Here is a 54,340-nt window from a genome sequence, read left to right as displayed (position 1 = left end):
CCGGCATTATTTTCAGCCCATTGATACGCAGGATATTGCGCGTTCCCCAGTAGCCCGGATCCTCGATCCACACCCGATCGCCACTGTCACACAGCATGCGCGAAACCAAATCGACCGCCTGATGCACGCCTTCGGTGATCAGGATCTGATCGGCATCGCAGTTTACCGATCGCGCCACCCGCAGATAATCCGCCAGTGCCCCGCGCAGTTCACTGCAACCGCCTGCACTGCTGTAAATCAACCGTTCAATAGCCGGTTCGCGGCTGAGCCGCGCCTGAATCCGGCTGAACTGCGCATGAGGAAACGCGGTGACGTCCGGTGCGCCTGGCACAAAAGCCCCCCACTGATGCGGCGATGCCCCGGCATAACCCAGCAGACTGGCACCGCGCCGCGACATTTTTACCGCCGGGACGCGAGGTTGTGTGGTGCGACTTGCTGCGCCGCTGGATGAGAGACAGCTGTCCGGCAATGTCTCAGCTACCCAGGTGCCGCTGCCGGTGCGCGCTTTCACGTAGCCTTCTGCCAGTAAATGTTCATAGGCATTCAGTACCGTATTACGCGATACGCCCAGTTCGCGGGCCAGATCGCGCGACGCGGGCAACCGGCTCTGCGGCAGCATAATGCCGTCGATAATTGCGCCGCGCAGGCTGCGAAACAGGCGGGCATGCAGTGCGCCCTCGGTTTCCCGTTGCAGTCGCTGCAAAAGGTGATCTCCGTGCAGAGTACGCAATTGGCTCCCTCCCTCAGTGTAAAAATGGCTCTCGTCACAACGCTTCGCTAACGGGTAAATAAACGTCATTGCTTAACGTTTGTAAATAACCAATAACAGCGGAGTAACAGGATGGACAACAAAAACGCCCCTCTCAACCAGCGTCGTCAGAATGCCACCCCACGTGGCGTCGGCGTGATGTGTAACTGGTTTGCCGAACGTGCTGAGAACGCCACCCTGTGGGATGTTGAGGGCAATCGCTATATCGACTTTGCCGCCGGTATTGCGGTGCTGAACACCGGCCATCGCCACCCCAAAGTCGTGGCTGCCATTGCCGAACAGCTAACGCAGTTTACTCATACCGCATTCCAGATTGTGCCGTATGAGAGCTACGTTTCATTAGCCGAACGTATCAATCAGCGCGTGCCGGTAAGTGGCCCGGCCAAAACCGCCTTCTTCACGACCGGTGCCGAAGCGGTGGAAAACGCGGTAAAAATTGCCCGTGCCAGCACGGGTCGCCACGGCATTATCACCTTTGGCGGTGCCTTCCATGGCCGCACCTTAATGACCATGGCAATGACCGGTAAAGTGGCTCCTTATAAACGTGATTTTGGCCCGATGCCGGCTGGCGTATTCCATGCCCGCTATCCCAACACCTTACGCGGCGTCAGCGTCGGGGATGCCATCAACAGCATTAACGCCCTGTTTGCACATGACATTGCGCCGGAAGATGTGGCCGCTATCGTGCTGGAGCCGATTCAGGGCGAAGGGGGATTTCATATCGCACCAGCGTCATTCCTCGCGCAACTGCGCCAGCTTTGTGACCAGCACGGCATTCTGCTGATTGCCGATGAAGTTCAGAGTGGCTTTGCGCGCACCGGAAAGCTATTTGCTATGGAGCATTATGGCGAGGTGAAAGCCGATTTGATCACCATGGCGAAAAGCCTGGCGGGCGGTATGCCGCTCTCGGCGGTCGCCGGACGCGCTGAAGTGATGGATGCACCGGCACCCGGCGGCCTGGGTGGAACCTATGCCGGTAACCCGCTGGCAGTGGCTGCCGCACATGCGGTAATGGATGTGATTGATGAAGAGCAGCTGTGTCAGCGTGCTAACCAACTCGGTATCGCACTGGTTGAAGTGTTGCAGCAGGCAAAACGCAGCATGCCGCAGATTGCTGATATCCGCGCGCGCGGTTCAATGATTGCGGTGGAGTTCTGCCATCCTGACAGCGGCGAACCGGACGCCGACATCACCCGCGCGGTGCAACAACATGCCATGACGAATGGCCTGCTGCTGCTGACCTGCGGCCAGCACGGCAATGTGATCCGTTTCCTCTATCCACTGACCATTCCCGATGTGCAGTTTGCCGAAGCACTTACCCTTCTGAAACAGGCTCTGGCTGCGCAAGTCTGAACGCGCTGACCTCGCTATCACTGACAGATCTGAAAAGAAAACTCTGCGTTGAGGTGTGCTTACTCAACGCCTGATTGGGCCAGCGAAAGGAGCCACCATGTCATTCGAAACGTCGTATCTGCCAGCGAGTAACACTGCGCAACGTGAACGCACCCGCAACAAATCGCTGAGCTTTGTGGAAGGGGTCGCGATGATCGTCGGCACCAATATTGGTGCGGGCGTGCTGTCGATTGCTTACGCCTCACGCCGGGCGGGCTTTATGCCGCTGCTGTTCTGGTTAGTGGTCGTAGGGGTGTTTACCACCATCACTATGTTGTATGTCGCCGAATCCACCTTGCGTACCCGTTCGCACCTACAGCTTAGCGGCCTGGCGAAACGCTATGTCGGCAACTTCGGCTCGTGGCTGATGTTTTCCTCGGTCTGCGTCAACAGCATTGGCGCACTGACTGCCTATATGAGCGGCAGCGGCAAACTGTTGCAGTCACTACTCGGCCTGTCACCCTCGGTTGGTAGCCTGCTGTTTTTTCTTCCGGCGGCGGGCGTGTTATGGCTGGGACTGAAGGCGATTGGCCGCAGTGAAAAAGTCATCTGCGCCGGGATGATTCTGATGCTGATGTTGTTATTTGCCGCCACCTTTATTCAGGAGAAAACCCAGCTGGCGAACCTGCTGAATGGCGACTGGCTGTTTATGATACCGGTATTTAATGTGGTGGTGTTCTGCTTTTCTGCTCAATATATCGTACCGGAAATGGCGCGTGGCTTTAGCGATAAACCTCAGCAATTGCCGAAGGCGATTATTGTCGGAATGGTGATCACTTTTGTGCTGCTGGCGGCAGTACCGCTGTCAGTGATTGCGCTGAATGGCCTCGCCAATATTTCCGAGGTGGCGACCATCACCTGGGGCGAAGCGCTGGGCCAATGGGCGTTCTTTTCCGCCAATATCTTCGCGCTGCTGGCGATGATGTCATCCTATTGGGGGCTGGGCGGCAGCTTCCTCAGCAATATTGGCGACCGTTTTAACTGGGATATTGAGAATTTGCCGTGGCGTCGGCTGCTGGCGATGATGATTGTGGTGCTGCCCCCTTTCGCACTGGCCTACAGCGGGCTGGTGTCGTTCGTTAATGCGCTGTATATCGCTGGCGTATTTAGCGGCGTGGTGCTGTCGATTATGCCGATGCTGATCCTGAAAGGCGCACGCGTCAGCGGTGATACTCAGCCAAGCTGGCAGTGCAACCGGGCAATCACCCATTCGTCGGTGAAGGTGATCATTATCACCATCTACCTTGCCAGCGCGATCTACGCCATCGCTTCCCTGTTTAACCTGCTGCCTTCCGGCTGGTAAACCGATGCTGTCTTGCCCGCCGGTCTGGCAAGACAGCCTTCATCACGGAAGGGCTTAAGGCGCCCGATGCTGCTGCGCGAGGGGGTGCCAGAGTGTTGTTACCGCTCCTTCGCCGCCGCTTATCGGATCCGCTGCCGGAACCGGTACGCGTTTAATGTTTTCGATGGCCTGCGCCATTTGGATTTTATCATCGCGCAGAGTGTCCGGTTCCATGCCGGCAGGATAAGCCCCCACCGAGAAAAAATCCTCACTGGCGGAAATTTGCCGATGGCCGACGCCAGCCGGAATCAGTACCGCATCACCCGCACGCAGCGTCACCATCCGGCCACTCTCTCCGCCGAACAACACTTCTGCCCAACCGGCGCTGACGCCGAGCAGCTCATGGGTATTTGAGTGGTAGTGAGTGTAAGGAAACACCGGATAACGCCAGCGCGGTGGCCAGCCATGTGAGGCAAACAGCTGTTCAAACCAGACAGCAATATCTTCAGTGCCCTCCGGCACAACGCGCGGATAGATAATGAGCGGCAAAGGATTATTCGGTACGCCATTTGATGGCGTGGCCAGCATCAGATGCTGAGGATGCGTTGATGCACCGGCAGAAAAGGTTCCTGCCGCAAATGACATCATTAACAACAGACTGCCAGCTGATGGCAACATATAAACCTCTCCCGGAATGCGATCGTCAATATGTTTAGTGTGGCAGTTATCAGCAAGCGCGCAACAATTTGATCCGAACCGCGATCACAAAAGATGTTTAAATATAGTCAGTTAAGTCAAATTCCCTGCCGGACAAAAAAACCGGTGGGGCAAACCACCGGGCGAACCAAACGATAAATTCAAAACAGGAACATCTCATTGCTGCATCGGTCAGAGCAAGGTTTCCCCCGCCTTGCGGTTAAAGCCATCAGTGCATTTTTATTTCACGGGGAAAAATGCCTTTATTTTTTCACTAATCTTCTTATTCAGCTGGCATATTCTTGCTTCAGTTAACTCAAGTATCAGAGCAATTTCCCTCAGGCTCATTTCTTTATTATAATAAAGCGTCAAAATAATTCTTTCGCGATTATCGAGAGAGCTAAGTGCCAGTTTTAACGTGCGCTGAATATCGATCTCCTCTTCCATTACTCGCCCATGTAATGCGGTTCCTAATCCGTCTATCGACAGTAAATCATCATAACTCTCCATACTGCTGGCATTTTCCAGCATCAGATACTCCTGGAAAGTTTTGCTACTCAGCCCCAGGTGATTACGAACTTCTTCATCACCGGGCTGATGTCCCAGCTTGCGCGTCAAATCACGCACCGCGTCATTAATTTTGTGGGTTTTCTGGCGCAAACGTCGTGGTCGCCAGTCGTGCAGCCGCAACTGATCAAGCACTGCGCCACGTACGCGCTGCAATGCATAACCGGCGAACTGCGCATCCGGTCGCCCATAACGCCGTAGCGATTCCAGCAGGCCAATCAAAGCGACCTGTTCCAGATCGTCACGATCCATTACGCTATCCGCCTGTGTCGCAAGCTGGCGCACAACACGTTTAACCAATGGCAGCCACTGCTGTAAATAATGGCTCTCTTCCGCCGCCGTCAATATCGTACTTTCAGTCATTACGCTCATGATTGCCAATTAATGAAAAATATTTTTAAAAATTAATACGTCATTAAAAGTCAGCTGTTCACCATAAGCTTCTTTATAATGCGCCATGACTTTTTGCATTCTGTCAACAGGAAGCGGATGCTGTTGATATGCATCGGCAATCAGTGAGTTGAAGTGGTGTTTAATTACGCCACAGCAAAACTGCTTTTCTGTTTTTATCAGCGATAAAAATACATTAAGCGATGGAGATTTTTCCTGTTGGTTTAAATAGCCTTTACTGGCAAATATCATTGCAACTGTAAATATCGCAACGATCAATGCCAGTAGCTTGCTAAGAAAAAAATAATTTACTGTCATCATTACACCGTTGTTAATATAAATTGTTCGGTGCGGGATTCTTCGTCCGCTACCGATAATTCAACTTTATCAGCAATAAAATTAATCTCATTGCTGATGTAAGCTCTGTCATCATTATCCTAAATAATGAATAAATTCTTACTAAGAAATAGCGACGGCGACGATTAGAAAACTCTTTTCCTTATAAGGAAATCTCTCTTTCTGTTAAATCATATTTAAGTTTTATAAGGATTATCTGGCCGGTTATTTTTTAAGATATTGATATAAATCGATTTTAATATTTTAGCTTGCCAGAGCCGTTATATTTACCGGCAGAAAGGCTTAAGTGGGTGGCTGAGGAAAAATGGGAGGACTGGCGCAACCGGCGCGTAATTTAAGTTTCCTGACAACGTGTCGTTCTGGGTAGGTAGTGGATTTAATCGCGCTACTGGCAGGAAGACTGGATGAAAATGAGTGCGTCATCAGGACAACACCCCCCCTCCGATACCCATCACGTTCAGGAGAATATCCCCGTCGCGATGACAGATCAGGAAATAACCGGGATAATCGGTGAGGCGAAAAAAGCGCTGCAACAGATGCCGGAAATTGACGAGGCACGAATCGCCGAACTGCGGCAAGCCATCGCCAACGGCAGCATCCTGCTGGATGTCGATACGCTGGCCTGGGATATGCTGGATTTTTATCGTAACCGGGCTGACAAAAGCGACTGACTCACCCCGCAAAAGCAGAACTGTTATAGAAAAATGTGCTGTAACTGTGCCTGTTATTGCTGTGCACTTCGTGTTCTAATTTTACTCTGGCTGGAGTTTGATGACCGAGGTGAACAATGAATGAAATAAAACAGATCCTACAGCGCGAGATCGACACCCTCAACCGTGAAGAAAAGCGCGACAACAAACCCCGCTTCAGCTTCAATTTTCTGAAATCCCATCCCGGCCTGTGGCTGTCGATGTATATCTGTTACGGCCTGAGCGTAGCGCTGATCTTTACTACCGACTTTCTCGGCTGGCCGGCATTCTGGGGCGCAACCATTTTCGTGCTGGTGATGAGCGTACTGATGCTGATGGATATCAATCCGAAATACCGCTTTGAAGATATCGACAACCTGCACGATCTGCGCGTCTGCTATTACGGCGAATGGTATTATGTGCGCACCCTGTCGGATACGGCGATCGGTGAGATTCTCAGTCACCATAACACACCGGAAAAAGTGAAAGCCGGTATCCGCCATCTGTTGTCGCAGAAAGGCGAAGTGGATTTCTATGATGTCTATTCGCTGACCTGGGGCCACGCCCGCGCAGCCACGGTATAAATCACATCATGGCGGCTATCAGGCCGCCGAGAATCGCCGCCGCCGCTTCCTGGGCATCGTCCCAGACCCAGGCGGCATTAAAGCGAAAGTAGTTGGCATATTGCTGACCCGACGAAAACATACTCCCCGGCGCAATACTGATATGGTGGTCGAGTGCACGGTAGTAAAGCGCCGTCGCATTGACCTGTTTCGGCAATTCAATCCACAGAAAATAGCCGCCGTGTGAGTCGTTAATCTGCGTGCCGTGCGGCAGATGGCGCTTTAACGACTGGCGCGCCAGATTTTTACGCTGCTCCAGAACCTGCCGAAGTTTACGTAAATGGCTGTCATAACTGCGGGTGCCAAGATAGTTGGCCAGCGCCAGCTGCATCGGCGCACTGGTCGATAGCGTACTCATCAGTTGCAAGCGCTGAATACGCTGCGCATGTTTCCCGGCAGCGACCCAGCCAACACGAAAACCCGCTACCAGATTTTTGGAAAATGACGAGCAGTGCAACACGTTGCCGTCTTGATCAAAGGCTTTTGCCGGCAACGGTTTATCACCGCCAAAGTAGAGTTCGCTGTAAACATCATCCTCAATCAGCGCCACATTGTGTTCGGCTAACAGCGCCACCAGCTGCTGTTTTTTCTGTTTCGACAGGGTAAAGCCAACCGGATTTTGCTGGTTGGTCATCAGCCAGCAGGCTTTGATCGGCCAGCGCTCCAGCGCCCTTTTCAGCTCATCAAGATCCATCCCGTGCTGGGGATCGGTGGCGATTGCCACCGCTTTCAGCTTCAGACGTTCAATCGCCTGCAACGCACCATAAAATGACGGGTTCTCAATCACCACCCAGTCACCCGGTTCAGTCACCGCCTGCATACTGAGATTAAGCGCCTCCATGGCACCATTAGTAATTACAATTTCATCGGGCGAAACGGTAATCCCCTGCTGGGCATAGCGCTGCGCCAGCGTTTTACGCAGTGCTTCATTGCCTGGCGGCAAGTTATTGATGGCATCCGCCGACGTCATGGTACGCGAGACACTGTTTAGCGAACGCATCAGCTGGCGCTGCGGGAACAGTTCCGGATCGGGAAACGCCGAGCCAAAGGGCACAATCAGCGGATCGCGGCACGCCTGTAACACATCGAAGATAAAAGCGTTGATATCGACTGTTTCCGCCAGCTGTACCTTCTGATGGCTGACCGGCTGGCTGAGGAACTGGGCACGCGGCGCGACATAGTAGCCAGACTGCGGACGTGAAACGATCCATCCCTGGCTCTCCAGCACCTGATAAGCATGCATCACCGTCATTAAACTCAGGCCACTGAGCACCACTTGCTCACGCAGCGAGGGCAGCTTTTCGCCCGGTTGCCATACTTCGGCTTCCACTTGCGCACGAATTTGATGAACCAGCTGTTGGTATTTTGCCACGATCTGTTACAGGCCAGTTGAGAAAACAAGAGAACTATTATAGGTCATTACTGGCCTGCGTCGAGCGCGTCATCAGAATGTCAAATCCACCACCACGGTGTCGGTATAGCTTCCCGCCGCGGGGGTATTCTGGGTGGGCAGGACTTTTGCCGTATAGAGATAGGTACGCGTCACACCATCGGTGCTGACCCCACTGGAAGCGGTACTGGTCCAGCGTTCAGCTCCGGCTGGCCCCCAACGATCGGTGGTGCTGCCTTTATAAATCTCGTAAGCGAGTAAATTGCTGCCGCTGGCCATATTACGCACGTTGCCCACCGCATGGGCACCGTTGCTGATGCCGACGGTATAGGTGCTGCCTTTGGTGCAATACACGCTGACCGACTGTGAAACAGGGGAAAAACTACTCACCAACGGCGCGCTGCCAAAACTGATATTGGTCGAGTTAATGGTGGTGCAGTCATTCGTCACCACCATTGTCACGGTAAGGGGGATAGTGCCGCTGCCATTCTGATCGCTCAGCGCCACGCAAATACCGCCGATATTAATTCCGGTACAGATGCGATAGGTGACCGCAATATTCAGCGTCACCGTATAGGTTCCTGCCGCTACCGTCTGTCCCGGCACCGTGCGGAGATAGAGTGGGAAGGTAAAATTCAGCCCACCGAGCAGGCCGACCAGATTACCCAGCTGAGTTGAGTTATAAGTCACTGCCGTCGCGCCGATGGTCATTTCCGGCGTACAGTTTGACGTTGAGCAGAGCATCACCGGAATATTGTCCGGCCCGACATCACCCGCACGCTTCATGGTGCCGCGCGAATTACCTACCGCAACCGCGCTGGCACTTGCCAGCCGCAGCGTCACGCTATTGGTTCCCAGTAATGAGAGAATACTGCCTGAACCACAGTTCACCTGCGCCTCGGAGGTGGTCGTGCTGACGGTGGAATTCACCGTAAAGGAGCTGGCAGTACCAAAACTGGCAGTGGAGGCAGGCAGCGTACAGGCTGCCCAACCTCCCGTTGAAAAACCTAGCGCGATCAGTGCGATAAACGCGGAAAAAAGTGTTTTCATCGGCGATTTCCTGAAGATAAGTCAGACGGTGCTGCGGTAGCAGAAGCGCCAGGCAAGGACGGTAAATTGCAGGTTAGCGGCCCATAGGTACTCAACCCTTTTGGCTGACCGTCAGCAATCACTAAACGGGTTTCGCAGCGTCTGCCATCTGGCGTGACCGCCACGATCTGATTATCGGCGGTGAGGTTTTCCATCCAGCTGAGTCCATCCCAGCCAACGTATTCTGTAGCCTGCCCACGGCGATAAATTTGTGTTGAAACCGGCAGCGGCTGCCCCTGCTGGTCATGCAGGATCACACTGGCGGCGCGTAGCGGTTCAATCGGGAAGTCGAGCAGATAACCACTCTGTCGTTTCACCGCAAACCGTTTTTCCACTTCAGGGGCGATCATATCGGCGGGCAAATCGAGGGTATCAATCCCGTATTTCGCCGGGTAATAAGAGCTGATGCCCGGCACCAGCAGATAGCCTTTACTGTCTGTTTTTCCCATCGACTGATTTTCATAGCGCACAGTGACATCGGGATAACCGGTTTTTACCAGCACAAAGGCATCATTGACCTGGTTGGCGGCAAACACTGCGCCATCCATCAACAACAGTGAACCGGACAAGTCGGCCCACTGGGTGGTGTTATCGCTGTCACCATAGAAACCGACCGAGGTATCAATTTTGCGGTTACGCCAGTTCAGGCTGCCCTGCCGATAATCGCTGCCGACACTCTGATGCGCCCAGGAGGCATCCCATGCCAGGCCACCATCGCTTGGCATCGAGCGCGATACCCATGCGCGCTGCGCAGTCCCCCCCTGCTGGTTCCGCTCGGTACTCAGGCTGGTACTGTAGTGTTTGCCGAAAGGAATTATCACCGAGATGGCTCCCGCCCAGTCGCCCTGTTGCTGATCGCGACTGGCAGAGACATACAGGCTGCTGCTGCCCCAGATGTTTTTACTCCACGACAGGTTCCACAGCCGGGTGCGATCGCCTAATCCTCCCGTGATATCGATAAATGCAGCACCGAGGCTGCCGAACCGATCAAGGTTAACGCTGGCGTTATACTGGGCACTACGGCGGCTTAACGTATAACGACTGTTACGGTTATTTCCCTGACGGCTGCCATACAGCCCGAGGTCGGCATAGGTGCTGGTGCGAAGGGTATGCTGGGTGCCGACGGTGAACCAGCGCTGGTTATATTGATATCCCCAACCATATTGCGTGCCGGTATCCGCATACATTCGGCTTTGTGCCAGCGAACCATTTATCACGCCCAGCGAACCGATCCTCATCTGCGCCCCCCCACCACCCAGCGCCAGCGACTCTGCGCCCTCAGCATGGGTTTCCAGCGTCAGCCAGTCGGTGACGCCATAGCGCAGCGAACCGCTGGCGGCGGCGGGTCCGTAATCGAAATTATTGATGCCGTAATTTTGGCGAATGCTACCCGCCGCAAATGAGTAATCGGACAGGCCAGGCTTCAGCAGATCGCTGGAGACATAAAACGGTAGCGTGGTGGTAACCTGGCGGCCAACGGCATCGGTCGTGACGATCACCGCATTCCCGGCACCATTAACGAAGGGCATATTGTTCAGCGAGTAAGGGCCGGGCTGCACGCTGTTACTGCTGTTACGATAGCCGTTAACGAACAGGTCAACCGTTGAGGGCACGGCAGCCTGACCGGCAAAAACCGGGAGCGGATAGGTCACCAGATCCGGACGTAGCGAGAAGTCGCGCCCAAACTGTATCCCGCCGAGACGCACGCTGCTGCTCCAGCCCAGCGAGTCAGTGACTAAATCACCCAGCCGCCAGCTCAGCACATCGTCTTCATTCTGATAAGTCCAGTAAGTGTCATAACGAATGTAGCCATCATCCTGATAGCTGGGTTCATTGCCCAACTGCTGTTGCCATACGCCGTTACTGATAAACTGGCCGGAATCACCAAACAGGCGAAACTCATTCCACGCCGAATAGCGCGTGCCGCGGTTATCTGCGCGGCTGGCATACAGATCATAATTGAGCAACACGCCGCGACTGGTGCGGCCCGGAAAGCGTATTGCCTCTCTGCCACCGGAAAAATTTTGCGCCGGCAGCCACTCACTGGGTACCGTCAGCACCATCCGCTGACCGGCGCTGTCATACTTTGCTTTTACTTGAGGCAAGCTGGTGATATCCACCAGTTCGCCGGAAATTTTCGAGGAAGGAATGCCGGCACTCTGCAAATCCGCAGCACGCAACAGATAGTGTCCGTTGCGAAACACCACCGGCACAATCGCGCCCTGGTCAAATTCGTTCACCACCAACCCCAACATATACTGCTGATTCTTCACGCTGCTGACCGCAGCCGGAGGTGGCAGCGTATCCCAGGTTTCACCATAGCTACTCACTGCAGAGAGGCAGCCGAGTATCCCGGTGATAACCAGTGAATAGCGCCGCGACGGCGGAGACCAGAAGTTAGTCATTGTTTAGCGTTCAGAGCCAGTAGTACGCCAGGGTTGATTATTCACCTCGGCAACCAGCTGGGAGCCAGATGATGCCGGAAAAGAGAGTGGCCAGCGCATCGTCGTATTGCCAAGCACATAGCCCAGCAACCCTTCGGACATGCGACGTCCGCCCACCGAAACTTTACTCAGACGCGCATGGCGTGCGCTGCGGTTAGTGACTTCAAGGAACGATTTTCCCTGCTCACTGACCACACGCCAGCTCAGCTCAGGATTGGTTTTGCTGGCGTCCAGTCCCTGGCCATACACGAACAAGGGTACCGAGTAGCGCATCTGGAAGTTCAGTCCGACCTGATCTTTCCCTTCCTCCTTTGGCGTCGGGATCTCATCCAGTAATACCCGATAAGCGATCTCTTTACCTGCAGCCGGTGGAACCTGCTTAATCAGACGCACTAACTGCTTTTTTCCCGGCTCAATGCGCACCAGCGGTGGGCTGGCTAACAGTTGCTGTTGGGTCTGATACTGCTCTTTGCCATTCACCTGATTCCAGCCGAACACCCGCACCTGCATCAGCGTGGTGGAGGTTCCACGATTTTCCAGCCACAGCTCTGCGGCTTTCTGATCGCTGGTAATTTTCGGGTCAATAGGCCAAATCATTACCGAATTACCCGCGTGGGCCAGACCGGTGGTAACAGTCGCTAACAGCAACAGCGCGACACGAGCAATATTCATTCCTGACATCCTTTTGAAAATAGGTAATGCATTACCAGCTCAGGGTAACCGTTAGCGTATCGCTGTAATTTCCGGCACGCTTTACGCCGTTCAACTGCAATAAGCCATAAATAGGCAGCGTGATGTTATTGGCGTTGCTGTAAGTCAACGCGACATTCTGATCGATCGGAATTTCGCTCACTGCCGTGTGGTTTGCATTGGTATAAAGCCGATAAGAGACCAGATCGCTGAAGTTAGCGATTTTAAGATTGCGCGTATTTGTTGCGGAATGCGTGCCGCCGTTGATGCTCATATTCAGCGTCGTATTGGGCGTACAGGCCAGATTAATGGTGGTACTTTGCACATAGCTGGCGCTGACGCTGCCAGACATCACGCCGGAATGCGTGCCGAAATCCAGCGTACCGAACACACCGGTATTGGTGCCGGAAACCACACAGCCTGCGACAATCGATGCTGACACCTGAATGTTCTGTGTAGGCAACGACTGTGCACTGCTGACGTAAAACATCAGCAAGATGCACAGTGCGGGCACATTTTTCGTGATGAATCCTGCCATCCCCGCCAACATCGCCTCCCTGATGGTAAAAATCAGTAGTTCACAACGACGTTAATGGTGTCTGAGTAAGTTCCAACCGGGATATCCGGATTAAAATCACCACCGGTGATTCGACCATAGATGGGATAGTTTTCACCGTTAGTCGCATCGGGCGTACCGTTGGCCACCAGATCCTCGCCATCGGCGATAACCGCCGAGAAACCGGCATCGTTGTACAGGGTGTAGGCGATGCCCTGAGTATCATCGCTATCCAGCAGCAGATAACGAGGCGAAGCAGTCACATCACCAAAGGTTTCACCGGTTGGTGCGCCATTACTGCTGACAATCTGGACATTGTAATCTTCGTCGTTGGTGCAGTTGACATAAATACCGTTGCCCACCGGGCCGACCAGGGTGGCAGTAAGGGTATCGAAGGTGGCCGCACTGCTGCCGAAGTTCAGATCACCAAAGTCGACATTGGTGGTGGTCGGTGAACCGTTCACCAGACACCCGGTTGTCAGCGTCAGTGTTGCATTAATCGTTCCCGTAGTGGTGGCGGCAAAGCCCGAAGAGGCAACACCGAGGCTCAGGCCACAGCCCACCAGAAAAAGCTTCATGTTCATAACCATTCCTTACTGATTAGAGTGATGATTGTGCTTTCCAGACTGGTCTACAATTAACTACTAACAAATAAACAGATGAGTTCATTTCGCTCTGACTGGCGATAGTTGAAGTCAAAAGAATTAATCCATAATTTGAATTAATTCTCATGCATCAATTTTCTTTACTATAGATCAACCCCCCCCTGTTCGTTCAATCAAAATTAGAAATTATTTCAAAGTATGTGCTCTGGCCTCAAAAAGTGATTTCGTCATGTGACAAGCCGCGACACCGGTGTGCCTGGCAAAGATAAAGTCTGATTGGCTCTAGGCGATTTTTTTTTCCAGTGGTATTTTCTAGCCTGAAGAAAAGTGATTAATTCAGTTAATAAATGACCAGGCCGCATGCTGGCGATAATAAAGGTATTTTTATTCGGATTTCTCGCAGAGAAAAAATCCTCCTCATTCAGATTTTTCGCAGACAAATAAGCCTGAATATTTTTCTTTTTATACACACCGAATCACCAGCTCGCTGGTCATCAGCACTTGGGAATATCTATGCTTGTTAGTTCGTACGATCAGCCGCTGGTCATCGTCTCGTTTATCGTGGCATTTCTGGCTTCCTATACCGCTCTCGATATGGCCGGGCGCGTGGCGACTTCCAGTGGCAAGGCCGCGCTGATCTGGCTGTTTGGCGGCGGCTTTGCCATGGGGATTGGCATCTGGTCAATGCACTTTATTGGTATGCTGGCGATGAACTTGCCAATGGTCATGAGCTACAGCGCTCTGCTTACCGCCTTATCGATGCTTATCGCCATTGCTGCTTCGGTATTTGCCCTGTGGATTGTCTGCGACGGGGAACTGCCGCTATTGCGACTCACCACCGGCGCGCTGGTTCTGGGCAGCGGCGTGGTGGCCATGCATTACACCGGCATGGCAGCTCTGATGTTTGAGCCGGGTATTGACTGGAACTGGGGCTGGATCGCCTGCTCGGTAGCAATTGCCCTCGCCGCTTCTGGTGCAGCGCTGTGGCTGGCATTTAATCTGCGCAAAAACGGCAGTCGCGTCGCGTGGCTGCGTGCCGGTGCGTCAATTATTATGGGTATCGCCATTGCCGGTATGCACTATACCGGCATGGCGGCGGCCAGCTTTCCGCCAGGCAGCCATGCCACACACACCGGCGTTAACAGTAACTGGCTGGCGATTCTGGTGATGGTCGTGACCTTATCGATCCTCGGCATTACTCTGCTGGTCTCAATGCTGGATGCCCGTTTGCAGGCACGTACCTCGGTACTGGCTTCCTCACTGGCAGAGGCTAATCGCGAGCTGGCTCAGCTGGCTTTGCACGATAATCTGACCCGCCTGCCTAACCGCATATTGCTGGAAGACCGGCTCGACCAGGCGATTAATAAAGCCACGCGTGAAAAATCGCAGTTTGCGCTGATGTTTATGGATCTTGACGGCTTTAAGGCGGTAAACGATGCTTTTGGCCACCATATCGGCGACAGTTTATTGATTGCCGTTACCGAGCGCATGAATGAAAAAATGCAGGGACACTATACGCTGGCGCGTCTCGGCGGCGATGAGTTCGTGTTGCTGATTGAAATCGACGACCCCAATGATGCGGCGACAGTGGCCGACGGGCTGGTCAAGGCCATCGATGCGCCGTTTGAGATTTCACGCTATGAACTGGTGGTGTCGTTAAGCATTGGTATTGCGGTCTATCCGGGTGACGGCGTCGATGAACGTGAACTGCTGTTTAACGCCGATGCCGCGATGTACCACACGAAAAATAACGGTCGTAACGGCTACAACTTTTTCCAGCCGTCGATGAACACGATTGCGCAAAATCAGCTGCAACTGATCAACGACCTGTGGCTGGCGCAGGATCATCAGCAGCTTCGACTGTTTTACCAGCCTAAGTATTGCGCGCCACAGGGGCCAATTCTTGGCTTTGAAGCGCTGTTGCGCTGGCAGCACCCGGAGCGGGGCCTGCTGACCCCGGATGTCTTTCTGCCACTGGCGGAAAAGACCGGTTTGATTGTCACTATTGGTAACTGGGTGATTAACGAAGCGCTGCGTCAGCTGCGTGTCTGGCATCTGCAAGGCCATCCTCACTGGTCGGTGGCCGTTAACCTGTCAGCGTTACAATTTGAGCAGAGTAGCCTGGTGGAGACGGTAGTGCAGGCGCTGGATCGCCATCTGATCCCGCCGGAGTTACTGACGCTGGAAGTCACTGAAACCACCGCCATGCGCGATCCGGATGAGAGTGTGCGTATCCTGACGGAATTAACCCGTCTGGGGGTAAAAGCCTCGATTGACGATTTCGGCACCGGCTATTCAAGTCTGCTCTATCTCAAGCGCTTACCCGCCAGCGAGTTAAAAATCGACCGGGCATTTGTGAATGAATTACAGTCTGAAACCGAAGACGCCACTATCGTCTCGGCTATTGTGGCACTGGCGCAGTCGCTGAATCTGAAAGTGGTGGCAGAAGGTGTCGAAACCGAGGAGCAGCAGGCATTTCTGACCGGCCTTGGTTGCAATACGTTGCAGGGCTACCTGTTGGGCCGACCGGTTCCGGCAGAAAAGGTGAGTGAACTAAAAAACTATACCGGGCAGCAAGCCGGCGCTTAACAGCAGCGGCGGCAGCGCCGCCGCTGAAAACGCGGTTATACCGTGGCCGGTACCGCATTATGACGCGTCTGATACTGACGTAACAGGCGTTTGATAATCAGGGTGCCGGCCAGTCCACACAGCGCCGCCACGGTCAACCAGACGCCGGGCATCGCCTTATCGCCGGTTGCGTGGATCAGATAGCTGGAGATGGCCGGGGTAAAACCACCAAACAGCGCGGTCGCCAGACTGTAGGCCATAGAAAATCCGGTCGCACGCACCTCGGCCGGCATCACTTCCGCCAGATAAACCACCATCGCACCGTTATAGCTGGCGTAAAGGAAGGAGAGCCACAGCTCAGCTTCAAGCAGGTGAGCAAAGCTCGGCGACCCCACCAGCCAGTGCAACACCGGCCAGGCGGTGACGATCATTAACAGGCTGAACAGAATCAGCAGCGGACGTCGCCCGACCCGATCCGACAACGCCCCCATTACCGGTAGCCAGAACAGATTTGACACCCCGATACACAGCGTTACCAGAAAGCTCTGTTTATCGCTCATCATCAGCACGGTTTTACCGAACGTCGGGGTAAAAGCGGTAATCATGTAGAACATCACCGTCGTGGTCACTACCATTAGCATCCCGGCCAGCACCAACGCCCAGTTACTGGCAACTGAACGCATAATTTCACTCATTTTGGGATGGTGCTTACGCTGGCTGAAGGCTTCGGTTTCTTCCAGCATGCGACGGATCCAGAACAGAAACGGCACAATCATACAGCCCACCACAAAGGGAATACGCCAGCCCCACTCGGTGACTTCGCCTTTATCCAGCAGATGGTTCAGCAACAGACCCAGCAACGCCGCGAAGATAACCGCCACCTGCTGGCTACCGGACTGCCAGCTGACGTAAAAACCTTTACGCCCTTTCGGTGCCACTTCCGACAGATAAACTGAGACGCCGCCCAGCTCGACGCCCGCTGAGAAGCCTTGTAATAAGCGCCCCAGCAGAATCAGAATCGGTGCCGCCGCCCCCAGCGTGCTGTAACCCGGCACACAGGCAATGGTGAGTGTACCGACGGCCATCAGACCCAGTGTTAACAGCAGCCCTTTACGACGACCATGCTGGTCAATGTAAGCGCCAAGAATAATCGCCCCGAGCGGGCGCATCAGGAAGCCGGCACCGAAAGTCATCAGCGTCAGCATCAGTGAGGCAAACGGGTCATCACCGGGGAAAAATGTTTTGGCAATGGCGGTGGCGTAATAGCCAAACACCATAAAATCATACATTTCCAGAAAGTTACCGCTGGTCACGCTAAAAATGGTTTTTGCACCGCTCTTGGGCGGCCTTGACATTGCAGGAGTGGGATTCATACAGGCTTCCTTATGTTTTCTATCGTTTTTATCCTGCAAGGAGATCATTTAATGTGATCTCATTCACCATTCCAGTTTACAAAGCAAACCGATTGGTAACGAAAAATTAACAAAGCAAGTTATGCAGTAGAATGCTCTGGTGATGGGGGAGATTAAAGAGGGTCTACGAAGTGGCGGGATGCAGCAGGGAAGGTATTTTCAGAATGGACGGCGAGAACACCGCCGCTACGGGATAACCGCTGCTTGCAAGGGGGAGGCGTTACCGCCTCCCGTCACGCAGCGACTGAAATGACAGATTATTTCGCGGCGCTTTCCATACCCATCAGACCAATCTTCAGATAGCCAGCCTGTCGCAGAGAGTCCATTACGCCCATCAAGGTTTCGTAATCAACACTCTTGTCCGCCTGGAAGAAGATAGTGGTATCTTTCTTCCCTTCAGTCTGCGCATTAAGCACATTGACCAGGTTCTCAGTGTTTACGGCTTCGTTGCCAATAAACAACTGCTTGTCGGCTTTAATCGACAGGTAGACCGGTTTTTCCGGACGCGGTTGCGGAGAACTGGTTGACGCAGGCAGATTAACGCGGACATCCACTGTCGCCAGCGGCGCGGCAACCATAAAGATGATCAGCAGCACCAGCATCACGTCGATAAACGGCGTGACGTTGATTTCATGCATTTCACCGTTGTTGTCGAGATCTTCGTTTAATCGCATCGCCATAATATTTAACCTAACCGCAGCTTATGGGCTGCCGCCGTACGGTGCGCATCGGCGCTGTTCGCCAGGTCGAGATCGCGGCTTTGCAACAGCAACACTTGTGCCGCCACGTCGCCCAGCGAGGCTTTGTAGTTGGCAATCATACGTGCAAACACGTTATAGATAACCACCGCAGGAATCGCCGCAACCAGACCGATTGCGGTTGCCAACAGGGCTTCGGCGATACCCGGTGCGACCACCGCCAGGTTGGTGGTTTGTGTTTTGGCAATGCCGATAAAGCTGTTCATGATGCCCCAAACGGTACCGAACAAACCGACAAACGGCGCAATCGCACCGATGGTCGCCAGGAAGCCGTTGCCACGACCGGCATGGCGGCTGAAGGCGGCGACACGGCGTTCCAGACGGAAACCGGTGCGCTCTTTGATACCGTCGTTATCGTCGGAACCGGCAGAAAGCTCCAGCTCATTGCGCGCTTCATTAAGCAACTGGGTACTGAGGCTGCCCGCGGTGAAATTTTTGCAGGTTTCTGTCGCTTCGTTTAATGAACGAACCGTTGCCAGCGCTTGCTGCTCGCGCTTCAGTCGGCGTTTTGCTGACAGCAGTTCAACACTCTTACTGAAGAAGATTGCCCAGGTGACGACGGATGCACACAGCAGTCCAATCATTACCACTTTTACTACGATGTCAGCATGTGCATACATGCCCCAAACAGAGAGATCTGTTTGCATCAAATTACTGGTCACCACGCTGTATCTCCAACCTCAATAAACAACATTCGGAAATCAAGCGCAGATCATATCAAATTAGCGCTGAATTGATAGTGGTTCTCATTACTATTTACATTTTGCCATTGCTGATTCCGCGCGCCGTCGCGCGACTATCGTGCGACATCCAACCCACATCACATTTTTGAAATGATGTTTTATTAAACAGTGAATGACATTTCAAAATATTACGAAACTGTGAGTCGCTTCACCGCCGCTGGTCAATTTTCAGGCTACGTTTTAGCCACATTATTCTAACAATGACCTGACCTCTGGAGCCTGAGATGAATCTAACCCGAACTTTACTCAGCATGTGTTTGTTTGGTGCCGCAGTCACATCTGTGCAAGCCGCCACCATCCGTGCCGCCGATGTCCACCCGAAAGGCTATCCGAACGTGGTCGCCGTGGAACATATGGGGGAAAAACTGGCGGCGGCAACCGACGATCGGCTGGAAATTAAAGTGTTTCCCAGCGGCGTGATGGGCGATGAAAAACAGATGATCGAGCAGGCCCAACTGGGTGCTATCGATATGATCCGCGTGTCGATGGCACCGGTAGCGGCCATCCTGCCGGAAATCGAAGTCTTTACCCTGCCCTATGTATTCCGGGATGAAGACCATATGCATCAGGTGCTGGACGGCAAAATTGGCCAGGAGATCGGCGATAAAATTACCAACAGCGCCAACTCCCGGCTGGTGTTTCTCGGCTGGATGGATGGCGGCACGCGTAACCTGATTACCAAGCAGCCAGTACTGAAACCGGAAGATCTGCGCGGCATGAAAATTCGTGTGCAGGGTAGCCCGGTGGCGATTGATACGCTGAAAGCGATGGGTGCCAACGCGGTGCCAATGGGCGTCAGCGAAGTGTTCAGCGGCATGCAGACCGGGGTGATTGATGGCACCGAGAATAATCCGCCGACATTTGTCGCCCATAACTATCTGCCGGTAGTGAAAAATTACACCCTCAGCGGTCACTTTATTATTCCTGAGCTGTTCCTCTACTCGAAAGCGAAATGGGACAAACTCAGCAAAGAGGACCAGCAGCTGGTGACCAAACTGGCGAAGGAAGCGCAGGCTGAGCAGCGCCAGTTGTGGGCCACCTACAACCAGCAGTCGATCGATAAGATGAAAGCCGGCGGCGTCAAGTTTCATGACATCGACAAAACGGCCTATATAGAAGCCACCAAACCGATTCGCGATAAATATGCCGCTCAGCATCAGCAACTGATGCAGGCCATTGCCGACGTTCAATAATCGGGAGCCGACCATGACGAAAAAATGTCATAACCTGATGGACTGGCTCTATCTGGCAGGAATGGTGATCTCCGGCGTCGCACTGCTGGTGATGACGCTGGTCGTGCCGTTCGCCATCTTTATGCGCTACGTAATGAATGATGGCTCCACATGGCCGGAACCACTGGCGATTATGTGCATGGTGACCTTCACCTTTGTCGGTGCGGCGGTCAGCTACCGCGCCGGCTCGCATATCGCGGTTTCGATGCTGACCGACCGGTTACCGGAAGGCTTACGCCTGCTGGCCGCCCGCATTGCCGATCTGCTGATGCTGGTGATTTGCAGCTTTATTCTCTGGTACAGCACCCAGCTCTGCATACAACTGTGGAACCAACCCATCGCCGAATTTCCGCTGATAAGCGCCGGGCACAGCTATCTGCCGGTGCCGATTGGCGCGGCGCTGACGCTGATGTTTGTGCTGGAACGGCTGGCATTTGGTTCGCAAGAAAACCGCCCGGTTGTCACTATGGGTAGCACCTGAGAGGTCATCATGGACGCATTCGTATTGCTGTTGACGTTGGGCGTGCTGCTGGCGGTGGGTATGCCGGTTGCTTACGCGGTGGGATTGAGCGCACTGGTCGGTGCCTGGTGGATCGATCTGCCACTGGAAGCGCTGATGATTCAAATGACTAACGGGGTGAATAAGTTTTCGCTGCTGGCGATCCCGTTCTTTATTCTCGCCGGGGCAATTATGGCCGAGGGTGGTATCGCCCGGCGGCTGGTCAATTTCGCCTATGTGTTTGTCGGTTTTATTCGCGGCGGCTTATCGCTGGTGAACATCGTCGCCTCGACCTTTTTTGGTGCCATTTCCGGGTCGTCAGTGGCGGATACCGCCTCGATCGGTTCGGTAATGATCCCGGAGATGGATAAAAAGGGCTACCCGCGCGACTATGCCGCCGCGGTGACCGCCAGTGGTTCGGTGCAGGCGATTCTGATTCCGCCCAGCCATAACTCGGTGATCTATTCGCTGGCGGCGGGCGGTACGGTGTCGATTGCCGCGCTGTTTATCGCCGGGGTACTGCCCGGACTGCTGCTCGGTCTTACCCTGATGGTGATGTGTATCGCCTTCGCCCATAAGCGTTCCTATCCGAAAGGCGAGCGCGTGCCGTTTAAGCAGGCGCTGAAAATACTGCTGGATGCGCTGTGGGGATTGATGACGGTGGTGATTATCCTGGGCGGGATTCTTACCGGGGTCTTTACCGCCACCGAGTCGGCATCGATTGCCTGTCTCTGGGCGTTTTTCGTCACCATGTTTATCTATCGTGACTACAAATGGAGCGAGCTGCCGAAGCTAATGTGCCGCACGGTAAAAACCGTCACTATTGTGATGATCCTGATCGGTTTCGCCGCCTCGTTTGGCGCGGTGATGACCTGGATGCAGTTACCGGATCGCATCACCAGTTTCTTCACCGGCATCTCCGACAACAAGTATGTCATTCTGATGTGCATCAATATCATGCTGTTGTTAATCGGCACGCTGATGGATATGGCACCGATCATTCTGATTCTCACCCCGGTGCTGCTGCCGGTGACCAATGCGCTCGGCATCGATCCGGTTCATTTCGGCATGATTATGATGGTTAACCTCGGCATCGGCCTGATTACGCCGCCGGTAGGTTCAGTGCTGTTTGTTGCCAGTGCGGTGAGCAAGCAGAAGATAGAACAGGTGGTGCGCGCCATGCTGCCGTTTTATGGCGCGCTGTTTTTTGTGCTGATGCTGATCACCTATATTCCGGCTATCTCACTGTGGCTGCCGCGACTGGCAGGCGTGATGGGAGAATAAAAGGTGGCCCGGGCGTCTTGCCCGGGCACACACTGATTATCTGTATTCGGTATAAACCAGCGCGGCTAATCATGTTAAGTTGTTATTTATCTTATGAGGTTAGCAGGACGTCTTTGGTATGACGAAGAAGAAAATTGAAACCGCCTTGATCGCTGCCGGTCGGGCTAAAAAATTCACTCAGGGTTCAGTTAACAGCGTAATTCAGCGCGCCTCTTCACTGGTTTTCGATACCGTAGCGGATAAAAAGCGTGCTACCGCCGGGCGTGCCAGTGGCGAATTGTTCTATGGCCGACGCGGTACGCTGACACACTTCTCGCTACAGGAAGCGATGACCGAGCTGGAAGGTGGGGCAGGCTGTGCGCTCTATCCTTGTGGTGCCGCCGCGGTGGCTAACGCTATTCTGGCGTTTGTCGCGGCAGGTGATAATGTGCTGATGAGCGGCTCGGTGTATGAACCGACGCAGGACTTCTGCACCAAAATCCTCAGCAAAATGAATGTCACGACCACCTGGTTTGATCACAGTATCGGTACAGAAATCGCCGAACTGGTGCAGCCCAATACCAAAGTGGTGTTTCTTGAGTCGCCTGGCTCGATCACCATGGAAGTGCAGGATGTCCCGGCAATTGTTGCCGCAGTACGCAGCAAAGCGCCCGAGGCGATTATCATGCTGGATAATACCTGGGCAGCCGGAATACTGTTTCGTGCGCTCGATTTCGGCGTCGATATCTCAATTCAGGCCGGCACCAAATATTTGATTGGTCACTCAGATGCGATGATTGGCACCGCAGTGGCGAATGAACGCTGCTGGGCACAGCTGCGGGAAAACTCCTATCTGATGGGTCAGATGGTCGATGCTGATACCGCCTATATGGCCAGCCGCGGTTTACGGACTCTGGCAGTGCGCCTGCGTCAACATGAAGAGAGCAGCATCCGCATCGCCAACTGGCTGGCGGAACGCCCGGAAGTTGCGGTGGTGAATCATCCGGCACTGCCGCAATGCAAAGGCCATCTGTTCTGGAAGCGTGATTTTACCGGCAGCAGCGGGCTGTTTTCATTTGTGCTGAAGCAGAAGTTAAGCCCGCAGCAGCTGGCAGACTATCTCGACCCTTTCGAGCATTTCAGCATGGCCTACTCGTGGGGAGGTTATGAATCGCTGATTCTGGCGAATCAGCCGGAAGAGCTGGCAGAAATTCGCCCTGTCGCGGGTGTGGACTTTAGCGGTACACTGGTACGCTTACATATTGGACTGGAAAACGTCGACGATCTGCTCGACGATCTCGCCGCCGGATTTAAACGCATCAGTTAATAACAATAATCAGGCGCGGGAAACCTTAATCAAGCTTCAACCATCCGGCATCTTCGCGCCATAGATCAAGATGCCGCTTGCCTTTGCGTTTACACTTAGCAGTGTCGTCGCCGTTAACAGGATATAACATGGGTGTTTTACATGAGATTGTACAGGCGCTATGGCATCAGGATTTTGCCGCGCTGGCCAATCCGGATGTGGTGTGGATTGTTTATGGGGTGATGTTTATTACCCTGTTTCTTGAAAATGGTTTGTTACCTGCCTCATTTTTACCCGGCGACAGCCTGCTGCTGCTGGCCGGGGCCATGGTGGCGAAAGGGGTAATGGACTTTGTGCCGACCATGGTCATCCTGACCACCGCCGCCAGTTTAGGCTGCTGGTTAAGTTATTTGCAGGGGCGCTGGCTGGGAAATACTCAACTGGTGAAAAGCTGGCTGATGCATCTGCCGGCGCAATATCATCAGCGCGCCTGGCATATGTTTAATCGTCATGGATTACTGGCACTGCTGGTGGGTCGCTTCCTCGCCTTTGTGCGCACGCTGCTGCCAACCATGGCCGGTATTTCTGGCCTGAAAAACGGTCGCTTTCAGTTTTTTAACTGGCTGAGCGGCCTGCTGTGGGTCACCATTGTGGTGGCTTTCGGCTATGGCATCAGTCAGGTGCCGTTTATTAAACGCCATGAAGACCAGGTGATGGCAATTCTGATCATCCTGCCGGTTGCCCTGCTGTTTATCGGTCTGGTCGGCAGCATTGTGATGATCTGGAAGCATAAACTTAAAAAACAGCGCGCCTGATCTCTTCAGGCCGTTTGCCAACGCCTCCTCAGGAGGCGCGCATTCTTGAGATTTCCTCTCCCGGCGTCACGCCAAAAAAACGCTTAAACTCGCGTGAGAACTGGGAGGCGCTTTCGTAGCCCACTTTCATTGCCGCCGCGCTGGCCTTCAGACCGTCATGCAGCATCATCATCCGCGCCTGATGCAGCCGATAGCTTTTCAGATACTGCAACGGTGAAGTACTGGTGACCGCCTTAAAGTTATGGTGGAACGCCGACACGCTCATATTCACCTCGGCCGCCAGCAGATCGACACTGAGGCTCTCGGTGTAATGATGTTCAATACGGCGCAGGGCGCGGACAATCTGACTGAACTGCGTCTGACGACTGACCAGCGCCATCAGTGCGCCGCCGCACGGCCCCACCAGCACATGATAGAGAATCTCGCGCACAATCTGCCGCCCGAGCACGCGCGCATCGCGTGGGCTGGACATCACATCCAGCAGGCGTTCGCAGGCGCATAGCATCTCTTCGGTCAGCAGCGACGACTGAATGCCGCGCGTTTGCGGCTGCGGCTGAAAACCGTCGTCATCGCCGATATCCATCAGTAAATCCTGCAACGTCAGGCTGTCGACACTGAGTGAAATCCCCGCCAGCGGCGCGTCGGCGGTGGCAAAAGTCTCGCACTCAAACGGCAGCGGCACCGTCAGCATCAGATACTGGCTGGCATCATAATGAAACACGCTGGTGCCAAGATAACCGGTCTTATGTCCCTGAAACAGGATAATGATCCCCGGCTTATACATCACCGGCGTACGCGCACAGGGAGCATTGGCATAAATCAGTTTGATATCCGGCACTGAGGCCAGTGAGGCTCTGTTTTCGGTCATTAAAGCCACCACCTGCTGCGCCAGTCGGCGGCAAATCGCGTCACGATCCATCATCACTTTCTCGGTTAATCGTCAATATGCAGATAGTGCCTGCTCACTGCGCAATTCTCCAGTGACTTGTAGAAACAGGCAAGATTCAGGCAGAAATGAGCATTGAGAGATGACCTGCGAATCCCGACAATAGTTAGCACGTTACCGCAGATAACTCACAAAAAAGGTCAATAACGATGAATAACTTTACTCTCCATACACCAACCCGCATTCTTTTCGGTGAAGGCCAGATTGCACATTTAAGCAATGAGATTCCTGTCGGCAGCAAAGTGCTGATCACCTTCGGCGGTGGCAGCGTAAAAAAAACCGGCGTGATGGATCAGGTCTACAGCGCGCTGAAAGATTTCGACGTACAGGAGTTTGGTGGCATTGAGCCAAACCCGTCTTATGAAACGCTGATGAAAGCGGTAGAAGTCGTCAAAGCGCAAAAAATCGATTTTCTGTTGGCGGTCGGCGGCGGTTCAGTACTGGATGGCACCAAATTTATTGCCGCCGCGGCGTTCTATGGTGAAGAACCGTGGAACATCCTGCAAACCCAGGGTGCCGACATTAAACAGGCGCTGCCGATGGGTTCCGTGCTGACCCTGCCCGCGACCGGTTCCGAATCCAACAACGGTGCAGTGATTACCCGTCGCGCCACCGGCGACAAGCAGGCGTTCAGATCGCCATTTGTCCAGCCACTGTTTGCCGTGCTGGATCCGGTTTACACCTATACCCTGCCTGAACGCCAGATTGCTAACGGCGTGGTCGATGCTTTTGTCCATACCATTGAGCAGTACCTGACTTATCCGGTAGAGGCCAAAGTGCAGGATCGCTTTGCCGAAGGCCTGTTGCTGACGCTGATTGAAGAAGGCCCGAAAGCGCTGAAAGAGCCGGAAAACTACGCGGTCCGTGCCAATGTGATGTGGAGCGCTACCATGGCGCTGAATGGCCTGATTGGTGCCGGTGTACCGCAGGACTGGGCAACCCATATGCTCGGCCACGAACTGACCGCGATGCACGGCATCGACCACGCGCAGACGCTGGCTATCGTGTTGCCATCACTGATGAACATTAAGCGCGAGCAGAAACGCGGCAAGCTGCTGCAATATGCCGACCGCGTCTGGGGCTTTAATGAAGGCGACGAAGAGCAGCGCATCGACCTGGCGATTACCGCCACGCGCGAGTTCTTCGAAGCGATGGGCATCCCGACCCGCATGCAGGATTATCAGCTGGATGGCAGTTCCATTCCGGCACTGTTGGTGAAGCTGGAAGAGAAAGGTCTGACTCAGTTGGGCGAGCATCAGGACATCACTCTTGAGGTGAGCCGCCAGATTTACGAAGACGCGCGTTAATCATTAATGCCATTTTTTGACTAGACTCTAATGTTAAAACCGGTGCCGCTGGCATCGGTTAACTCGCCAGAAAGGAGACGTTATGGTAGATCAACCGATTATTAAGCTGCGCGATGGCAATATGATGCCGCAACTCGGACTTGGCGTGTGGCAGGCCAGCATTGAAGAGGCGCGCAATGCCGCACTGAAAGCGCTGGAGGTCGGCTATCGTTCCATTGATACCGCCGCTATCTACAAGAATGAAGAAGGTATCGGTCAGGCGTTACAGGATACTGATGTGGCGCGCGACGATATCTTTATTACCACTAAACTGTGGAATGACGATCAGCTCAATGCCGGTCAAGCGATTGAAACCAGTCTGAAAAAACTGCAGCTGGAGAGTGTCGATCTCTATCTGATGCACTGGCCGTGTCCGGAAAAAGACAATTATGTCGAGGCCTGGCGGGCAATGATTGAGCTGCAAAAACAGGGGCTGACCAAAAGCATTGGCGTCTGCAACTTCAACCAGCCGCACCTGAAACGCCTGATTGATGAAACTGGCGTCACGCCAGTGGTCAATCAGATCGAGCTGCACCCGATGCTGCAACAGCGTGAACTGCACGCCTGGAATGCTTTGCATCAGATCCAGACTGAATCCTGGAGTCCACTGGCACAAGGTGGTAAAGGGGTGTTCGATCAGGAAGTGATTAAAAATCTGGCGAAGAAATATGGCAAAACTGCCGCGCAGATTGTGATTCGCTGGCACCTTGATAGCGGACTGGTGGTGATTCCTAAATCCGTCACGCCGGCACGTATTGAAGAAAACTTTAAGGTGTTTGATTTCCGTCTGGAAAAACCGGAGATCACGGAAATTGCCAAACTGGATCAGGGTAACCGTTTAGGCCCGAACCCTGACGAACTGAACTAAATTTAGCGTTCTGACGGGCGGCGCACAGGCCGCCCGTTCGTTTACGGTGCAGGGTTACATTACCGGCTGCACCAGCAGTTGCCCGGCCGAGCCGCGATCGGCCATCTCCAGCATCTGGCTGTGATAGACAAACGGGAAGTGTTGCGAGGACGGCTGAGTAAACAGCACCAGCAGCTCCACATCGCCATCCACCCATACGGTATCTTTCCAGCCGCGATCTTCACCCATCGGTTGCGCACCGTTCACGCTTTTTATCAGGAACATCACGCCTTCGATATGGAAGGCTTGCGGCGTATCCGAATGGATAATCCAGCGCTCGTAACTGCCCTGCTGCGCCTGCGTATCGATACGCGTCATATCCCACAGCGACCCATTAATCCCCGGTAGAGTATCACCAAGACGGAACTCGCGGGTGCGACTCGGCAGACCATCAATAATCTGGTCGGCCACCAGACGCATCGGTAAGTTATCGGTGACCAACGGCAACAGCCCGGTAGGACGCAGGTTCAGTACCACCGTGGAGGTTAAAATGCTGGAAGGCTCGAAAAAGCCGCGCAGGCGGTCCATCACCCCTGCCGCCACGCCAGCAGTAATCGAGACATCTTTGCCCTGCGACATATCAACCAGCACTTCACGCCGCTCACCGGGTGCCAGTGACAGCTGTTGAACCGCTACCGGCGCAGGCAAAAAGCCCTGATCGCTGGAAATCACATTAAATGGACGGTTATCACTCATCGCCAGCTGGTAGCGGCGTGAGTTGGACGCATTCAGCAGCCGCAGTCGCACCCAGCCGCGCGACACCTCGACATAAGGATTTTGCACCCCGTTAACCACCAGTGTATCGCCCACAAAGCCACCGCTGGACGGCGGATCATATTGCGGTGCGCCGAAGTTATCCAGACGCTTATCCTGAATAATCACCGGAAAATCATCGACGCCATAATGATTTGGAATCGGTAACGACTTGCTGATGTCATCTTCCACCAGCCACATGCCCGCCAGTCCGTTATAGACGTGAGGTGCCATGCGGTTAGGCGTATTGGCGTGATACCAGCAGGTGGCGGCCGCCTGACGAATCGGTACTACCGGTGACCAGTCGACACCCGGCGACATCATACGCGGCGCTCCCCCCATCAAGGCGCCCGGCACTTGCAAGCCGCTGACCGTCATCGACACCGGCTCATTAAGGCGGTTGCTGTAGATCAGTTTGACGTCATCGCCACTCCAGACACGCACCGTCGGCCCCAGATAGCCGCCATTAATGCCCCATACCGGCACTCTGTTTTTATCGCCGCTAAACGACCAATGGCTGCGTTGCAGCGTCAGAAACAGCGGCTGACCACGACGAGATTCCAGCAACGGCGGAACCGGTAATGCGGTTCCGGTTCCTGCGGCGTGAGCACTAAAAGGCAGTGCGCTCCCACACAGGGCGAGGCCCGATGCCTGAATAAATTGACGTCGACTGAAGGACATAAAAACTCCGTACCCGTGAGCGCGGCTAAAGGGGACTGGCCGCTTTCCATTTTATTATGATGTGAGAGAGTGCTGCGTTACTGCTTATATTACGCGGAGCGGCATAGCTGCCGCCCCGATATTATTGATTAAACCCGGTTACTGGCTTCACGTTCCGCCACTTCCGCATCCAGCTGCTCAAGCTTAGCAGCCATCAGCTCACGGCAATGCGTTGCCAGCTTGCGCACCGACTGCCCTTCGAACTGCTTCACATCCACCGGCGGCAGCATTTCGACAATCACTAAACCGTTTTTCCAGCGGTTCAGTTTAATTTTGTTGTGCGTGGTCGACACCACAATCGGAATGATCGGCACGCCAGCGGTAACCGCGGCGTGAAACGCACCGGTTTTAAACGGCAGTAAACCGCGACCACGGCTGCGGGTGCCTTCCGGGAACATCCAGAAAGAGATTCTTTTCTTCTGAAATTGTTCGATCATTTCACCAATAGTGCCATGTGCTTTTGCGCGGTTATCACGATCGATCAGCAGGTTACCGGTAAGCCAGTAGAGCTGACCAAAAAACGGAATCCACAGCAGACTTTTTTTACCGATAGTGACGGTGGTCGGCTGCACAATGTTTGCGGCGGTGATCATATCGTAATTATTCTGATGGTTAGCAATATAAATGGCATTGCCATAATTTGCCGCTTCAGCAGGTTTACGCTGTTCGACTTTAACACCAAACACCCGCGAAAGACGCCCAAACAGATGACCAAAGGTCGCAACATGACGGGGATTTCGCGGCGAAAACAGACAATAAATACAGCCAAAAACACAAACCAGAATAGAATAAATGACGACAAAAATAACCCGTAAAATTAACAGCATCACAACCTCGTTATTGCTTCCGAGCTAAGCATCTCGGTGCCAAATGCCCCCTCCCCCATAAGATGGGGGAGGATTAGGGAGGGAAACGCTTCGTCTTCGCGGTAGCGTCGACAGCGCCTCCATCCTAACCTTCCGCCTTAAACGGCGGAAGGGGCGCTATGGTGAAAATGTTTGATCGTTACTCTTCGCTATCGGCCGCTGGCGGACGCGCCGGGGCATCAACATCCACACGATCGATGCGTTGTAAGCCGCGCGGCAACAGCGTGCCGCGACGGCCACGTTCAGCACGGAATTTCTGTAACTCTTCAGCGCGCAGCGTCAGTTTGCGTTTGCCAACGTGCAGGGTAATAGCACTCTGTGGCGCTAACAGCAGCAACCACGCCAGTTTATCTTCGCCCGATGCAGCCTGCGCCGACGGAATCGAGATAATCTTATTGCCCTTACCTTTCGACAGCTGTGGCAGATCGCCAACCGGGAACAGCAACATGCGGCCCGCAGCGGTAATCGCCAGCAGCATATCGTCGTTGCTGTGAATCGCCATCGGCGTCATCACTTTGGCATTTTCTGGCAGCGACAGCAGCGCCTTACCGGCACGGTTACGTGAAACCAGATCGCTAAAGGTGCAGACAAAGCCATAACCGGCATCGGACGCCATCAACAGTTTCTGCTCGTCGGCCTCCATCAGCACCTGCTCAACCACCGCGCCTGGCGGTGGCGTCAGCTTGCCGGTCAGCGGCTCGCCCTGACCACGTGCCGACGGCAGCGTGGTGGGGTCGAGCGCATAGCTGCGTCCGGTGGAGTCGATAAACACCACTGGCTGATTACTCTTGCCGCGTGCGGCGGCACGATAGCTGTCGCCCGCTTTATAGCTCAGACCTGACGGGTCGATATCATGGCCTTTGGCGCTGCGCACCCAGCCAGACTGCGACAGCACAATCGTCACTGGTTCAGACGGCACCAGCTCATGTTCACTGATCGCTTTAGCTTCTTCGCGCTCGCGCAGCGGAGAACGGCGGTCATCACCGTAGGCATCGCTGTCAGCCTGCAACTCTTTCTTCAGCAGGGTATTCATTTTGCGCTCAGACGCCAGGATCGACTGCAAGTGATCGCGCTCTTTCGCCAGTTCGTCCTGCTCACCGCGAATTTTCATCTCTTCCAGTTTGGCGAGATGACGCAGTTTTAATTCGAGAATCGCTTCTGCCTGCGTTTCGCTGATGCCAAAGCGCGACATCAGTGCCGGTTTTGGCTCATCCTCCGTACGGATGATCTCAATCACTTCATCGATATTCAGAAACGCAATCAGCAAACCCTCAAGGATATGCAGGCGTTTCAGCACTTTTTCGAGACGGTAATTCAGACGACGGCGCACCGTGTCACGACGGAAGACCAGCCACTCGCTGATAATCTCCAGCAGGTTTTTCACCGCCGGACGGTTATCGAGGCCAATCATATTCAGGTTAACGCGATAGCTTTTTTCCAGATCGGTGGTGGCAAACAGGTGATTCATCACCTGATCCATATCCACCCGATTGGAGCGTGGCACAATCACCAGACGCGTCGGGTTTTCGTGATCCGATTCATCGCGCAGATCTTCTACCATCGGCAGCTTTTTATTGCGCATCTGTGCAGCGATCTGCTCCAGTACGCGCGCACCGGAAACCTGGTGTGGCAGCGCGGTGATCACCACATCGCCCTCTTCTTTTTTCCACACCGCACGCATACGCACTGAACCACGGCCATTTTGATAGATCTTCCGGATCTCATCGCGCGGCGTAATGATCTCGGCTTCGGTCGGGTAATCCGGCCCCTGCACGATATCCAGCAGTTCATCGAGGGTGGTTTTCGGGCTGTCAATCAGGGTGATGGCAGCTTTTGCGACTTCACGCAGGTTGTGCGGCGGGATATCCGTCGCCATGCCCACCGCAATCCCGGTGGTGCCGTTCAGCAGAATATTCGGCAGACGCGCAGGCAGCATTTTCGGCTCCTGCATGGTGCCGTCAAAGTTCGGCACATAATCCACCGTACCCTGACCCAGCTCACCCAGCAGCACTTCGGCATATTTCGACAGGCGCGATTCGGTATAACGCATCGCCGCAAAGGATTTTGGATCATCCGGCGCACCCCAGTTTCCCTGCCCATCTACCAGCGGATAGCGATAGGAGAACGGCTGCGCCATCAACACCATCGCTTCGTAGCAGGCGCTGTCGCCATGCGGATGGTATTTACCCAGTACGTCACCGACGGTACGGGCAGATTTTTTAAATTTGGCGCTGGCGTTCAGCCCCAGTTCCGACATGGCATAGACAATGCGGCGCTGAACCGGCTTCAGGCCATCGCCAATATACGGCAGCGCCCTGTCCATGATGACGTACATGGAGTAGTTGAGGTACGCATTCTCTGTAAACGTATGCAGGGCAAGACGCTCTGCACCATCCTGCGTCAAATCACTCATTGATCTCTTTTCCTCACATCGTGGCGCAATTATTACTGACTTCGACACGCCACACAGCGGTCTGTTTGGCGAGGATAGTACCTTATCTGGTGATGTTCTGTCACAGAGAAGCGCGAGCCAGAGGCACAATAGTCAGCAGGCTTGCCAAACGCCGCCGTTACTCACCCCATCTGATATTGGGCGGCATTATTGCCGCCCAGGGACAATGATCACTCTGTCGCTAACCACTGGCCGACAATCTGCTGATACTCGCCGGTAGCGGTACTGAGATGCAGCCACTGGTCGACGTACAGCTTCCAGCTGATATCATCGCGCGGCAACATATAGGCTTTCTCGCCATACTGCATCGGCTTATCCGCATTGACCGCGCACAACTGCGGGTAACGTTTCTGCTGATACAGCGCTTCTGACGCATCGGTTATCATCACATCCGCTTTGTTATCCACCAGCTGCTGGAAAATGGTGACGTTATCGTGGAACAGCGTCAGGTTCGCTTGCGGTAAGTGGCTGTGAACAAAGGCTTCATTGGTGCCGCCTGCGGGTTCAACCAGCCGCACTTGTGGCTGATTAAGCTGCTCTATGGTCTGGTATTTAGCTTTATCGGCACAGCGCACCAGCGGAATTTTACCGTCAGTACCCAGCGGATTGGCAAACCAGGCGGTCTGCTGGCGTTTTAGCGTGACCGAAACGCCACCCAGCGCGATATCACACTGCTTCGCCAGAAAGTCCGGCATCAGCATTTTCCAGCTGGTTGGCACCCAGTTAACCTTTGCACCAAGGCTTTTCGCCAGTGATTCGGCCATCGAAATATCAATCCCTTCGTAACCGCCATCGCTGCGCAGAAAGGTATAGGGTTTGTAATCACCGGTGGTACAGACGTTCAGCGTTTTGCTCTGCATCACGCGATCCAGATGCGACTGCGCGCTGGCGCTGCCTGCCACCATCATTAATGCTACCGCCCATAGTTTATTCATTGCTGTCATTCCATTTTTATTATCAGGGCTAAGACATTACTCCAGCCGTGGCGATTATTGCTGCTGAAGCAAAAGTGTTGTGATCAACAGCACATTTTTCTCTGAAGCACGCGCGCGTACACTGGCGCCAATTTCATGAACCGGAGACGAGAAAACATGAGCAAAATTTTTATTATTGATGCCGGCAAACAGTTTGCCCATTCCAAAGGCGAGCTGAACCATACCCTGACCGAAGTGGCTGCCAGCTTCCTGCGTGATAACGGCCACGACGTTGAAGTGACCATGGTCGATGATGGCTATGACGTGGCGACAGAAATCGAGAAATACCTCGCAGCCGACACGGTGATCTACCAGATGCCAGGCTGGTGGATGGGCGAACCCTGGATTCTGAAAAAGTATATTGATGAAGTGTTCACCGAAGGCCACGGCAAACTGTACGCCAGCGATGGTCGCACCCGCTCTGATGCGGCGAAAAAATACGGTTCCGGCGGCCTGATTCAGGGCAAAACCTATATGCTGTCGCTAACCTGGAACGCACCACTGGAAGCCTTTACCGACCCTGAGCAGTTCTTTGAAGGTGTTGGCGTTGATGGCCTGTATCTGCACTTCCACAAAGCCAATCAGTTCCTCGGCATGGAAGGCTTACCGACCTTTATCTGTAACGATGTGATTAAACAGCCGGATATTCCACGTGATATTGAGCGCTATCGTGAGCACCTCGGCAAAATCTTTGCTTAACTTAACACTCCTGAATAAATGAAGGATTAAGCATGCTGACCGTGATTGCTGAAATTTGTGTCAAACCGGGCCGTCGCAATGATGTTTTGGCGGCAATTGAGCGTTTAACGCCAACGGTATTAGAGGAAGAAGGCTGTGGCAGCTATCAGCCGCTGCTCGACCTGAAAGCCCAGGTACCGTGGAAACAGCATTCACCGGATTCTATTTTTATGCTGGAACACTGGGATTCGCTGCGCCATCTGGAGCAGCATCAGCAAATGCCGCATATGGAAGCCCATCGCGCCAACATCAAAGATGATGTGGTTGATGTGAAGATTTTTGTGCTGGAAGCGGCGAAGTAATTTGCTGTGGGCGGAGCCTGGCTCCGCCCTGCTACAACAGCGGTTTCGTGGCAATCTGCTCGCTCAGGAAATCGAGGAAGCAGGTAATGCGCGTCGACAACGTGGTATTCCGGTAATAAACCGCATGGATCGGATGATGCATCTCGCGCGTCAGCTCTTCCAGTACCGGCACCAGCCGGCCATTTTCACGATCCTGCCGACTGAGAAAATCAGACATCCGCGCAATGCCCTCGCCATATACCGCCAGCTGACGAATGGTTTCACCGCTTGAGGCCGACACATCCGGCTTGATGTGTAACAGTTCCCCTTCGCTGCCCCACAGCGGCCAGAGATTATGCTTATCCGGCTGGGTAAAACCGATCAGCCGGTGATTAGCCAGATCGGCGACGCTTTCAGGTTTACCGTACTTTTCCAGATACGCCGGGCTGGCCAGCAGGCGCAACTTACTGCTGCCTAACGCGCGGGCATGGATGGTGGAATCGCGCAGCTCGCCAATACGAATGGCGATATCAGTCTGCTGCTCAAGCAGATCGATTACCACGTCATCGGTGTTCAGTTCCAGCTGGATCAATGGATAGCGCGCGCTAAATTCGGCCACCAGCGGCACAATCACCTGCAGCATAAACGGCGTGGCGGCATTAATGCGCAACCGCCCGGAAGGGATTTCGCGCCGCTGAGCAATTTGCTCTTCGGCCGTTTCAACCGAAGACAAAATTTGCCGCGCATACTCAAGAAAAATCTGCCCTTCTTCGGTTAATGCCAGCCGACGCGTAGTGCGGTGCAATAACGTAGTTTGTAGCTTATTCTCCAGCCGACTCAGCGCACGGCTGATACCCGAACTGGTTTGATTCAGTTGCTCAGCCGCGGCGGTAATCGAACCGGTGTCGATCACCACAACCCAGGCGCGCAGTTCTTCAAGGGTGATTTTCACAGACCCTCCTGCAGACCGGAAATAATAAGGGCGACCTGTTGGTCGCCCCGGATTCAGACTTCGATTTCGGCGGTGTCGCCTTTTTCCTGCAACCAGTTGCGACGATCTTCCGAACGCTTCTTGGCCAGCAGCATATCCATCACCGCTAAGGTCTGCGCGATATTCTCATCGTCGATGGTCAGCTGCACCAGACGACGGGTGTTCGGATCGAGCGTGGTTTCACGCAGCTGTAATGGGTTCATCTCACCTAACCCTTTAAAGCGCTGTACGCCAGGCTTGCCTTTCTTGCGCTTCAGCTGCTCAAGAATACCGGCCTTTTCCTCTTCATCAAGGGCGTAATAGACCTCTTTTCCGAGGTCGATACGGTACAGCGGCGGCATCGCCACATACACGTGTCCGCCTTTCACCAGCGAGCGGAAGTGACGGACAAACAGCGCACACAACAGGGTGGCAATATGCAGGCCGTCGGAGTCGGCATCCGCGAGGATGCAAACTTTACCGTAACGCAGCTGGGTCAGATCTTCGCTGTCCGGATCGATACCGATCGCCACGGAGATATCATGCACTTCCTGCGAAGCCAGTACCTCATCGGAAGAGACTTCCCAGGTATTCAGGATCTTACCTTTCAGCGGCATGATCGCCTGATATTCACGGTCACGCGCCTGCTTGGCGGAACCGCCTGCGGAATCCCCTTCCACCAGGAACAGTTCAGTACGACTGAGATCCTGCGCGGTACAATCCGCCAGTTTACCAGGCAGTGCCGGGCCACTGGTCAGCTTTTTACGCACCACTTTTTTCGCTGCACGCATACGACGCTGGGCGCTGGAGATTGCCAGTTCCGCCAGTTGTTCAGCAATCTGAATATTCTGGTTCAGCCACAGGCTGAAAGCATCTTTGACCACACCGGAAACAAAAGCGGCGCACTGACGTGATGAGAGACGCTCTTTAGTCTGGCCGGCAAACTGCGGGTCCTGCATTTTGACCGACAGCACATAAGCGCAGCGATCCCAGATATCTTCCGCCGACAGCTTCACGCCGCGCGGCAAAATATTGCGGAATTCGCAAAACTCACGCATCGCATCCAGCAACCCCTGACGCAGGCCGTTAACATGGGTGCCGCCCTGCATGGTCGGGATCAGGTTGACGTAACTTTCGGTCAACAGCTCGCCACCTTCCGGCAGCCACAGCAGCGCCCAGTCAACCGCCTCAACATCACCGGAAAACGAACCGATAAACGGTTTTTCCGGCAGCGTGATCAAGCCGTTAACCGCCTCGGCGAGATAATCATTCAGACCATCTTCATAGAGCCAGCGCTGCTCAGTGTTGTTAACCTTATCTTTAAAGACGATTTCCACGCCCGGGCAGAGTACCGCTTTGGCTTTCAGCACATGCGACAGGCGCGAAACGGAGAAACGTGGGCTGTCGAAGAAAGAGCCATCCGGCCAGAAGTGCACGCGGGTACCGGTATTACGTTTACCCACGCTGCCGGTTACCGTCAGATCCTGCACTTTATCGCCATTTTCAAAGGCCATTTCGTACACTTCGCCATTACGGCGCACCGTGACTTCCACCCGCTTTGACAGGGCGTTGACCACCGAAATCCCCACGCCGTGCAGGCCGCCGGAGAACTGATAGTTCTTATTGGAGAATTTACCACCGGCATGCAGACGGCAAAGAATCAGCTCGATCGCCGGCACGCCCTCTTCCGGGTGGATATCCACCGGCATACCACGACCGTCATCGATCACTTCCAGCGACTGATCGGCGTGCAGAATCACTTCGACACGTTTAGCATGGCCCGCTAACGCTTCATCGACGCTGTTATCTATGACTTCCTGGCCCAGATGGTTTGGGCGTGAGGTGTCGGTGTACATTCCCGGACGTCGGCGAACGGGTTCGAGGCCGCTGAGTACCTCAATGGAGTCAGCGTTGTAGCTGGATTGAGTCATCGTATAAATCTGATTGGTGGCTTAAAAACGGTTAGCTATGTTCCCACAATCGCTTCAGGCGTGATTCAGGCCAATAAAGTCGAGAATCTGCGGGAAATGGCGTTCGAATCCGATAAAGGCATGATTTCCGCCCTCCTCTACCGTCTGGCGGCAGGCGCTGTAGTAGTCCAGAGCCTGACGGTAGTCGAGCACTTCATCACCCGTTTGTTGCAGTAGCCAGATAAGATCGGGCGACTCCAGCGGGTCAATCTGCATGACTTTCAGATCGTGAATGTGGCAAGACTCTAACACATAATGTTGGCCGGTGTATGGGTTCTCGTTGTGACCCAGATAGTCGGCCAACAGCTCAAAAGGCCGTACTGCGGGGTTTACCACCACCGCTGGCAACATAAAGCATTGCGATAACCAGGTCGCGTAATACCCCCCTAAAGAGGAACCGACGACGCCCAGCGGTTCACCGGCACGCTCCATCACCAGACTTTCCAGCAGTGTGGCGGCATGATCGGGAAAAGCGGGTAACTGAGGTACCAGCATCTCAATCTCCGGCGCATGCTCAGCCAGCCAGCGCTGGAATTGCGTCGCCTTCGCCGATTGCGGCGAGCTGTTAAATCCATGCAGATAGAGTAACGTCGCCATAGCTTAGTACCCTTCTGAGTCGAGATCGGGGCTAAAATCCTGCGTTTGCAGGCGCTCTACCTGAGTGGCTACCCGACCATCGGCAAACAGATCTAACCAGCGCCAGCCCGGCGCGACGGAATCGATAGTGAAATTGGTGCAGTGTGGTTTGAACTGGACGCAGGTCGATGGCGTCGCAAGAATACGTCGCCCGTTCCAGTCGAGATCCAGTTCCTGATGGATATGGCCACAGAGCAGCGTTTTAGCCAGTGGATAATGCTGCAGCACCGCATCCAGCGCGTGAGGATTGCGTAAACTGTGTTGATCAAGCCAGTTACAACCCGAAGGCAGCGGATGGTGATGCAATAATACCAGCGTATGTCGCTGCGGCTGCTGCGCCAGCGTGTTCTCCAGCCACTCAACCTGATAGTCGCTCAGCATACCGTGCGGCACGCCAAATACCTGACTGTCGAGCAGCACCACCTGCCAGCTTTCGCCCAGCAACACATGCTTGGCATCGGCGATATCCGCTTCGGCGAGGGTGTTAAACATCGCCGGCTGAAAATCATGATTACCCGGTAACCAGACGCAAGGAACCGGCAGACGAGCAATACCCTCAGCGAAATGCTGATAGGCCTCGACCGTATGATCCTGAGCCAGATCGCCTGTCGCGACGATCAAATCGTAATGACGCCCTTCCGCCTCGATGGCGTCCAGCACCGCGTCATAACTTGCCCAGGTATTCACACCCAGCAGCGTTTCATTTTTACCTGCGAAAAGGTGGGTATCCGTTATTTGTAAAATCCTGATGTTGTCCCCACTCGACACAGGAAGTTTTAACAGGCTATCCAAAGAGTATCCTTAGTCTCCACGCCATTATCGTCTTATCGCACGGTTAACAGGCTGGTACAGCCATCGCGCCATGCGCTAAACAGTAGCGCAACCAGTCAGCAAGGAACTGGTTAATCTGATGCTTTTCGTCACGTTGATGCAATTTTTTGTTCGGATAATCATAGCGTGCTTTGAAGCGATAGATCTGCTGCGTCGAACACACTTCCGCAACCATAGCATCATGATAAAGTCTGACAGACATTGATGGCAGGCTCCAGTAACTCACTGCCGGAGCGGTTTGTTTAATTTCCACCAGCGTGGTGTAGCGGGTCGATTCCTGAATGGTGATGCTGTAACTGGCGCTGTTAACCTGATAAGTCACCGTTTCACCCGCCTCATCAATGCGGGGCAGCAAGCGACGCAGCTGGGCGAAATTGGTTTCGCACAGACGCATCATTTCCGGGAAATCAGGGGTATAGCGCTTAATCATTTGGCATTCCACTCTTCGCGTAGTTTCTTATGGTGCAACTCCAGCCATTGCAGTGCGATGACAGAGGCTGCGTTGTCAATTTTCCCCTCTTCCACCCACTGATAAGCCTGTTGACGGCTTACCACATGGACGAGAATATCCTCATTCTCTTCCTCCAGACCGTGGCATCCCTCTGCCACGCTAGCATCCACTTCGCCGACCATTACCGATGAGCGCTCGCTGGTGCCACCCGGACTGGCAAGATAGCTAATAATCGGTTTCACCCGACCTACGGTTAATCCGGCCTCTTCAATCGCTTCACGCCGCGCCACATCTTCGACACTTTCACCTGGCTCAATCATACCGGCGACCATTTCCATCAGCCACGGCGTTGGACTGGTATCAAATGCGGCGATGCGGATCTGTTCAATCAATACCACTTCATCGCGTATCGGATCATAGGGTAACAGTACCGCAGCGTGACCACGCTCAAAAATTTCGCGCACCACCTCACCGCTAAGTTCGCCATTAAACAGGCGGTGGCGAAAGCGATAGCGCTGGATGGAAAAAAAACCACGATAAAGCGAGTCACGTGCAATAATTTCTACATCGTTTTTTGTGAAAGTCATAGGGTATTTTTTTTCGCTGCCCATCGTTACGCCTCCTTAGCAAGCTGGGGACAAAATTGAGCATCTCAAATCTCAATCTCGGAGAAGTATGGTTCTTTCTGAAAGATTTACGTAAATTAAGGAAAGATGGCACGTTCAGCCAACTTATCCTGGCGGCAGATTCTGCTAGAATCGGCGATTATTTTTTGGCTTATGTCAGCGCTACCATAGCAATATTGCTGCACAACAAGGAATGCAAATGAAGAAACTGCTCCCATTACTTATTGGCCTGGGCCTGGCGGGCTTCAGCGTCGCAAGTCAGGCAGAGAACCTGCTGCAAGTCTATCAGCAGGCGCGAACCACTAACCCTGACCTTCGTAGTTCTGCTGCCGACCGTGATGCTGCATTCGAAAAAATTAATGAAGCCCGCAGCCCGTTATTACCCCAACTCGGTCTGGGCGCAGATTATACCTATAACAACGGTTATCGCGACAGCAGTGGCCTGCACTCCAACACCACCAGCGGCACATTACAACTGACGCAAACGCTGTTTGATATGTCAAAATGGCGCGCACTGACGCTGCAAGAGAAGTCTGCCGGCATTCAGGATGTCACTTATCAGACCGCGCAGCAGACGCTGATGCTGAACAGCGCCACCGCCTATTTTAATGTATTACGCGCCATTGACTCGCTTTCCTATATCGAAGCGCAGAAACAATCGATCTACCGTCAGTTAGACCAGACCACTCAACGTTTTAATGTTGGCTTAGTGGCAATTACTGATGTGCAGAATGCGCGCGCGCAGTATGACAGCGTGCTGGCAAATGAAGTGTCCGCACGTAACGCGCTGGACAATGCGGTTGAAACGCTGCGTCAGGTGACCGGCAACTACTATCCGTCACTGGCTTCACTGAATATCGACCGTTTCCAGACTGACAAGCCGCAGCCGGTTAACGCGCTGCTGAAAGAAGCGGAAAGCCGTAACCTGAGCCTGTTATCTGCACGCCTGTCACAAGATCTGGCGCGTGAGCAGATTCGCTCAGCAGAAACCGGTCATATGCCAACGCTTGATCTGACTGCCTCTACCGGCATGTCGAACAGTAAATACGGCGGCAGCCGCGCGAACCAGTCTTCCGGTTCAACCGACAGCATTACCGGCAGCAACCAGGTTGGCCTGAGCTTTACGCTTCCGCTGTACAGCGGCGGCGCGGTGACTTCTCAGGTGAAACAGGCGCAATACGCTTATGTTAGCGCCAGTGAGCAGCTGGAAAGCGCACATCGCACCACGGTACAAACCGTTCGCTCCTCGTTTAACAACGTGAATGCTTCAATCAGCAGCATCAATGCCTACAAACAGGCCGTGGTTTCTGCGCAAAGCTCACTGGATGCGATGGAAGCCGGTTATCAGGTGGGTACCCGCACCATCGTTGATGTGCTGGATGCGACCACCACGCTGTACAATGCCAAGCAGCAGCTTTCTGATGCCCGTTATGACTATATGATTAACGAACTGAACATCAAATCTGCCCTCGGCACGCTGAATGAGCAGGATCTGACGGCGCTGAACAACCGTTTAGGCAAAGATGTTTCCACTGCGCCTGACGCGGTTGCGCCAGAAAATCCGCAGCAAGATGCTGCCGCAGAAAACAGCACTAATCTGGCTCAGGCTCCGGTACAAACGCAGGCCACTCCTGCCGCTGCACCGCGTGCATCTGCCAGCACTGGCCGTAACCCGTTCAGCCAGTAACGCGTCGCGGGGGCAGTAATCACTGTCCCCTTCACAATCAAACGTATAGCTAAGTAAAGATCCGCGCTCCACCTGGCCTCGCCGCTTCAAATTTCACCACTCTTCCCCTATTCTATGCACTACCTTTGGGCACAGGACAGATTGCCATGAAACGGACTAAACAAATTAATCATGCCTCCTTCCGTAAGAGCTGGAGCGCACGTCATTTAACGCCAGTTGCGCTGGCCGTTACTGCTGTATTTATGCTGGCTGGCTGCGAAAAGTCAGATGAAACCGTCTCCATGTTCCAGAATGCGGATGATTGTGCAAAAGCCAATCCAGGCCAGAGTGCACAATGCACCACCGCTTATAATAACGCTCTGAAAGAAGCCGAAAAAACCGCACCAAAATATGCCACCCGTGAAGACTGTGTTGCTGAGTTTGGTGAAAGCCAGTGCCAGAAAACGCCTGCACAGGCCGGTGTTGGCACCACTAACAATGCTGAAGCTCAGCAAAGTGGCAGCTTCTGGATGCCGCTGATGGCGGGCTATATGATGGGTCGTATGATGAGCGGTGGCGCATCACAACCGCTGTTTACCTCACGCGCGCCAAACAGCCCGGCTAACGGTAAGTTTGTTGATGCCACCGGCCGTAACTATGGTAATGCCACTTCAGGCCGCACCATGACTGTACCGAAAACCGCACTGGCACCAAAACCGGCGACCACCAGCACCGTAACACGCGGCGGCTTTGGTGAGAGCGTGGCGAAGCAAAACAGCATGCAGCGTAGCAGCGCCACTTCTGGCTCCAGCCGTTCTTACGGAGGCTAATCAGCCCGATGAAGCGCATTGCAATTACCGAACGACCGAACTGGCAAGAGAAAGCCAGCGAATATGGCTTTCGTTTTCACACCATGCACGGCGAACCGTACTGGTGTGAAGAGGCTTATTACCAGTTCACACTGCCGCAGATTGATTATCTGGAAGACACCACCCGCGAACTGCACCAGATGTGCTTGCAGGTGGTCGAGAAAGTGGTCAACAGCGACGCGCTGATGACCAAATTCCGCATCCCTAAACACACCTGGGACTTTGTCCGTCAGTCGTGGAAAACTTCACAGCCGTCACTCTATTCGCGTCTCGACCTGGCATGGGATGGCAAGGGCGATGCCAGGCTGCTGGAGAATAACGCCGATACGCCGACCTCATTATATGAAGCGGCATTTTTCCAGTGGATCTGGCTGGAAGATCAACTGAACGCGGGCCAGTTGCCTGCCGGAAGTGACCAGTTTAACAGTCTGCAAGAAAAGCTGATTGAACGCTTTGCCGCGCTGCATCAACAGCATGGATTCAGCTGGCTGCATTTTGCCTGCTGCCGGGATACGGATGAAGATCGTGGCACGGTGCAATACCTGCAAGACTGCGCGACCGAAGCCGGTTTACCCACCGAATTTCTCTATATTGATGAGATTGGTCTCGGAGAAAAAGGCCAGTTTACCGATGTTCACGATCAGGTCATTGGTAATCTGTTTAAGCTCTACCCGTGGGAGTTTATGCTGCGCGAAATGTTCTCAACCAAACTGGAAGATGCTGGCGTGCGCTGGCTGGAACCGGCGTGGAAGAGCATTATTTCTAATAAAGCGCTGCTGCCGTTGCTGTGGGAAATGTTCCCGAATCACCCGAATTTGCTGCCTGCATACTTTGCCGAAGATGATTTCCCGCCGATGGACAAATATGTGGTGAAGCCGCTGTTCTCCCGCGAAGGCGCAAATATCCGCATTGTGGAAAACGGTGAGGAAATTGCCCGCGTTGACGGGCCATACGGCGAAGAAGGCATGATTGTTCAGCAATTCCATGAACTGCCTAAATTCGGCGACAGCTATACCTTGATCGGCAGCTGGCTGATTGACGATCAACCTGCCGGCATTGGCCTGCGTGAAGATCGCGCGCTGATCACGCAGGATCTTTCACGCTTTTATCCGCACGCATTTATCGAATAATTATTACGGTTAGCCCCCGCAAGCCATCAGGACGGGAGCCGAAAACGGCTCCCCTACAGTTAGATTAACCTACCTGCACCGACAGCATACTCAATGACGCCATCTCAATCCCGTCAACCGGGATCGAAATCGCTTCATCTGGCGCTCTGGCTCCTAATACGTACAACAGCGGCAAATAGTGCTCCGGCGTCGGGTTGGATAAGGCCGCACCTTCGTGGCTCATAAAATTCACCAGCGGATGTTCCACATCCGGCCCCTGCCAGTTCAGATTATCGCGCACATACTGGTTAAACGACTCAGCCCACGGATAGGGATCTGCTTCGCCCTGCCAGCGCGCCATGCGCAGGTTGTGCACCACGTTACCGCTGGCAACAATCATAATTCCCTGCTCGCGCAGTGCCGCCAGCTTGCGTCCCAGTTCGAAATGATACGCCGGTGGTTTGGTGCCATCGACGCTCAGCTGCACCACCGGAATATCTGCATCCGGGTACATTTTGATCAACACGCCCCAGGAGCCGTGGTCAAAGCCCCACTGCTGATCGAGCTGCACCTCAACCGGCGACAGCGCATCTGCAATCTGCTGCGCCAGCGCTGGCGAGCCAGCGGCACGGTAGTGCGTATCAAACAGCGCCTGCGGAAAGTTACCAAAATCATGGATGGTACGTGGCTGCTCCATCGCGGTTACCGCCGTACCGCGCGTATACCAGTGAGCGGAAACCGCAATGATCGCCTTAGGTCGCGGCAGGGTTTCACCCAGCTTGCGCCAGCTTGCGGTATAGATATTTTCTTCCAGTACGTTCATTGGGCTGCCGTGACCCAGGAAAAGAGCCGGCATACGTGTTTGACTCATTATTCATCCCCGGAAAGAGTGGTAAGGTTAATGACTGTTACCTTACGCCGTTTAATCACCGGAAGAACTCGGATAACGGTGATGAAGATGGTCAATAAATTTGAATAGCCGCTGGCTGATAATCTACAGTGAAATAATTAACGGAGAGTGAGATGTCAGTCCCTTTGCTTTTGACGATCCTCGCGGGCGCTGCCACTTTTATCGGTGCCTTATTGGGGGTTATCGGACAGAAACCTTCAAATCGTCTGTTGGCGTTCGCCCTCGGCTTTGCCGCTGGCATTATGTTACTGATCTCCTTGATGGAAATGCTGCCTGCTGCACTGCATGCGCCAGGAATGCCGCCGATGCTGGGTTACGGCATGTTTATGCTCGGCCTGCTGGGGTATTTTGCACTGGATCGCATGGTGCCGCATCAGCATCCGCAGGATATGGCGAGCCACAGCAATCCGCCGCAAAATCTGCGTCGCACCGCGATTTTACTGACGCTTGGTATCAGTTTGCACAACTTTCCTGAAGGAATTGCCACTTTTGTTACCGCCAGCAGCGATCTGGAGCTGGGTCTCGGTATCGCGTTAGCGGTGGCTATCCATAATATTCCTGAAGGGCTGGCGGTAGCCGGACCGATGTATGCTGCGACTGGTTCAAAAAGCAAAGCACTCTTCTGGGCCTGTGTTTCCGGTATGGCGGAAATTCTCGGCGGCCTGCTGGCATATTTGCTGCTTGGCCCGATGGTATCACCGGTGATCATGGCAGCAGTGATGGCCGCGGTGGCGGGTATTATGGTGGCGCTGTCGGTAGATGAACTGATGCCGCTGGCGAAAGAGATCGACCCGCACAATAACCCGAGCTATGGCGTGCTTTGTGGTATGACGGTAATGGGATTCAGTCTGGCATTATTGCAAAGCGCGGGCGCGGGTTAACGTTGCGCGGACATTGCGGAATCATGTACGGGAGCCGTTTTCGACTCCCGTGCCGCATTGCTGCCGCCAGTAGATTAACGGCTTTGGCGGTAGGCGATTAAATCTTCAATCGTCACAACCGGCATATCGTGTTGTTTAGCAAACACAATAGCTTCCGGCGCGTGCGCCATTGAACCGTCATCGTTAGTCAATTCGCACAGTACTCCGGCAGGTTTAAATCCTGCCAGCGTCACCAGGTCAATGGTGGCTTCAGTGTGGCCGCCACGCGACAGTACGCCGCCCTGATGCGCACGCAACGGGAACACGTGTCCCGGACGATTCAGATCAGAAGGTTTAGCGTTATCGGCAATGGCAGTTTTGATAGTGGTCAGGCGATCGGATGCCGACACCCCGGTGGTCACGCCTTCGGCCGCTTCGATAGTCACGGTAAAGCCGGTGCCAAAGGAGCTGGTGTTATTTTCCACCATCATCGGTAATTCGAGCTGCTGACGGCGTTCTTCGGTAAGGCACAGGCAAACAATGCCGCTGCCGTGGCGAATGGTCAGTGCCATTTGTTCAACCGTCATGGTCTCTGCGGCGAAGATCATATCACCTTCGTTTTCACGATTTTCATCGTCCAGTACCATTACGCCGCGACCTTCACGCAGCGCTGCGATTGCACGTTCTACACGCTGTTCCGGCGTGCCAAATTCAGAAAGTAGCGTCTGATTCATGGTAAATAAACCTTATTAAGTGTATGGGTTACCAGAATCAGGGCGATCTTGAGGAGTGTCATGCAGTGACAAAAAATAACGCGCGCCGGGTACAGCCCGACAAATATCGTTACTCTCTCCCATCCGGACTCTGACCGTCGGCTCCGGAATTACACCGGATCTGCTGACCTTCGGCCTGGCGGCCAGAAGCGCTCGCGGGCTTTCAGCGTCAGCTGATTTACCGCCGGTGGGGAATTTCGCCCCGCCCTGAGAATAAGCGAACTCACTATAGCGCCAATAAAAAAACAGAGCAACGAACAAAAACAGCAAATTGTTATGCGCAACAGGTCTTAAATACACCTGCGGCCTGAAGTATCACGGCGATGCAGTTTTAAGGTTTATCCTTTTGCCTTCTGGCATTACACTTATCAGATACTTGTTGCGACCAGGAAACCGCCATGATTGACCCGAAAAAAATTGAACAACTTGCTCGTCAGGTTCATGAATCCATGCCTAAGGGCATTCGTGAATTTGGCGACGACGTTGAGAAGAAAATCCGTCAGGTATTGCAGGCACAGCTGACGCGCATGGATCTGGTAAATCGCGAAGAGTTTGATGTCCAGACGCAGGTATTGTTGCGCACGCGTGAAAAGCTGGCCGTGCTGGAGCAGCGTCTTGCCACGCTGGAAAGCCGCGCAACCGACACTGCGCCAAAAGCAGTGATTAAGACTGAAGATCCGCAGTAATCGGTCAAAACAGCGGGACAGACGTCCCGCTGTTTACGCATCAGCTTTTTGCTGAGCGAATACTTTTGATGATATTGCTGGTAGAGATGCCGTCTTCAAAGTTCAGCACGCGCACGTCGCCGCCGTTTGCCCACACCTCTTTGCTGCCGGCAATATCCTCTGGCTTATAATCTCCGCCTTTGACCAGCAGATCCGGCAATACGTCCGCGATTAAACGCTGTGGCGTGTCCTCTTCAAACGCCACCACCCAGTCAACCGCTTCCAGCGCACCCAGCACAATCATGCGATTAATCAGCGGATTAACCGGACGACTTTCGCCTTTCAGACGTTTCGTTGAGGCATCACTGTTTACCGCCACAATCAGACGATCGCCCAGCTTGCGCGCGTTAGCCAGATAAGAGACGTGACCAGCATGCAGAATGTCGAAACAACCGTTGGTCATCACCACTTTCTCACCGCGTTGGCGCGCCTGCTCAACCGCATGTTTCAGCTGGGTTTCATTCATCACGCCAAAACCGGTTTCCGGACGCGCATGAATGGCATTTTCCAGTTCAACCGTGCTGACGGTTGAGGTTCCCAGCTTGCCAACCACCACGCCTGCCGCCGCATTCGCCATAAAACAGGCTTCTTCCAGCGAATCACCGGCCGCCAGCGTGGCCGCCAGTACGCCAATTACCGTATCGCCTGCGCCGGTCACATCAAACACTTCCTGCGCCTGCGTTGGCAGATGCAGCGGCGCTTTACCCGGTTGCAGCAGCGTCATGCCGTTTTCAGAACGCGTTACCAGCAGCGCCGACAGCGCAAAGTCAGCAATCAGTTTCATGCCGCGCTCAACAATCTGCTCTTCGCTGTGGCATTTACCGACCACCGCTTCAAACTCGGAGAAGTTAGGCGTTAACAGTGTCGCACCGCGATAGCGGGCAAAATCCGTGCCTTTTGGATCGACCAGCACCGGCACCCCGGCGTCGCGCGCCAGTTTGATCATCGCTTGAACACTGGCCAGTGCGCCTTTGGCGTAATCAGAGAGTACCAGTGCGCCGATATCAGGCAGTGCCGCAGAGATGCGATCGTGGATCGGCTGCGGATCGACACCTTCAAATCCTTCCTCGAAATCGAGGCGGATAAGTTGTTGATTGCGGGAAAGAATACGTAACTTGGTGATCGTTGGATGGGTTGGCACCGCCACAAAATCACACTGTACGTTAACGCTACCCAGAGTCGCGCTCAGCGCCTGTGCCGCATCATCAATGCCGGTTAAACCAACCAGCCGCGATTCGGCACCCAGTGAAGCAATATTCATTGCCACGTTAGCCGCGCCGCCCGGGCGATCTTCGACATTATCCACTTTGACTACCGGCACCGGTGCTTCCGGTGAGATACGGCTGGTTGGGCCATACCAGTAGCGATCCAACATCACATCACCAACCACCAGCACGCCTGCGCGGTTAAAATCGGGCAGTGTTACTTTCATTCCTGACACTCCAGACTGCAGAAAAATATTGCGCGGGATAATAGCATAATTGCTAAAAACTCTGTCTATCCCGGCGGGATAGCAATCAGGCTTCCAGCCAGCGTTTCCAGCTGGCAGTAACGCCTTCTCGCGCCTCAATAAAGCACTCGTCATCAACATGACCCGGCAGCTCCTGCAATGCCAGATGATGCAGCTCATCACGCAAAGTGACATAGGCATTGGTCAGTGCTTTAGCTTCGCTTTCATCCATCCGGTCGTAATTTGCCATTAACTCGAGGATGCGCACGTTATCTGACCAGCGCGTCAGCTTCGGTTCTTGCGAAGCGTAGCGTAAGACAAGATATTGTGTAATGAATTCAATATCCGTGATGCCACCCGCATCCGCTTTGATATCCCAGCGCCCTTTATGTTTGCTGCCAAGATGCGCACGCATTTTTTCCCGCATCTCGCGCACTTCGGTTTTCAGCTGGTCGCCATCGCGCGGCTGGCAGAGAATACCGCGACGAATATCATCAAAACGACGGCTGAGTTCCGCTTCACCATAGACGATACGCGCCCGCACCAGCGCCTGATGCTCCCAGGTCCAGGCTTCATTGCGCTGATAATCATCGAAAGCGTCAAAGGTGCTGACCAGCATCCCGGCAGCACCGGAAGGCCGCAGACGGGCATCCACTTCATACAGAATGCCCGATGACGTGCGGGTGCTAAACAGATGCATAATGCGTTGCGCCAGCCGCAGATAGAACTGGCGTCCGTCGATACTGCGCTCGCCGTCGGTTACAGAATCATTCGGGCAGTCGTGCAAAAACACCAGATCGAGATCGGAACTGTAGCCCAGCTCCCAGCCGCCCAGCTTGCCGTAGCCGACCACCGCAAAGCCGCGTTCGCCTTCGTGGCTTAAATGTGACGGCTGGCCATAGCGCTGCACCATCCTATTCCACGCCTGCTGCACCACCGATTCGATAATTGCTTCTGCCAGCCAGGTTAAATGGTCGCTGACTTTCATCACCGGCAGCGTTTCAGCGATATCCGCCGCGGCAATACGCAGATGCTGCGCCTGTTTAAACTGGCGCAGTGCTTCCAGCTGCTGCTCTTCGTCATCCTCCGGAATACGCAACAGATACTGACGCAGCTCGTCGCGATAGGCATCGGTAGCGGTCGGCTGGTAGAGCGTGGCCGGATCTAACAGCTCATCAAGCAGTAATGGATGGCGCGACAGCTGGCTGGCCAGCATCGGTGACGCGGCGCACAGCCGGATAAGATGACGCAATGCGCCATGAAATTCGGTCAGCAGCTCAAGATAGGTACTGCGCGTGACCACGCCGAGCAGCAGCGGCGTTAAGCGGCTGAGAGTAATCGCCGCGTCATCACGCGGGCAGACCTCACTCAGCAAACGCGGCATCAGCTGATCCAACGCCTGACGACCGCGTGGGCCGATAGTGCGCTTATCCACATCCTGGCGGAAATCGGTAATTTCCCGCAGCAGGCTATGGCGGCCAATATCATCAAGATGCGGCACCAGGGGGGCCAAATCGATCTCTTCCAGCTTGTCCTGCCACAGCACGCCGTAATCAGCCCCCTGCTGGTGCTCATCGATTTCCGGCGCGTCATCGCCAATCAGCTCGTCGAAAATCGCCCGCACCGCCGCCATATGCGCATCCAGCGCGATGTGCAGCCCAGCCCAGTCGACAAAGCCCATCGCCCAGGCCAGCCGCGTGCGGTTAAGCTCATCGCCGGGTAACGTCTGGGTCTGTTCATCATTGATGCTCTGCAACAGATTTTCCAGTCGGCGCAAAAACAGATAGCTGTGATGCAGTTGCTCAATCTGCGATGCGGGCAGCAAATTTAACGCGCCAATCGACTGTAGCGTCGGCAACAGTGAACGCAGTTGCAGCGAACGCTCACGTCCGCCGCGAATCAGCTGAAACACCTGCACGATAAACTCGGTTTCACGAATCCCGCCGGCACCGAGCTTAATATTGTCCGTCAGACCACGACGACGCACTTCACGCGCAATCATCCCTTTCATATTGCGCAGTGACTGAATCACACTGAAATCGATATAGCGGCGGAAGACGAATGGCCGCAGCATCTGGCGTAATTCCTGACTCCAGCGGTCATCTTTGTCGCCCATCAGTCGCGCTTTGACCATGGCGTAGCGTTCCCAGTCGCGCCCCTGCTCCTGGTAGTAATCCTCCAGCGCGGCAAAACTCAGCACCAGCGGCCCGCTGTCGCCAAACGGGCGCAGGCGCATATCGACGCGATACACAAAGCCATCCACCGTCGGCTGATCGAGTACTTTAATCAGCCGTTGCCCCAGCCGCGTGAAGAACTGCGCATTATCCAGCTCGCGGCGGCCACCGTGCGTGACGCCGTTTTCCGGGTAAGAGAAAATCAGATCGATATCCGAAGAGAAATTCAGTTCGCCACCGCCGAGTTTGCCCATGCCGAGAATCAGCAACGGCTGCGCTTCGCCTTCGGCATTACACGGCGTTCCCCAATCCTTGCAGCAAGCCTGATACAGCCAGTCGCGCGCGGTGACAATTAAGGTTTCCGCCAGCACGCTCAGCTGTTGCAGGGATTGTTCCGTGTTGCTGTACGCCAGCGTCTGCATCCAGGCGATACGCACCAGCATATGACGACGAAACAGACGCAGCTCGCGCATCAACGCATTCTCATCGGCCACCGCCTCCAGCTGGCTGTCCAGCCACTGCTGATAGTGCTGCCATTCATCAGGTTGTGGTGCCACCTGCTGCATTTGCTGCCACCAGTGAGGGTGCTGGGCCACGTTTTCACTGATGAAATCGCTGAACGCCAGCACCGCCTGCTGCTGTGCGCTGAACTCACTTAACGGCAGATCCCACCGCTCGGCCACTCTTGCAGCTTGCTCCAGCAATAGCGGCGGCAACGGTTGTGATAACGATGGCAACATAAACACTCCCTGATGACGATAGCAAATAACGGGAATAATCCCCCGTGCTGTTTACATAATAATTAGTTTTCCGGGCGCTCTTTAGGGCTGCCGTTCATCCAGAATGCTGGCTGCTTCACTGCCTGACGGCAATGCGCATCCAGCCAGCTCTCTTGCTGGTGACGAATCGCATGCAGCAGTTGCGTCCAGCTACCGGTCCAGGCTTCGACAGCGGCACTGTCGTAAGCACCGGCTAACAAATGCACCGCTAACAGCTGGCGCTCCAGTCGCGGCGCTTTATCCTGATACTCACCGTTGTGATGGATGTTATCGAAGCTCTCTTTCATCTCAGCAGCGAGACGACCCAGCATAATATCGGCGAACCGCTTAAACGAACCCTGCAATTTGGCATCGGCTTTTGCATCAATAAACTTGCGCCAGTGCTCCGTGGCCAGCCAGTTAGTTAGTGCTAACTGGGTATCCAGCCATAACGGGCTGAAACAGAAGCTTTGTGCTTCAAGACGCTTCACATTCAGCGCCTCTTCCAGCGCGGTAAGATTTTGACGCAGTTCACTGCTCGCCTTACGCGGTACCAGCACACCAAACAGCGAAAATGCCTGACGCAGCGTTTCCAGCGCTTCCTGTACCGAAGCCTGCGCGGCGGCGCTGCCCCGCAGCCACAACTCTTCGTGGTATTGCCACTGGCTTAGCCCCAGCATAAATGCTGCACGCATCCCCTCTTCCACCGTCGCTTTGCGCTTAACCTGCATTACCGGCAGCGGACGCAGCGCCAGCTGAGGTTTACCCTGCGCCAGCGCATAGCCACGCGCCGCTTTACTCAGGCTGCCAAGGCGAAGTCCGCCCATTTTTCCCAGCTCGGCAGCAAACGCCAGCAGATCAGCGCGCTCGCCGCTTTTCAGCTCCAGCTCCACTTCATACAGTGGCTCGCTAAGTTCCCCTGCCGCCACTTCACCGCGGTCAAACGCCACTTCAATCTCACTGCCTTTATAGCTCACCAGCCACTTCTCACGCTGGAAATGGGTGCTGAACAGCGCCTTAAGCTGCTGTTGCAGCGCTGCCAGATCGCAGCCAGCAGGCCAGATTTCTGCGGGTAACAGATGAATATCAAGTTCAGGCTGTTGCAGGTCGATGTTATATTCCGGGCGCTGATGCAGTCCGCCGATGGTTTGACCGGCGGTTTTTAACGTCATTTCATAGTGCTCACCGAAACCACGAATGCGCAGCCCCATATCCCAGCGCCGCAACTGATTATCTGCGGTCTCAAAATAGATATTGGTCAGCGCCACCGCAGGGATGTGCTGATGCGGCCATGCAGCGAGTTGTGCGGCAAGTTTTGTTGCCGCTTCCGGCAACACAATGAACTTTAATTCGATTTCGATGGTCATATTTTCTTATTCAGATACTCACTGGCACAGGCAGTTGAGATTAGGCAAAGTTTAAGAGTGAAGAGTAATGCAGAAAAACCGCTGCTGTCTCGGCTTTCTTGCACTTTCGCCCGCGCACCGGCATCACTTTGAGACCAGGATAGTTCTCATTCAGATTTATGCGGAGCCTCTCCAGACTGTGCCTTTACTTTCCCGGACTTTATGCAAAAACGACATCTAATGAAGAAATCACACTTAATTGGCCTGACTTTGCTGACTTTCAGCGTAACCCTTTCCGCCCATGCTGAAGAAAAACGCTATATTTCCGACGAATTATCCACCTGGGTACGTAGCGGCCCCAGCGACGACTACCGCCTGATTGGTACGGTGAATGCCGGTGATGAAGTGACCCTGCTGCAAACCAATGATAACAGCAAATATGGGCAGATTCGTGATGCCAACGGACGCACCACCTGGATTCCACTGGCACAGCTGAGCGAGCAGCCAAGCCTGCGTACCCGCGTGCCGGAGTTAGAAAAGCAGGTAAAAGATTTGACTGACAAGCTGACCAATATTGATGGCAGCTGGAATCAGCGTACCGCCGATATGCAGAAGAAAGTCGCCGGTAGCGACAGCGTGATTAACGGGCTGAAAGATGAAAATCAGAAGCTAAAGAATGAGTTAGTGGTTGCGCAGAAAAAAGTTAACGCCGCGAATGTGCAGCTTGATGATAAGCAGCGCACCATCATTATGCAGTGGTTTATGTATGGCGGTGGCGTAGCCGGTGTTGGCCTGCTGTTAGGTCTGCTGCTGCCACATATGATTCCGCGCCGTAAGAAAAGCGACCGCTGGATGAACTGATTTCCGGGCGCATCCGGATCCTGTTTTGTACGGGCGGCGTTTTCGTCGTCCGTTTTTTCCTGCCCGCAATTTACCCTCGTTTGTGCGACAATTACCCTGTTTGACTTTTAATACCCCGAATTTAGCCACGAATGTGCTCTGGAGATCAGTAGTGAAAACTTACCTTGTCGGTGGTGCTGTACGCGATGGTCTGCTTAAGCTGCCGGTCAAAGATAAAGATTGGGTAGTGGTCGGTGCCACACCGCAAGCCATGCTCGAACAGGGCTATCAACAGGTTGGCCGTGACTTCCCGGTATTCCTCCATCCCAAAAGCCGTGAAGAGTATGCGCTGGCGCGTACTGAACGAAAGTCTGGCCAGGGCTACACCGGCTTCGTCACCGATTTCGCTGCGGAGGTCACGCTTGAGCAGGATTTAATGCGCCGCGATCTGACGATTAACGCCATTGCCCGCGATGAGCACGGCGAGTTTATCGATCCTTACGGTGGCCGTGACGATCTGGAAAAGCGCCTGCTACGCCATGTCTCCGCCGCGTTTAATGAAGATCCACTGCGGGTATTACGCGTGGCGCGCTTTGCCGCCCGGTTTGCTCACCTCGGTTTTCGTATCGCCGATGACACCCGGCAGCTGATGCGGCAGATGGCCGCCAGTGGCGAGCTGGCACATTTAACCGCTGAGCGAGTGTGGAAAGAGACGGAGAGTGCGCTGCAATCAGCGAATCCACAGGTCTATTTTCAGGTGCTGCGCGACTGTGAAGCACTGGCGGTGTTGTTCCCGGAAATCGACAATCTGTACGGCGTCCCGGCTCCGGCCAAATGGCATCCGGAAATTGATACCGGCATTCATACTCTGATGACGCTGGCGATTGCAGCGCAGCTCAGCCCGGAAACTGACGTGCGCTTCGCCACGCTGTGTCACGATTTTGGTAAGGCATTGACGCCGCCGGAGAAATGGCCGAGCCATCACGGCCACGGCCTGGCCGGTGTGCCGCTGGTGGAAGGCCTTTGTCAGCGGCTGCGCGTGCCGAATCATATCCGTGATCTGTCGATACTGGTTGCCGAGGTTCATGATCTGGTGCATACCATCGAGAAGCATCCGCCCGAAATCTTAATTCAGCTGTTTGATCGTATTGATGCCTGGCGAAAACCACAGCGCGTCGGGCAGATTGCCTTAACCAGTGAAGCCGATGCCCGCGGGCGTACCGGTTTTGAAAGCAATCCCTATCCGCAGGGCGATTTC

The 54,340-nt window shown here is 54.1% G+C and carries 52 protein-coding genes and 1 riboswitch; of the genes, 22 read left to right on the top strand and 30 right to left on the bottom strand.

What is annotated here, in order from left to right; all coding sequences use genetic code 11:
- Window positions 1-730: aminotransferase-like domain-containing protein (locus NG42_RS23470; RefSeq protein ID WP_241488337.1), on the bottom strand; the 730-nt coding region annotated here is incomplete at its 3' end.
- Between the two features lie 111 nt (window positions 731-841).
- Here NG42_RS23470 and NG42_RS10215 point away from each other — a divergent pair.
- A complete protein-coding gene (locus NG42_RS10215; protein ID WP_052899198.1) occupies window positions 842-2,122 on the top strand; it encodes a 4-aminobutyrate--2-oxoglutarate transaminase in 1,281 nt (426 codons plus the stop codon).
- A gap of 97 nt (window positions 2,123-2,219) precedes the next feature.
- The gene (locus NG42_RS10210) at window positions 2,220-3,464 is read left to right on the top strand and encodes an aromatic amino acid transport family protein (RefSeq protein WP_052899197.1); all 1,245 of its coding nucleotides are present in this window, start codon (window positions 2,220-2,222) and stop codon (window positions 3,462-3,464) included.
- A 54-nt stretch (window positions 3,465-3,518) separates the two neighbouring features.
- Here the strand turns inward: NG42_RS10210 and NG42_RS10205 are convergent, their stop codons facing one another.
- The 3 genes from NG42_RS10205 to NG42_RS10195 form a co-directional block, all read right to left on the bottom strand.
- Window positions 3,519-4,121 carry a cupin domain-containing protein gene (locus NG42_RS10205; protein ID WP_052899196.1) on the bottom strand — a complete coding sequence of 201 codons (603 nt, stop codon included), beginning with the start codon at window positions 4,119-4,121 and terminating at the stop codon, window positions 3,519-3,521.
- Window positions 4,122-4,379: 258 nt separating this feature from the next.
- The gene (locus tag NG42_RS10200) at window positions 4,380-5,078 is read right to left on the bottom strand and encodes a FliA/WhiG family RNA polymerase sigma factor (protein WP_052899195.1); all 699 of its coding nucleotides are present in this window, start codon (window positions 5,076-5,078) and stop codon (window positions 4,380-4,382) included.
- A gap of 9 nt (window positions 5,079-5,087) precedes the next feature.
- The gene (locus NG42_RS10195; protein WP_193787941.1) at window positions 5,088-5,414 is read right to left on the bottom strand and encodes a hypothetical protein; all 327 of its coding nucleotides are present in this window, start codon (window positions 5,412-5,414) and stop codon (window positions 5,088-5,090) included.
- 449 nt (window positions 5,415-5,863) lie between these two features.
- Between NG42_RS10195 and flgM the strand changes: the two genes are divergently transcribed.
- Window positions 5,864-6,124 (top strand): flagellar biosynthesis anti-sigma factor FlgM, encoded by a 261-nt coding sequence (gene flgM, locus NG42_RS10190; protein ID WP_162231024.1) that lies wholly within the window; start codon window positions 5,864-5,866, stop codon window positions 6,122-6,124.
- Between the two features lie 116 nt (window positions 6,125-6,240).
- Complete coding sequence (locus tag NG42_RS10185; RefSeq protein WP_052899192.1) at window positions 6,241-6,726, top strand: YlaC family protein; 486 nt, start codon at window positions 6,241-6,243, stop codon at window positions 6,724-6,726.
- A gap of 1 nt (window position 6,727) precedes the next feature.
- On the opposite strand, the gene NG42_RS10180 is transcribed toward NG42_RS10185, so the two are convergent.
- From NG42_RS10180 to NG42_RS22660, 7 genes are all read right to left on the bottom strand, one after another.
- A complete protein-coding gene (locus NG42_RS10180) occupies window positions 6,728-8,137 on the bottom strand; it encodes an aminotransferase-like domain-containing protein (protein ID WP_052899191.1) in 1,410 nt (469 codons plus the stop codon).
- A 72-nt stretch (window positions 8,138-8,209) separates the two neighbouring features.
- On the bottom strand, window positions 8,210-9,205 hold the full coding sequence (locus NG42_RS10175) for a Csu type fimbrial protein (protein ID WP_052899190.1): 996 nt from the start codon (window positions 9,203-9,205) through the stop codon (window positions 8,210-8,212).
- Window positions 9,202-11,649 carry a fimbria/pilus outer membrane usher protein gene (locus NG42_RS10170; protein ID WP_053115735.1) on the bottom strand — a complete coding sequence of 816 codons (2,448 nt, stop codon included), beginning with the start codon at window positions 11,647-11,649 and terminating at the stop codon, window positions 9,202-9,204. Before NG42_RS10170 ends, NG42_RS10175 begins: the two co-directional genes overlap by 4 nt.
- A gap of 3 nt (window positions 11,650-11,652) precedes the next feature.
- The gene (locus tag NG42_RS10165) at window positions 11,653-12,360 is read right to left on the bottom strand and encodes a fimbrial biogenesis chaperone (RefSeq protein ID WP_052899189.1); all 708 of its coding nucleotides are present in this window, start codon (window positions 12,358-12,360) and stop codon (window positions 11,653-11,655) included.
- A gap of 31 nt (window positions 12,361-12,391) precedes the next feature.
- The gene (locus tag NG42_RS10160) at window positions 12,392-12,868 is read right to left on the bottom strand and encodes a Csu type fimbrial protein (RefSeq protein WP_053115740.1); all 477 of its coding nucleotides are present in this window, start codon (window positions 12,866-12,868) and stop codon (window positions 12,392-12,394) included.
- 80 nt (window positions 12,869-12,948) lie between these two features.
- On the bottom strand, window positions 12,949-13,518 hold the full coding sequence (locus NG42_RS10155; protein ID WP_052899188.1) for a Csu type fimbrial protein: 570 nt from the start codon (window positions 13,516-13,518) through the stop codon (window positions 12,949-12,951).
- A 248-nt stretch (window positions 13,519-13,766) separates the two neighbouring features.
- Window positions 13,767-14,009: a hypothetical protein gene (locus tag NG42_RS22660; RefSeq protein WP_156322055.1), complete on the bottom strand. Its 243-nt coding sequence runs from the start codon at window positions 14,007-14,009 to the stop codon at window positions 13,767-13,769.
- A 43-nt stretch (window positions 14,010-14,052) separates the two neighbouring features.
- Between NG42_RS22660 and NG42_RS10150 the strand changes: the two genes are divergently transcribed.
- Complete coding sequence (locus NG42_RS10150) at window positions 14,053-16,128, top strand: putative bifunctional diguanylate cyclase/phosphodiesterase (protein ID WP_052899187.1); 2,076 nt, start codon at window positions 14,053-14,055, stop codon at window positions 16,126-16,128.
- Window positions 16,129-16,163: 35 nt separating this feature from the next.
- Here the strand turns inward: NG42_RS10150 and tcuC are convergent, their stop codons facing one another.
- The 3 genes from tcuC to exbB form a co-directional block, all read right to left on the bottom strand.
- Window positions 16,164-17,480, bottom strand: coding sequence for an MFS transporter (gene tcuC, locus NG42_RS10145; RefSeq protein WP_052899186.1), 1,317 nt, complete (start codon window positions 17,478-17,480; stop codon window positions 16,164-16,166).
- A gap of 296 nt (window positions 17,481-17,776) precedes the next feature.
- On the bottom strand, window positions 17,777-18,199 hold the full coding sequence (exbD, locus tag NG42_RS10140) for a TonB system transport protein ExbD (protein ID WP_052899185.1): 423 nt from the start codon (window positions 18,197-18,199) through the stop codon (window positions 17,777-17,779).
- Between the two features lie 5 nt (window positions 18,200-18,204).
- Window positions 18,205-18,939 carry a tol-pal system-associated acyl-CoA thioesterase gene (exbB, locus tag NG42_RS10135; protein WP_052899231.1) on the bottom strand — a complete coding sequence of 245 codons (735 nt, stop codon included), beginning with the start codon at window positions 18,937-18,939 and terminating at the stop codon, window positions 18,205-18,207.
- Between the two features lie 305 nt (window positions 18,940-19,244).
- Between exbB and NG42_RS10130 the strand changes: the two genes are divergently transcribed.
- From NG42_RS10130 to NG42_RS10110, 5 genes are all read left to right on the top strand, one after another.
- Complete coding sequence (locus NG42_RS10130) at window positions 19,245-20,213, top strand: TRAP transporter substrate-binding protein (protein ID WP_052899184.1); 969 nt, start codon at window positions 19,245-19,247, stop codon at window positions 20,211-20,213.
- 13 nt (window positions 20,214-20,226) lie between these two features.
- A complete protein-coding gene (locus tag NG42_RS10125; RefSeq protein WP_052899183.1) occupies window positions 20,227-20,733 on the top strand; it encodes a TRAP transporter small permease in 507 nt (168 codons plus the stop codon).
- 9 nt (window positions 20,734-20,742) lie between these two features.
- A complete protein-coding gene (locus NG42_RS10120; RefSeq protein WP_052899182.1) occupies window positions 20,743-22,035 on the top strand; it encodes a TRAP transporter large permease in 1,293 nt (430 codons plus the stop codon).
- 118 nt (window positions 22,036-22,153) lie between these two features.
- A complete protein-coding gene (metC, locus tag NG42_RS10115; RefSeq protein WP_052899181.1) occupies window positions 22,154-23,341 on the top strand; it encodes a cystathionine beta-lyase in 1,188 nt (395 codons plus the stop codon).
- A gap of 128 nt (window positions 23,342-23,469) precedes the next feature.
- On the top strand, window positions 23,470-24,135 hold the full coding sequence (locus NG42_RS10110; protein WP_052899180.1) for a DedA family protein: 666 nt from the start codon (window positions 23,470-23,472) through the stop codon (window positions 24,133-24,135).
- A 28-nt stretch (window positions 24,136-24,163) separates the two neighbouring features.
- On the opposite strand, the gene NG42_RS10105 is transcribed toward NG42_RS10110, so the two are convergent.
- A complete protein-coding gene (locus tag NG42_RS10105) occupies window positions 24,164-25,054 on the bottom strand; it encodes an AraC family transcriptional regulator (protein WP_052899179.1) in 891 nt (296 codons plus the stop codon).
- A gap of 176 nt (window positions 25,055-25,230) precedes the next feature.
- On the opposite strand from NG42_RS10105, the gene yqhD reads away from it, so the two are divergent.
- Entirely contained in the window at window positions 25,231-26,388 is a 1,158-nt protein-coding gene (gene yqhD, locus NG42_RS10100; RefSeq protein ID WP_052899178.1) for an alcohol dehydrogenase, read from the top strand.
- Between the two features lie 82 nt (window positions 26,389-26,470).
- Entirely contained in the window at window positions 26,471-27,295 is an 825-nt protein-coding gene (gene dkgA / locus NG42_RS10095) for a 2,5-didehydrogluconate reductase DkgA (protein WP_052899177.1), read from the top strand.
- A 54-nt stretch (window positions 27,296-27,349) separates the two neighbouring features.
- Here dkgA and ftsP read toward each other — a convergent pair whose 3' ends face one another.
- The 4 genes from ftsP to NG42_RS10075 all read right to left on the bottom strand — a co-directional run bounded on the left by ftsP (window position 27,350) and on the right by NG42_RS10075 (window position 33,060).
- Complete coding sequence (gene ftsP / locus NG42_RS10090; RefSeq protein WP_052899176.1) at window positions 27,350-28,768, bottom strand: cell division protein FtsP; 1,419 nt, start codon at window positions 28,766-28,768, stop codon at window positions 27,350-27,352.
- A gap of 128 nt (window positions 28,769-28,896) precedes the next feature.
- The gene (locus NG42_RS10085) at window positions 28,897-29,634 is read right to left on the bottom strand and encodes a 1-acylglycerol-3-phosphate O-acyltransferase (protein WP_052899175.1); all 738 of its coding nucleotides are present in this window, start codon (window positions 29,632-29,634) and stop codon (window positions 28,897-28,899) included.
- 178 nt (window positions 29,635-29,812) lie between these two features.
- Entirely contained in the window at window positions 29,813-32,086 is a 2,274-nt protein-coding gene (parC, locus tag NG42_RS10080) for a DNA topoisomerase IV subunit A (protein WP_052899174.1), read from the bottom strand.
- Window positions 32,087-32,295: 209 nt separating this feature from the next.
- Complete coding sequence (locus NG42_RS10075) at window positions 32,296-33,060, bottom strand: transporter substrate-binding domain-containing protein (RefSeq protein ID WP_052899173.1); 765 nt, start codon at window positions 33,058-33,060, stop codon at window positions 32,296-32,298.
- Window positions 33,061-33,216: 156 nt separating this feature from the next.
- On the opposite strand from NG42_RS10075, the gene NG42_RS10070 reads away from it, so the two are divergent.
- Both NG42_RS10070 and NG42_RS10065 read left to right on the top strand, forming a co-directional pair.
- Complete coding sequence (locus NG42_RS10070) at window positions 33,217-33,798, top strand: NAD(P)H-dependent oxidoreductase (RefSeq protein ID WP_052899172.1); 582 nt, start codon at window positions 33,217-33,219, stop codon at window positions 33,796-33,798.
- A gap of 32 nt (window positions 33,799-33,830) precedes the next feature.
- Entirely contained in the window at window positions 33,831-34,139 is a 309-nt protein-coding gene (locus NG42_RS10065) for a putative quinol monooxygenase (protein ID WP_052899171.1), read from the top strand.
- Window positions 34,140-34,170: 31 nt separating this feature from the next.
- On the opposite strand, the gene NG42_RS10060 is transcribed toward NG42_RS10065, so the two are convergent.
- The 6 genes from NG42_RS10060 to nudF are packed head-to-tail and all read right to left on the bottom strand — an operon-like array spanning window position 34,171 to window position 39,587.
- The gene (locus tag NG42_RS10060; protein WP_052899170.1) at window positions 34,171-35,070 is read right to left on the bottom strand and encodes a LysR family transcriptional regulator; all 900 of its coding nucleotides are present in this window, start codon (window positions 35,068-35,070) and stop codon (window positions 34,171-34,173) included.
- A 53-nt stretch (window positions 35,071-35,123) separates the two neighbouring features.
- Window positions 35,124-37,019 carry a DNA topoisomerase IV subunit B gene (parE, locus tag NG42_RS10055; protein ID WP_052899169.1) on the bottom strand — a complete coding sequence of 632 codons (1,896 nt, stop codon included), beginning with the start codon at window positions 37,017-37,019 and terminating at the stop codon, window positions 35,124-35,126.
- 54 nt (window positions 37,020-37,073) lie between these two features.
- Entirely contained in the window at window positions 37,074-37,655 is a 582-nt protein-coding gene (gene yqiA, locus NG42_RS10050; protein ID WP_052899168.1) for an esterase YqiA, read from the bottom strand.
- Between the two features lie 3 nt (window positions 37,656-37,658).
- Window positions 37,659-38,486 carry a 3',5'-cyclic-AMP phosphodiesterase gene (gene cpdA / locus NG42_RS10045; RefSeq protein WP_052899167.1) on the bottom strand — a complete coding sequence of 276 codons (828 nt, stop codon included), beginning with the start codon at window positions 38,484-38,486 and terminating at the stop codon, window positions 37,659-37,661.
- Window positions 38,487-38,529: 43 nt separating this feature from the next.
- Window positions 38,530-38,955 (bottom strand): DUF1249 family protein, encoded by a 426-nt coding sequence (locus NG42_RS10040; RefSeq protein ID WP_052899166.1) that lies wholly within the window; start codon window positions 38,953-38,955, stop codon window positions 38,530-38,532.
- Window positions 38,952-39,587, bottom strand: a complete 636-nt coding sequence (gene nudF, locus NG42_RS10035) for an ADP-ribose diphosphatase (protein WP_052899165.1) — start codon at window positions 39,585-39,587, stop codon at window positions 38,952-38,954. Before nudF ends, NG42_RS10040 begins: the two co-directional genes overlap by 4 nt.
- A 32-nt stretch (window positions 39,588-39,619) precedes the next feature.
- Here nudF and NG42_RS23125 point away from each other — a divergent pair, with 32 nt between their 5' ends.
- The 4 genes from NG42_RS23125 to NG42_RS10015 all read left to right on the top strand — a co-directional run bounded on the left by NG42_RS23125 (window position 39,620) and on the right by NG42_RS10015 (window position 43,267).
- Window positions 39,620-39,805 (top strand): hypothetical protein, encoded by a 186-nt coding sequence (locus tag NG42_RS23125; RefSeq protein ID WP_052899164.1) that lies wholly within the window; start codon window positions 39,620-39,622, stop codon window positions 39,803-39,805.
- Complete coding sequence (gene tolC, locus NG42_RS10025; RefSeq protein WP_052899163.1) at window positions 39,802-41,289, top strand: outer membrane channel protein TolC; 1,488 nt, start codon at window positions 39,802-39,804, stop codon at window positions 41,287-41,289. The genes NG42_RS23125 and tolC overlap by 4 nt, the downstream gene beginning before the upstream one ends.
- A gap of 146 nt (window positions 41,290-41,435) precedes the next feature.
- Window positions 41,436-42,098 carry a DUF1190 family protein gene (locus NG42_RS10020; protein WP_052899162.1) on the top strand — a complete coding sequence of 221 codons (663 nt, stop codon included), beginning with the start codon at window positions 41,436-41,438 and terminating at the stop codon, window positions 42,096-42,098.
- Window positions 42,099-42,106: 8 nt separating this feature from the next.
- Complete coding sequence (locus NG42_RS10015) at window positions 42,107-43,267, top strand: glutathionylspermidine synthase family protein (protein WP_052899161.1); 1,161 nt, start codon at window positions 42,107-42,109, stop codon at window positions 43,265-43,267.
- Window positions 43,268-43,331: 64 nt separating this feature from the next.
- Here the strand turns inward: NG42_RS10015 and ygiD are convergent, their stop codons facing one another.
- Window positions 43,332-44,117: a 4,5-DOPA-extradiol-dioxygenase gene (gene ygiD, locus NG42_RS10010; protein ID WP_052899160.1), complete on the bottom strand. Its 786-nt coding sequence runs from the start codon at window positions 44,115-44,117 to the stop codon at window positions 43,332-43,334.
- Window positions 44,118-44,269: 152 nt separating this feature from the next.
- Between ygiD and zupT the strand changes: the two genes are divergently transcribed.
- On the top strand, window positions 44,270-45,037 hold the full coding sequence (zupT, locus tag NG42_RS10005) for a zinc transporter ZupT (RefSeq protein ID WP_052899159.1): 768 nt from the start codon (window positions 44,270-44,272) through the stop codon (window positions 45,035-45,037).
- 74 nt (window positions 45,038-45,111) lie between these two features.
- Here the strand turns inward: zupT and ribB are convergent, their stop codons facing one another.
- Entirely contained in the window at window positions 45,112-45,750 is a 639-nt protein-coding gene (gene ribB, locus NG42_RS10000) for a 3,4-dihydroxy-2-butanone-4-phosphate synthase (protein ID WP_052899158.1), read from the bottom strand.
- 107 nt (window positions 45,751-45,857) lie between these two features.
- Window positions 45,858-46,008: riboswitch (FMN riboswitch) on the bottom strand.
- Between the two features lie 179 nt (window positions 46,009-46,187).
- Between ribB and ubiK the strand changes: the two genes are divergently transcribed.
- Window positions 46,188-46,475 carry a ubiquinone biosynthesis accessory factor UbiK gene (gene ubiK / locus NG42_RS09995; protein ID WP_052899157.1) on the top strand — a complete coding sequence of 96 codons (288 nt, stop codon included), beginning with the start codon at window positions 46,188-46,190 and terminating at the stop codon, window positions 46,473-46,475.
- Between the two features lie 40 nt (window positions 46,476-46,515).
- Here the strand turns inward: ubiK and hldE are convergent, their stop codons facing one another.
- The 3 genes from hldE to NG42_RS09980 form a co-directional block, all read right to left on the bottom strand.
- Window positions 46,516-47,946 (bottom strand): bifunctional D-glycero-beta-D-manno-heptose-7-phosphate kinase/D-glycero-beta-D-manno-heptose 1-phosphate adenylyltransferase HldE, encoded by a 1,431-nt coding sequence (gene hldE / locus NG42_RS09990; RefSeq protein WP_052899156.1) that lies wholly within the window; start codon window positions 47,944-47,946, stop codon window positions 46,516-46,518.
- Between the two features lie 85 nt (window positions 47,947-48,031).
- A complete protein-coding gene (gene glnE, locus NG42_RS09985; RefSeq protein WP_052899155.1) occupies window positions 48,032-50,878 on the bottom strand; it encodes a bifunctional [glutamate--ammonia ligase]-adenylyl-L-tyrosine phosphorylase/[glutamate--ammonia-ligase] adenylyltransferase in 2,847 nt (948 codons plus the stop codon).
- A gap of 62 nt (window positions 50,879-50,940) precedes the next feature.
- A complete protein-coding gene (locus NG42_RS09980) occupies window positions 50,941-52,263 on the bottom strand; it encodes a CYTH domain-containing protein (RefSeq protein WP_052899154.1) in 1,323 nt (440 codons plus the stop codon).
- Between the two features lie 219 nt (window positions 52,264-52,482).
- Between NG42_RS09980 and NG42_RS09975 the strand changes: the two genes are divergently transcribed.
- Entirely contained in the window at window positions 52,483-53,103 is a 621-nt protein-coding gene (locus tag NG42_RS09975) for a TIGR04211 family SH3 domain-containing protein (RefSeq protein WP_052899153.1), read from the top strand.
- A 151-nt stretch (window positions 53,104-53,254) separates the two neighbouring features.
- The coding region (locus NG42_RS09970) for a multifunctional CCA addition/repair protein (RefSeq protein ID WP_052899152.1) at window positions 53,255-54,340 on the top strand (1,086 nt) is incomplete at its 3' end.

Source organism: Winslowiella iniecta, from assembly GCF_001267535.1.
Taxonomy (GTDB): Bacteria; Pseudomonadota; Gammaproteobacteria; order Enterobacterales; family Enterobacteriaceae; genus Erwinia; species Erwinia iniecta.
Note: the sequence above shows the minus strand (reverse complement) of the source record. Positions and strands in the feature narration are given on the sequence as shown.

Bases quoted from the DNA above. Each gene is read 5' to 3' on its own strand.
- NG42_RS10215 (WP_052899198.1), top strand. From the start codon at position 842: ATGGACAACAAAAACGCCCCTCTCAACCAGCGTCGTCAGAATGCCACC.
- NG42_RS10210 (WP_052899197.1), top strand. From the start codon at position 2,220: ATGTCATTCGAAACGTCGTATCTGCCAGCGAGTAACACTGCGCAACGT.
- NG42_RS10205 (WP_052899196.1), bottom strand. From the start codon at position 4,121: ATGTTGCCATCAGCTGGCAGTCTGTTGTTAATGATGTCATTTGCGGCA.
- NG42_RS10200 (WP_052899195.1), bottom strand. From the start codon at position 5,078: ATGAGCGTAATGACTGAAAGTACGATATTGACGGCGGCGGAAGAGAGC.
- NG42_RS10195 (WP_193787941.1), bottom strand. From the start codon at position 5,414: ATGACAGTAAATTATTTTTTTCTTAGCAAGCTACTGGCATTGATCGTT.
- flgM (WP_162231024.1), top strand. From the start codon at position 5,864: ATGAGTGCGTCATCAGGACAACACCCCCCCTCCGATACCCATCACGTT.
- NG42_RS10185 (WP_052899192.1), top strand. From the start codon at position 6,241: ATGAATGAAATAAAACAGATCCTACAGCGCGAGATCGACACCCTCAAC.
- NG42_RS10175 (WP_052899190.1), bottom strand. From the start codon at position 9,205: ATGAAAACACTTTTTTCCGCGTTTATCGCACTGATCGCGCTAGGTTTT.
- NG42_RS10170 (WP_053115735.1), bottom strand. From the start codon at position 11,649: ATGACTAACTTCTGGTCTCCGCCGTCGCGGCGCTATTCACTGGTTATC.
- NG42_RS10165 (WP_052899189.1), bottom strand. From the start codon at position 12,360: ATGAATATTGCTCGTGTCGCGCTGTTGCTGTTAGCGACTGTTACCACC.
- NG42_RS10160 (WP_053115740.1), bottom strand. From the start codon at position 12,868: ATGTTTTACGTCAGCAGTGCACAGTCGTTGCCTACACAGAACATTCAG.
- NG42_RS10155 (WP_052899188.1), bottom strand. From the start codon at position 13,518: ATGAACATGAAGCTTTTTCTGGTGGGCTGTGGCCTGAGCCTCGGTGTT.
- NG42_RS10150 (WP_052899187.1), top strand. From the start codon at position 14,053: ATGCTTGTTAGTTCGTACGATCAGCCGCTGGTCATCGTCTCGTTTATC.
- tcuC (WP_052899186.1), bottom strand. From the start codon at position 17,480: ATGAATCCCACTCCTGCAATGTCAAGGCCGCCCAAGAGCGGTGCAAAA.
- exbD (WP_052899185.1), bottom strand. From the start codon at position 18,199: ATGGCGATGCGATTAAACGAAGATCTCGACAACAACGGTGAAATGCAT.
- NG42_RS10130 (WP_052899184.1), top strand. From the start codon at position 19,245: ATGAATCTAACCCGAACTTTACTCAGCATGTGTTTGTTTGGTGCCGCA.
- NG42_RS10125 (WP_052899183.1), top strand. From the start codon at position 20,227: ATGACGAAAAAATGTCATAACCTGATGGACTGGCTCTATCTGGCAGGA.
- NG42_RS10120 (WP_052899182.1), top strand. From the start codon at position 20,743: ATGGACGCATTCGTATTGCTGTTGACGTTGGGCGTGCTGCTGGCGGTG.
- metC (WP_052899181.1), top strand. From the start codon at position 22,154: ATGACGAAGAAGAAAATTGAAACCGCCTTGATCGCTGCCGGTCGGGCT.
- NG42_RS10110 (WP_052899180.1), top strand. From the start codon at position 23,470: ATGGGTGTTTTACATGAGATTGTACAGGCGCTATGGCATCAGGATTTT.
- NG42_RS10105 (WP_052899179.1), bottom strand. From the start codon at position 25,054: ATGGATCGTGACGCGATTTGCCGCCGACTGGCGCAGCAGGTGGTGGCT.
- yqhD (WP_052899178.1), top strand. From the start codon at position 25,231: ATGAATAACTTTACTCTCCATACACCAACCCGCATTCTTTTCGGTGAA.
- dkgA (WP_052899177.1), top strand. From the start codon at position 26,471: ATGGTAGATCAACCGATTATTAAGCTGCGCGATGGCAATATGATGCCG.
- ftsP (WP_052899176.1), bottom strand. From the start codon at position 28,768: ATGTCCTTCAGTCGACGTCAATTTATTCAGGCATCGGGCCTCGCCCTG.
- NG42_RS10085 (WP_052899175.1), bottom strand. From the start codon at position 29,634: ATGCTGTTAATTTTACGGGTTATTTTTGTCGTCATTTATTCTATTCTG.
- parC (WP_052899174.1), bottom strand. From the start codon at position 32,086: ATGAGTGATTTGACGCAGGATGGTGCAGAGCGTCTTGCCCTGCATACG.
- NG42_RS10075 (WP_052899173.1), bottom strand. From the start codon at position 33,060: ATGAATAAACTATGGGCGGTAGCATTAATGATGGTGGCAGGCAGCGCC.
- NG42_RS10070 (WP_052899172.1), top strand. From the start codon at position 33,217: ATGAGCAAAATTTTTATTATTGATGCCGGCAAACAGTTTGCCCATTCC.
- NG42_RS10065 (WP_052899171.1), top strand. From the start codon at position 33,831: ATGCTGACCGTGATTGCTGAAATTTGTGTCAAACCGGGCCGTCGCAAT.
- parE (WP_052899169.1), bottom strand. From the start codon at position 37,019: ATGACTCAATCCAGCTACAACGCTGACTCCATTGAGGTACTCAGCGGC.
- yqiA (WP_052899168.1), bottom strand. From the start codon at position 37,655: ATGGCGACGTTACTCTATCTGCATGGATTTAACAGCTCGCCGCAATCG.
- NG42_RS10040 (WP_052899166.1), bottom strand. From the start codon at position 38,955: ATGATTAAGCGCTATACCCCTGATTTCCCGGAAATGATGCGTCTGTGC.
- nudF (WP_052899165.1), bottom strand. From the start codon at position 39,587: ATGGGCAGCGAAAAAAAATACCCTATGACTTTCACAAAAAACGATGTA.
- tolC (WP_052899163.1), top strand. From the start codon at position 39,802: ATGAAGAAACTGCTCCCATTACTTATTGGCCTGGGCCTGGCGGGCTTC.
- NG42_RS10020 (WP_052899162.1), top strand. From the start codon at position 41,436: ATGAAACGGACTAAACAAATTAATCATGCCTCCTTCCGTAAGAGCTGG.
- NG42_RS10015 (WP_052899161.1), top strand. From the start codon at position 42,107: ATGAAGCGCATTGCAATTACCGAACGACCGAACTGGCAAGAGAAAGCC.
- ygiD (WP_052899160.1), bottom strand. From the start codon at position 44,117: ATGAGTCAAACACGTATGCCGGCTCTTTTCCTGGGTCACGGCAGCCCA.
- zupT (WP_052899159.1), top strand. From the start codon at position 44,270: ATGTCAGTCCCTTTGCTTTTGACGATCCTCGCGGGCGCTGCCACTTTT.
- ribB (WP_052899158.1), bottom strand. From the start codon at position 45,750: ATGAATCAGACGCTACTTTCTGAATTTGGCACGCCGGAACAGCGTGTA.
- ubiK (WP_052899157.1), top strand. From the start codon at position 46,188: ATGATTGACCCGAAAAAAATTGAACAACTTGCTCGTCAGGTTCATGAA.
- hldE (WP_052899156.1), bottom strand. From the start codon at position 47,946: ATGAAAGTAACACTGCCCGATTTTAACCGCGCAGGCGTGCTGGTGGTT.
- glnE (WP_052899155.1), bottom strand. From the start codon at position 50,878: ATGTTGCCATCGTTATCACAACCGTTGCCGCCGCTATTGCTGGAGCAA.
- NG42_RS09980 (WP_052899154.1), bottom strand. From the start codon at position 52,263: ATGACCATCGAAATCGAATTAAAGTTCATTGTGTTGCCGGAAGCGGCA.
- NG42_RS09975 (WP_052899153.1), top strand. From the start codon at position 52,483: ATGAAGAAATCACACTTAATTGGCCTGACTTTGCTGACTTTCAGCGTA.